The organism is Bradyrhizobium sp. LTSPM299, from assembly GCF_000938235.1.
In the GTDB taxonomy this organism is placed as follows: domain Bacteria; phylum Pseudomonadota; class Alphaproteobacteria; order Rhizobiales; family Xanthobacteraceae; genus Bradyrhizobium.
Genome location: NZ_JYMU01000010.1, coordinates 55,487 through 111,459 on the forward strand (window position 1 = coordinate 55,487; position 55,973 = coordinate 111,459).

The window sequence follows — 55,973 nt, forward strand, 5'->3', positions numbered from 1 at the left end:
TTGCTGGCCTTCGCGCGCCGGCAAACGCTGAAGCCCGAAGTGTTTAATGCCGGCCGGAGCATTCATACCCTGAGCGAGATGATCGCAACCCTGATCGGATCGCGCATCGAGATCGTCACCGAGGTGCCGGACGAACCCTGCCTCGTCAACGCCGATGCGGGCCAATTCGAGACCGCTGTGATCAACATGGCGGTGAACGCGCGCGACGCCATGGATGGTGTCGGCCGGCTCACGATCGCGGTGCGCCGGACCGACGCGCTGCCGTCCGCGAGCGCTGCTCCGCCGAGCCCGCATGGCCATATCGCGATCTCCGTGGCCGACACCGGCGTTGGCATTCCGCAGGACATGTTCGGCCGCATCTTCGAGCCGTTCTTTACCACCAAGGAGGTCGGCCAGGGCACCGGCCTGGGCCTGTCGCAGGTGTTCGGTTTCGCCAAGCAGTCCGGCGGCGAGGTTGATGTCGCCAGCGAGCTCGGCAAGGGCGCGACATTCACGCTCTATCTGCCGCGCGCGAGCGGCAATCGTCCGCCGCAAGTGCCGCTCACGGAGGATGCACCGGTCGATGGCCATGGCGCCTCGGTGCTGGTGGTCGACGACGATCCCGAGGTCGGGAAATTCGCCGCCGACGCGCTGGACCAGCTCGGCTACACCGCCGTGCTGGTCGGCAACGCCACCCACGCGCTGGAGGAACTCGCGATCGACCCCGGCCGCTACGATCTGGTGTTCACCGATGTCGTGATGCCCGGCATGAGCGGCATCGAACTCGCGCAGGAAATCCGCCGGCAGGGACTCGATCTGCCGGTCGTGCTCGCCTCGGGCTACAGCCAGACGCTGGCGCAGCAAGGCAGCCACGGCTTCGAGCTGCTGCAAAAGCCCTATTCGGCCGAGCAGCTCGCGCGCATGCTGCAGAAGGCCGCGCGGTCGCGCAACGTCAGGCAGGATCGAGCGCCGGCGGCGCCGTGATGGGGGTTGCAGAACCCTCACTTGACGCGCCACGACAAGGTCCGTTGGCGCCCCCCGCAAAACCGGCTATGCATGCGCCGCTTTTGATGAGGACAACGCTTGATCCCCAGCAACGATACTTCGCCGGCGCCATTCGGCGCGTTTGCGCCGAATGCGGCGCAGGCCGCCATCATCCGCCTGGCGCACAACAGCGGACTGAAACGCGGCGCGTTCCGGCCGTGGCTGTCGCGGCTGGTCAATCTGCTCGGTTCGGGGCCGCTCGACGTGCCGTATCAGGGCGCCTCGTTCCGCTTCTATCACCAGGCGAGCGCGACCGAGCGCGGCGCCCTGTTCAATCCCAACTACAATCTCGAGGAGCTCGACTTCCTGCGCCGGCATGTCGGCGCAGGCAGCACCTTCGTCGATCTCGGCGCCAATGTCGGCACCTACGCGCTGGCGCTGGCGCGCGATGTCGGGCCCAATGGCAAGGTGATCGCGATCGAGCCGCATCCGATGACGCATGCGCGGCTCGCTTTCAACACACAGGCCTCCGGCTATCCGCAGGTGCGCCTCGTTGCGGCCGCCGCCGGTCCGACCGACGGCGAGTTGATGATCGAGACCGACGGCGACAATCTCGGCGCCAGCCACATCGTCTCTGGTGTGCCCTCGGGCAAGGCGTTCAAGGTGCCGTCGCTGCGGCTGCAGCGCATTCTCGACGAGGCCGGCGCGACCAGGGTCGATGCGCTGAAGATCGACGTCGAGGGTTTTGAGGACCGCGTGCTGATCGGCTTCTTCCGGGATGCACCGGAAGCGCTCTGGCCCGGCGCGGTCGTGATCGAGCACCTGTCGAAGGATGAGTGGACCGACGACTGCATTGCCGACATGCACTCGCGCGGCTATGTCGAGCAGGGCCGGACGCGGAGCAACACGCTGCTCGTGCGGGGGTGAGCCAGCTGAGTTTCGCCTATCCCGTCATTGCGAGCGAAGCGAAGCAATCCATTGTCACAGAGCTAGCGGACGGATGGATTGCTTCGCTTCGCTCGCAATGACGGGACTACAAAAATTCACGAAGGGAGGCCCGCGATGATCGACCATATCGGCTTTTCGGTATCCGACTATTCGCGCGCCAAGGTGTTCTACCAGATCGCGTTGGCGCCGCTCGGCTACAGCTTGATCATGGAAGTGACGGCGGAACAGACCGGGCATGATCCCGCGGCCGGCTTCGGCGCCAATGGCAAACCGGATTTCTGGATCGGCGGCGAAGGCGCAATGAACAAGCCGGTACATATCGCCATCGTTGCCAAGGATCGCGCCACCGTGGATGCGTTCTACAAGGCCGCGGTATCAGCCGGTGGCCGCGACAATGGCCCGCCCGGCATCCGCGCGCACTACCATCCCAATTACTACGGCGCGTTCGTGCTTGATCCGGATGGCCACAACATCGAGGCGGTCTGTCACACGCCGTGATGAGTTTCCGCGCGCGGAACAGGAACATCGCAGCGCGCGGCCAGTTGATGTGAATGCCGATTGAACCTCCCGAGATTCCACCTGCGACGCCGGGAACGCCGAGCGAACCGCCGCCCGGAATTCCTCCGGGCAATCCCAATCCAGAGATCCCGCCGCCGGTGCGCGAACCCGGCGAGCCGCCGCGGCCGGACGAATTGCCCGGCTACACGCCGGAGGAGTTGCCAGTGCCTGGACCGCCTGGTCCCACCGGCCCGCCGCCTGCGACAGATCGCCTCGCCGCCCGGTGAGCCGCGGGTGCGACCGAATTCCGCGATGGATGTTCTGTGTCTGAGCGTTTCTTCTGAATGCGCAGTGAACAAATGCGCGTGCAACCCGTTACGATGTCGAAATAAAGTGCGCCAGTGATTCGTGGGCTGCCACAATCCGGCCTAACGGCTGGCTGTTCATCTTACCGCCGAATTGTTCGGCTTTCACGTTTCTTCCTTCCTGCCCAGACCTTCCGCCGGGGATTCCAATAACATGACACAGCTTCGTCTCGTGCTGCTTGCCACGACTGCGCTGACGGTGATGCAGTTCGCCGCTTCAGCATCGCATGCGCAAATCTCACCGCTCGTCGTCGCACAGGCGCAGCCGAGGGAAGAACTCGGCCCGGATGGAAAGCCGAAGCCGCGGCCCGCTCCGGGCGCTCCTGCCCATCCGGCGCCGCCCGCGCCACCCGCAGCCGCGCCGCACCCACCGGCGCCCCCGGCCGCAGCACCGCACCCCGCACCGCCGCCGCCTGCGGCTCCGGCACGGCCGACACCACCACCTCCGCCGCCCGCGGCTGCTCCGGCGCATCCGACACCGCCCGCACCACCCGCAGCCGCGCCTGCGCGACCGACGCCGCCCCCGCCGCCCGCCGCAGCCCCCACACATCCGACGCCGCCCCCGGCGGCCGCACCGGCTCGACCGACGCCACTGCCGCCACCGGCAGCAACTCCCGCGCGCCCCACGCCGCCAGCGGCCGAGCCTGCACGCCCGGCTCCGCTGCCACCCGCGGCTGCGCCAGCGGCGCGCCCCGTGACCCCTCCCGCGGCAGCGACCCCTGCGCCAGCCGCGCCTGCTACTCCGCCCGCCCCAGCACCGGGAGTACGCCCGCAGGGCGGACCTCCGGCCGGCGCAAGGCCGGCCCCTGGCACGCCGCCCGGCGCCGCGCCCGCGACACCAGCCGCACCCGCGGCGACGACACCGCCTGCTGCCGGAAGCGCACAGCCGCCGGCACGTCCGGGCGCCTTGCCCGGACAGCCCCCGGCCGCCGGAACGCCTCCGGCGCCAGTTCCGGGCCCGCAGGGACGACCCAGCGTCGTGCCGGGAGCGCCTGCGCAGACTCCGGCTGCCGGCGCTCCGCCGGCAGGCGGGGCGGCATCGTTCATCCGTCCTGGCGGCCCTGCCGCGCCGGGTGTCGTGCCCGGCTCGGCGGCCGCGACGCCACCGCCCGGCAAAGCACAATATGCCCCGCCGACGGTCTCCTCGGCCTTCCGGACCGCGCCGACGGTCGCTGGACCCCTGCCGCCGCCGCCGCGGCATGACAATCTGAGGCCGCTCGCCATCGGCGCCGCGGTCGGTGCGGGCGTGGTGGCCGGCGTCGTCATCGGCGCGACCATTGCCGACCTGCACAACCAGCGGCAGGAGGTCGTCGAAGGCGGCCGCACCATCTACACCGAGCCGGACAGGATCATCATCCGCGATCCGGGCGGACAGGCCTATGTCCGCGGCGACGATAATTATCGCTTCCGCTATGGCGCCCGCGACATCCGCACCGAGACCGTCGGCGGCGAGACCCGCACGGTCATCATCCGTCCCGACGGCAGCGAGATCATCACCGTGGTCGGCCCCGACGGCCAGATGCTGCGCCGGATCCGAAGGGATGCCGGCGGCCGCGAGATCATCATCATCGACAACAGTTATCGCGATCCGGGCGCGGTCGGCGGCTTCTATGTCGACCTGCCGCCGCCGGTGGTTCGCATCCCCTACGATCGCTACATCGTCGAATCCGACAGTGCGGCGCCGGACGTGATCTACGACACCATGGAGGCGCCACCGGTGGACCGGATCGCGCGGCGTTATACGCTCGACGAAATCCGCTACAGCCCGAACGTGCGCATGCTGATGCCGTCGATCGACGTCAACAGCATCAACTTCGACTCGGGCTCGTGGGAGATTCCGCCGGACCAGGCGGCCAAGCTGCAGGCCATCGCCGACGGCCTCAACCGGGCGATCCAGCGCAATCCGCGCGAGGTGTTCCTGATCGAGGGCCATACCGACGCGACCGGCAACGACACCGACAATCTGTCGCTGTCCGACCGCCGTGCGCAATCCGCCGCCGAGCTGCTGACGCAGCAGTTCAATGTGCCGGCCGAGAACCTGACGTCGCAGGGCTATGGCTCGCAATATCTGAAGGAGCAGACCGACGGACCGAGCCGCATCAACCGGCGCGTCACCGTCCGCCGCATTACGCCGCTGCTCAATGGCGGCCAGGCTTCTGCGGCTCCTCCACCGCGCTGAGCGGGCTCAAAGCACGATACAAAATGGCCGGGAGCTATCCCGGCCATTTTTGTTTGTCCTTCCCTTCCCCCTGAAAGCGAGCCGCATAGCCCGGATGAAGCGAAGCGCAATCCGGGGCTTTCTCGGCAGTGGTTGGACCGTCCCGGATTTCGCTACGCTTCATCCGGGCTACGAATTTGTCACCGCGCCATCTGCTGCGGATCGTAGAAAAACCGCTCCTCGATCAATTCGTCGCCGCGCCAGGTCTGCCAGGCGACTTCCTCCATGCTGCGGACCTTGCCGTCCTTACCGGTGAACTCGAACCGCCAGCAGATCGCGGCGCGATCGCCGTCGATCAGCAGCGGCCCGAGCCGCGTGGTCTTGACGCCGGCCACCGACGCCAGCACCGCGGCTTCGCGCGCCGCCAGCGCCTCGCGGCCGACCCGCCATTCGCCGTCATTTTCCTGGGTGCGGGCCTCAGGCGCGTAGAAATTTTTGATGGCGCCGACATGGTCGTTGGCTTCGACCGTATCGGCGAAGGCCTGCAGGGTCTTGAGTGAGGGCATCCTCGATCTCCTTACTTACCGACTGATGGTCGGTATTTACCGACTACGGGTCTGTAAGTCAATTGGCTCGGCCACGGAACTGCGCTAGACACGCGTCATGGCAACCCAGGCCGAGCGGCGCGAGAAAACCAAAGCTGCAATCGTCAAGGCGGCGCGGCGCATCTTCGGCGAGCGCGGCTTTGCGGCGACGACGATCGACGACATCGCCGCCGGCGCGCGCGTGGCGAAGGGCGCGGTCTATCATCACTTCGCGACCAAGGAGGCGGTGTTCGAAGCTGTGTTCGAGCAGGTCTCGCTCGACCTCGTCGCCGATCTCGACCGCATCTCGCGCGCCGAGAACGATCCGCTGGCCGCGATGGCGGCGGGAACGCAGGGCTATTTCGCGGCCTGCTCCAAGGGCCCGACCGGCCAGATCATTTTACGCGATGGCCCAGCGGTGCTCGGCTGGGAACGCTGGCGCGAGATCGACGCCAAACATTTCGGCGGCAAGTTTCCCCGTGCGATTGCCGCGGCAATGGAGGCCGGCGTGATCGCGAAGCAGCCGATCGAGCCTTTGGCGCGGCTGCTGCTCGGCGCGGTGACCGAAGCGGCGGTCGCGGTGTCAGCCGGCCCCGACATCGGCAAGGCCGGCACCGATTACGCGCGCGCCTTCCGCTCGCTGCTGGATGCGCTCAGGGTGAAGTAAGCCGCGACTCTCACCCCCGCGTCGTCCCGGCGAAGGCCGGGACCCATTACCACCGAGTGGAGTTGGAGAAGAAAGGCAACGGCGCTTGTGCCCCTAGCGCGAGCCGCGGCGTATGGGTCCCAGGTCGCGCTTCGCTTGCCCGGGACGACGGAGAGGCTCAGCCCTTGTCGTTCTCGAGCTTGAAGATATCGGAGCCTTGGCCGCCCGAGAGCAAGCCCTTCTCCGTGTAGAGCTTGAGCTTGGCGCGGGTATCCGAGATGTCGAGGTTGCGCATCGTCAGCTGGCCGATACGGTGTTCGGGCGTGAACGCGGCGTCCTCCACCTTCTCCATGCTCAGCCGCTCCGGCGCATAGGTCAGGTTCGGGCTCTCGGTGTTCAGGATCGAATAGTCGTTGCCGCGGCGCAGCTCGAGCGTCACCTCGCCGGTGATGGCGCGCGCCACCCAGCGCTGCGCGGTCTCGCGCAGCATCAACGCCTGTGAATCGAACCAGCGGCCCTGATACAGCAGGCGACCAAGCCGCATGCCAGAGATCCGGTATTGCTCGATGGTGTCCTCGTTGTGGATGCCGGTGACCAGACGTTCATAGGCGATGTGCAGCAGCGCCATCGCGGGCGCTTCGTAGATGCCGCGGCTCTTGGCCTCGATGATGCGGTTCTCGATCTGATCGCTCATGCCGAGGCCATGGCGACCGCCGATGGCGTTGGCCTCGAGGAACAGCGCGACCGGATCGGCAAAGCTCTGGCCGTTCAGCGCGACCGGCTGGCCCTCGTCGAAACGCACGACGACCTTCTCGGCCTTGACGGCGCAGTCGTCGCGCCAGAACGGCACGCCCATGATCGGATTGACGATGGTGATGCCGCTGTCGAGACTTTCGAGATCCTTGGCCTCGTGGGTGGCGCCGAGCAGATTGCTGTCGGTCGAATACGCCTTCTCGGCGCTCATCTTGTAGGCGAAACCCTGCGCGGTCATGAATGCCGACATCTCAGCCCGGCCGCCGAGTTCGTCGATGAATTGCTGGTCGAGCCACGGCTTGTAGATTCGCAAGGACGGATTGGTCAGCAGGCCGTAACGGTAGAAGCGCTCGATGTCGTTGCCCTTGTAGGTCGAGCCGTCGCCCCAGATGTTGACGCCGTCCTCCTGCATGGCCGCAACCAGCATCGTGCCGGTGACGGCGCGGCCGAGCGGCGTGGTGTTGAAATAGGTGATGCCGCCGGTCGAGATGTGGAAGGCGCCGGACTGGATCGCGGCAATGCCTTCGTGCGCCAGTTGGGTGCGGCAATCCACCAGGCGGGCTTTTTCGGCGCCGAACTCAAGTGCTTTACGCGGGATCTCGTCGTAGTCGGCTTCGTCAGGCTGGCCGAGATTGGCGGTGTAGGCAAAGACCTTGGCGCCCTTCTGCTTCATCCACAGCAGCGCGGCCGACGTGTCGAGCCCGCCCGAGAAAGCGATGCCGACTTTTTCCCCTTTGGGCAGGCTTTTCAGGATCGTACTCATGGAGCGTCCAATCGGTCTGATATCGGTGGCTGTTTGGCTGCGCGAATAACAAATTTCCAAGGGATGGGCACGCGTTTAATCGCGCCTCGGTGCTCACACCGACGGCGCCGGCCCGACGTCGCGGCCGCGCCAGCGCTGGGTCAGCCGGTAGCCCGGCCAGGCCAGCCGTGTCAGCGCGGCGTCGACCTGGGCGTCGGTGACCCGGGTCGCGGCCCAGCGGTAGATCAGGGCATAGGCCAGCCAGATCACCAGGAACGAGACCAGGCCGGCGATGGCGACGTCGGTGAAAAAATGACCGCCAAAGGCCATCCGCAGGCCGCTGGTCGTGATGCCGAACACAGTCGCCCCGACATAGGCGAGCGGCCGCCAGGCCGGCGGCGCCAGGGCGGCCGGCGCATAGGTCCAGAACGCGGTCGCACCCTCGCCGGAGAAGAACGAGCAGTTGCGCGCGCAAGTACCCCGCGGATCCCACCACGGCACGAACGGCTTGTCGCCGCCGAACACATTGACCGCCACCGGCCGCGGCCGGCCCCAATAGCTCTTGAAGGTGAGATTGGTGAGGACGCCGGCCGACAGAAGCATCGTCACCAGCAGGAAGACCGCGGCGCGGCCGGACATCAGCATCGGCCGTTCCGGTCGGATGAATTTCACCACGATGGTCACCAACGCCGGCACCACGAACGCCCAGGCGATCCACATCGCCGCATCGCGCGCGAAGGCGGCGACCGCGTCGAGCTTCAATGGAAAGACGTTCTGCGCGTTGTCGTAGAACAGCGCCGCCAGCTTCAGGTCGAGCTCGGGATAGACCCCGAAAAGGAGGCCGATAACGAGCGCGAGGCCGAGCGCGATGACAAGTCCGGTCCGGTTCATGGCGCGCGGTTTAGCGGAGGCTGTGGGGCATGGGAAGCATCACGGTTGCGGCCGTGATTGCGACGGCAACGGAGGCGGCGGTAACCGGCGCGGCGGCTCGCGCCAGGCGCCGGCGGTGCGGCCGGCAACCAGCCAGTAGACCAGGCCGGCGACGATGCCGGCGCCGGTCATGATTTCCAGGTGCCGGCGCACGATGCCATCGAAGTGCATCGTATTGGGGTCGAACGGGATCAGGCCGAGATAGCAGGCCGCCCCGACGATCGCGCCGCCGACGGCATAGGCCAGCACGCTCCGGATATAGAACGCCTCGGTGATCAGCACCACGATCAGTGCCGGCAGTAGTGCGAAACCGGAGATGAAGATGAAACCGAAGCCGAGCACGATGTCGATCGCACTCTGGTCGATCGGCGCGTCGCCGAAATTGCTGATCTCAGGATAGAGCACCGCGCCGACCACGATGATCCCGGCGACGAAGCAGGCCAGGAGGAAAGCGAGCGCGATGACGAACAGGCGGCCAATCAGGGCCATGTCAGAAATTCTCCGTCATTGCGAGCGAAGCGAAGCAATCCATCTCACCGCTTGCTGAGACATGGATTGCTTCGTCGCTTCGCTCCTCGCAATGAAGAATTGGGTACAGCGAGACATTCTCAATCCGTCATCGCCATCGCGCGCAGCGCCTGGCGCTCGCGCACCGAGAGCTTTTCGGTCTCCGACTTGAGCTGGCCGCAGGCAGCGAGGATGTCGCGGCCGCGCGGGGTGCGCACCGGCGAGGAATAGCCGGCGTTGAAGATATATTCGGAGAATTTCTCGATCTGATCCCAGTCCGAGCATTCGTAAGCCGTGCCGGGCCACGGATTGAACGGGATCAGATTGATCTTGGCATGGATGCCCTTGAGCATTTTCACCAGCAGCTTCGCATCGTCGAGCGAATCGTTGACGCCCTTGAGCATCACATATTCGAAGGTGATGCGCCGCGCGTTCGACGCGCCGGGATAGTCGCGGCAGGCCTGCAACAGTTCGGCGATCGGATATTTGCGATTCAGCGGCACCAGCTCGTTGCGCAATTCGTCGCGCACCGCGTGCAGCGAGATCGCGAGCATCACGCCAATTTCTTCGCCGGTGCGCTTGATGTTCGGCACCACGCCCGAGGTCGACAAAGTGATGCGACGTCGGGAAATGCCGATGCCTTCATTGTCGCCGACGATCAACAGCGCATCGCGCACCGCGTCGAAATTATAGAGCGGCTCGCCCATCCCCATCATCACGACGTTGGTGACGCGGCGCGTGCCATCCTCGCGGTCGGCCCAATCATTGAGACGATCGCGCGCCACCATCACCTGGCCGACGATTTCGCCGGCGGTGAGGTTGCGCACCAGCCGCTGTGTGCCGGTGTGGCAGAACGAACAGTTCAGCGTGCAGCCGACCTGCGAGGAGACGCAGAGCGTGCCGCGGTCGGTCTCGGGGATGTAGACGCATTCGACCTCGTGCGGCCGCTCGAGCGTGTCGCCGCTCGGCAGCCGCAGCAGCCATTTGCGGGTGCCGTCGTTGGAGGTCTGCTCGGCCACCACCTCGGGGCGATCGACGGTGAAATGCTGCTCCAGCTCGGCGCGCATGTCCTTCGAGATGCTGGTCATCTCGGCAAAGTTCTCGGCACCGCGGAAATACATCCAGTGCCAGAGCTGCTGGCTGCGCATCTTGCGCTGCGAGGGGCCAACGCCGATCTCGCCAAGGCGATCGGCGATCTCGGCGCGCGACAGCCCGATCAGCGACGGCTTGGCCGGCGGCACATAGGTTTCGAGCGGAAGCTTTTCGAGCGGCGTATTGGCCGCGGAGTCAGTCATCGACATCAGATTTGGCTTTCAAGCCGTAGGATGGGCAAAGCGAAGCGTGCCCACCTTCAAAAGCAATGGACGAAAATGGTGGGCACGGCGCTTTGCGCCTTTGCCCACCCTACGCCGCGGTCCTCAAATAGGCCTTCTGCGGCCCATAAACAACGCTGATTCGGCCCAAATGCCCTAACGCCGGCAGTCCTGCCCCAGCCGGTCGAGCGCCTGCGCCAGGCCCTTCAGCGCGAACGTATCCGTGGTCTCGGTGCCCTTGGCCGAGATGCCCTTCACGGTGGCGTCGGCCGATTTGCGCATGGCGTCCACCAGCCGCTCTTCCTCAGCCGCGTTCTTGATCCAGAGGCCGTCGCCCTGGGTGTACATCGCGTAAGTACCGCCGCCGACCTGGAGTGTCGATTCGGAGCCCGGCTTCAGCGTGTAGCCGATCATGATCGAGATTTCGTTGACGACCTTTTCAGCCGGGCGGGTCGAGACGAAGGCATAGGCTGGATCGCGCGGGCGATTCGCCGGGTTGGACTTCGACGACGACGGCTTGGCCAGCGCGAAGCAGACCTTCTTGCCGTTGGGCATCGCGGTATAGGCGCCCCAGGTGCCGAATTGGCCAATCAGCGTCGGCTCGGCGCCGCCGGCGGCAGCCACCGCTGCCGGCGAAGCCGCAGGCTTGGCCACGGCCGCGGGTTTCGCCGCGTCCTTCTTCGTCCCTTGCGCCTGCGCAAGGGACGTGATCCCGCACGCCACGGCACAGGCAACCAGCGATGTCAGTATTTGCCGCACGGACAACTGGTTCCCCCATCATTGTGACTGGAAGATGGCCCGGCGATCCCCGTCCGCCGGTACGGATGGATAGCGGGGAAATGTCTGTTTGGGAAGGCAGTTAGCCCTGGATGCGGCGATCGCCGCAGCGCGTCATTCCGCGATCACCCTTTGGCGCGCGCCACCCGTTGTTGCTCCCACTGCGCGTCGGTCCATTGCAGCAGGTCTTCGGCCCCGGAACTGCGCAAATGCGAGCCGCCGTCCTGCACCACCATCTCGCCATTAATGTAGCCGGCCTGGTCGGAGATCAGGAAGCTCGCGAGGTTGGCAAGCTCCGAATGCTCGCCGGGGCGGCCGAGCGGATTGCGATGTGCCCAGCTCTCGCCGCGCCCCTCGGGACGCAATTGTCCGGTCGCGCCAGGCGTCGGGAACGCGCCCGGCGCAATCGCCACCGTGCGGATGCCCTTCGGTCCCCATTCGACCGCAAGGCTTTTGGTCATCGCCAGCACCGCGGTCTTGGCCATCGACGACGGCACGGTGAAGGCGCGCCCGGTGATGGTCGAGGTCGACAGGATCGAGAGCACCACGCCCCTGTGCTGGCCCTCGATCCAGCGCCGGCCGGCGGCGAGCGTGCAATACAGCGTGCCGTGCAGCGTCGGCGCCAGGATCGCGTCCGCCGCACGGAATGACAGATGTTCGCTCTGCGCGATGAAGGTTGCGGCAGCATTGTTGACGAGAATGTCGATCGGCGCGTCCTGCCAGACCTGGTCCATCATCGCCTCGACCGCGGCGCCGTCGCGGATGTCGCATTGCGCGGTTGAGACTTTGCCGCCAAACTCGCTGCGGAATTTGGCTGCGGTCTCCTCCAGTAATTCCAGCCGCCGGCCGCAGATGATCAGTTCGGCGCCGAGCTCCGCAAAACGGTGTCCCATCGCCGCGCCAAGGCCGGAGCCGCCGCCGGTAATCAGGATGCGTTTTGTCGCCAGCAGGCCTTTTTCAAACATAGTTTGATCCCTCCGCGTTGTATTGTCGCTCAGCCGTAAATCCGGCAAGAAGCTTTCAACCCTTCTGCGTCCGAAACTCAGGTGTGTCCATGAAAGCCATCCTCTGCTCGCAATACTGTCAACCCGACGATCTCGTGCTGGCTGATGTGCCGGATCCCGTGGCCGGTCCGGGCGAAGCCGTGATCGCGATCAAGGCGGCGGCGCTGAATTTCTTTGACATCCTGATGATCCAGGGCAAGTACCAGATCAAGCCGCCGTTCCCGTTCTCGCCGGCCGCCGAAGTCGCCGGCGTGATCGAGAGCGTCGGCGAAGGCGTCACCGATCTGAAGGTCGGCGACCGCGTCGCCGCATCCTGCGGCCACAACGGCGCGCGCGACAAGATCGCGCTCTCGGCAAACTCGATCGTGAGAATTCCCGACAATCTCGACTACGACCGCGCCGCCGGCATCTTCATCATCTACGGCACCGCGCTGCATGCGCTGGAAGATCGCGCCAGCCCGAAGCCGGGCGAGACGCTCGCGGTGCTGGGCGCCGCCGGCGGCACCGGGCTTGCGGCCTGCGAACTCGGCAGACTGATGGGCCTCAAGGTGATCGCCTGCGCCTCGTCGGACGAGAAACTCGCATTCGCCAAACAACACGGCGCCGAGCTGACGCTGAACTACGCCAAGGAAGATTTGAAGGAAGGCCTGCGCCGGCTGACCAATGGCAAGGGCGCCGACATCGTGTTCGATCCGGTCGGCGGCTCCTACGCCGAAGCCGCGCTGCGTTCCACCGCGTGGGAAGGCCGCTTCCTGGTGATCGGTTTTGCCGCCGGCGAAATCCCGAAGATCCCGCTCAACCTCGCGCTGCTGAAGGGCTGCGATATCAGAGGTGTGTTCTGGGGCGCCTGGGCGCGGCTCAATCCGGAGAAGAACCGCAGCAACCTCCAGAAGCTCGTGCAGTGGACCGCGGAGGGCAAGATCTCATCGCATGTCGACCGCACCTTCCCGCTGTCGCAGACCGCCGAAGCGCTAAAGGTGCTCGCCGGCCGCAAGGCAATGGGCAAGGTGATCCTGCATCCGGGGAGCTGAAGAGATTCTGCGTAGGGTGGGCAAAGCGTCAGCGTGCCCACCTTCACGCGCACAGCAAGGACGGTGGGCACGTCGCTATCGCTCCTTTGCCCACCCTACGAAACTTACGACGGATCGAGAGACGATCCATCCATCCCGCGCTTCAACCTCGCACGCGCTGCCTCGCGATGCTCCGGCGTGATGTGGTTTGCCACCAGGCGGATCGCGGTCGCGAGAACAGCGGCATCGTCGGTGAAGCCGAGGATCGGCAGCATGTCGGGAATGAAGTCGAACGGCAGGATGAAATAGGCGATCGCACCCAATAGCGCCGCCTGGACGTGGCGCGGCGTCTGGCGGTCGAAGGCGCAGTAATAGGCCGCGAGCAAATCCTCGGCGAAAGGCAGTCTCGCCACCACCTTCTTGAACTTGATCCAGAACCGGCGGCGTACGCTGTCGCGGTCCTGCGCCAGCCGGTCGGCAGGCTCGAATCCCACGCTGTGTTCGGTCGTTGCCATTGCCAGGCTCCTCCCCGCACGTCTGTCCGGCGGCGGATGCTGCGAATCTGGTGATGTCGGCCAACCAGCGCAAGGTTGCAATGGATCCGTCAGCCGACCCCGAGCTGCCTTGCAATCGCGTTCATGGACTTGGCAAGGTCGATGTCGCGCTTGGTCAGCCCGTCGACATCATGGGTTGCCAGCACCACCTCGACGGTCTTGTAGACGTTCTTCCATTCGGGGTGATGGTCGCGCTTCTCCGCGATCAAAGCGGCGCGGGACATGAAACCGAAGGCCTCGTTGAAGTCCTTGAATACGAAGGTCTTGGTAATGGCCTCGCGTCCTGGCGTCTCCGCCCAGCCCGCCAACTCCCCAAGCGCGGCTTCCCTTGCTTCCGCTGACAGCCGTTCGATCATGGCGCGCCTCCCGTTTGAACCTGACTTTAACCTAACCACCAACCCGCGGAATGGGATCCATGCCGAAATTAAGGCCGAAATCGCGTCCTATGGCCGCTGGTAACCATGACGCAGATGTAACCCCGGCTGTCTCAGGAATTTGCTACAATCGGTGCTGTAAGCGCGTTGGTAGTTTTGAAATTGAGCCCCAAACGATTGTTTGCGAGATCGATGACCGACGGCCCCGGCCCCGCCGACATAAAGCCTAGTCCGCGCCGTTCCGCGCGGCAGCGGCTGGCTTTCGTGATGATCGCGGGCCTGCTGGCCATCATCGGCGCGCTGGCCGCAGGCTACTATTTTGCTATGCGTCCGGTGACCCTGCGAATCGCGGTGGGACCTGCCAACAGCGACGACATCAAGGTGGTGCAGGCCCTCGCCCAGGCCTTCCACAATCAGCAGCATAGCCAGGTCCGGCTGCGGCTGGTGCCGACCGATGGCGCCCCCGCAAGCGCGCAGACGCTCGCCGACGGCAAGGCCGATCTTGCCATCATCCGCGGCGATCTCGACGTGCCGAAGAACGCGCAAGCGGTCGCGACCCTGCGCAAGAATATCGTGGTGATATGGGTTCCGCCCGCCGCGAAGGGCAAGGGCAAGAAGGCCGCGAAGATCACCAAGATCGCGCAGCTTGCCGGCCACAAGATCGGCGTCGTCGGCCGCACCCCGGCCAATGTCAATTTGCTGAAGATGATCCTGCAGCAATATGGCGTTGATCCCCTGAAGGTCGACATCGTCCAGTTCCCGGCCAATGAGGCCGTCGAAGCCATCCGCAACCAGAAGGCGGATGCCTATCTCGCCGCCGGCCCTGCCAACAGCAAGATCACGATCGACGCGATCGCGGCATCGACCCGCGACGGCGGCGCGCCCACCTTCCTCGCCATCGACGCCTCGGAAGCGATCGCACAGAACCACCCCGCCTATGAGGCCGCGGAAATCCCCGCCGGCTCGCTCGGCGCCGCCGACCGGCCCGATGACGAGGTCAAGACCATCAGCTTCTCGCATCACATCGTCGCCCGAAAGAGCATCTCGGATTCGACGATCGCGGCGTTCACGCGGCAATTGTTCTCGATCCGGCAGTCGCTCAAGACCGATTTCCCGCTCGCGGCCAAGATCGAGACCCCCGACACCGACAAGGACGCCACCATCCTGGTGCATCCGGGGGCTGCCGCCTTCGTCGACGGTGAGGAGAAAACCTTCCTCGACCGCTACAGCGATTACATCTGGTGGAGCTTGATGGCGCTGTCGGCGATGGGCTCGGCCGGTGCCTGGTTCGCCGGCGCTCTCAAGCAGGACGAGCGCAACACCAACTCCTCGCAGCGCGAGCGCCTGCTGGAGATGCTGAGGACTGCGCGGCACTCGGATTCGACCGACGAACTCGACCAGATGCAGGCCGAAGCCGACGACATCCTGCGCGACACGCTGGTGTGCTTCGAGCACGGCGCGATCGAACAGGGCACCCTGACCGCGTTCAACATCGCGCTCGAGCAGTTCCACAACGCCGTCGCCGACCGCAAGGCGCTGCTGATGAGCATGCCGCAGAATTTGCAGCGCACGGCGACGCAGTTCAGGGCGGCAGGGACGGCGTAGGGGCTTCAGGCACTCTCTATCCGCGAACTCTCTTCGCCTCTCCCGCTTGCGGGGGAGGCCGACGCGCTCGGCAGCGCTCTTGCGCGCCAGAGCGCGGCGGGGTGGGGGCTCTCTCCGCAACATGACTCGTGGAGAGAACCCCCACCCCGCCCTCCCCCGCACGCGGGAGAGGGAGCCCGACCCAGCGTGCTCGCCTCACGAAGGGCGGACTGTAATCTCTCCGTCATAGAATTTTTCTAGTCCTTGCCACGCTTGCGGCGCAGTGTCGCGCTGCGACCCTGAGGAGGCCCCCCATGACGACCCGGTTTTCGCGCAAGATTACCCGCCGACGCTTTCTGTCCACGACGGCTGCGACCGGCGTCGGCCTCGTTGCGATGCCGTATCTGTCGCGCGCCGCCGACCGGCCGGTGATCACCCATGGCGTGCAATCCGGCGATGTCGGCGTCGACGGTGGCGTGGTCTGGGCCCGTGCCGACCGGCCCGCACAGATGATGGTCGAGGTCGCGACCACCGAATCCTTCAAGGATGCCCGCGCGCTGCCGCCGATCACGGCGATGCCGGAAAGCGACTTTACCGCCAAGATGCTGGTGGAGAACCTGCCCTCGGGCCAGGACATCTTCTATCGCGTCCGCTTCCGCGACCTCTCCCATATCGATGTCGTCGGCGAGCCGGTGGTCGGCCGCTTCCGCACCGCGCCGAGCGATCGCCGCGACGTCTCCTTCGTCTGGGGTGGCGACGTCGCCGGCCAGGGCTGGGGCATCAACCCCGATGACGGCGGCATGGTCACCTTCTCGGCGATGAAGAAGCACAATCCGGATTTCCTGCTGCACTCCGGCGATACGATTTACGCCGACGGCGTGATTCCGTCCGAGGTCAGACTTCCCGACGGCAAGATCTGGAAGAACATCACGATCCCCGAAAAGGCCAAGGTCGCCGAGACGCTCGACGAATACCGCGCGGCCCACAAATACAATTTCCTCGACGACAATGTGCGCGCCTTCAACGCCGAGGTGCCGATCTTCGTGCAGTGGGACGATCACGAGGTGACCAACAACTGGTCGCTGTCGAAGCAGCTCCCGGCAGCCTACAAGGAGCGCGACATCACGCTGCTCGCCGCCCGCGCGGCCCGTGCTTTCCACGAAATGTATCCGATGCGCGAGAGCATCGTCGAGCCCGGCCGCGTCTATCGCACGCTGAGCTACGGCCCGCTGCTCGACGTCTTCATGCTCGACGAACGCAGCTATCGCGGCCCGAACGGCCCGAACCTGCAGGAAAAGTACGGTCCCGACGCCTATTTCATCGGGCCGGACCAGCTTGCCTGGCTAAAACGGGGCCTGCTCAACTCGCGCGCCACCTGGAAGGTGATCGCCTCCGACATGCCGCTGTCCCTTATCGTCTATGACGATGCGGCCAACAGCAAGGGCTCGGAAGCCTTCGCGCAGGGCGACGGTCCGCCGCGCGGCCGCGAACTCGAGATCGCCGACATCCTGCGCTTCATCAAGACATCGGGCGTCGTCAACACGGTGTGGCTGACCGCCGACGTGCACTACGCTGCCGCGCATTACTACAGCCCGAACAAGGCCCAGTTCCAGGAGTTCGACCCGTTCTGGGAATTCGTTTCCGGCCCGCTGCATGCCGGCACGTTCGGCCCGAACGAACTCGACAACACCTTCGGACCCGAGGTGAAGTTCATCAAGGCGCCCGGGCTGGAGAACCAGAACCTGCCGCCGTCGGCCGGCATGCAGTTCTTCGGCCACGTCAAGATCGACGGCAAGAGCGGCCAGATGATCGTGACCCTGCGCGACCGCGCCGACGTCGCGCTGTGGTCGACGACGCTTGATCCGAAGCCGGTGTAGTCGACGCGCCTTCCCCTAGAACTCGTCATGCCCGGGCTTGTCCCGGGCATCCACGTCTCGTGTCAGGGGTAGGAAGACGTGGATGGCCGGGACAGGCCCGGCCATGACGGATGTGGACGCGTTATCGCCAAATCCGTCATCGCTGCAGGTCGAAACGACGCCTCTAACCCGACTTCACTCAGTCTGTTTGCCACGCCATCCCCGCAGCGCGGCCTCCAGCGCTTCGGTCGAACATGGCTTGGTCAGCCGCGGCTTGTCGGCGAATTCAGGCCGAAGCCTGACGTCCGCGCCATAGCCGGTGATGAACACGTAGGCGACCTCAAGCGCGTTCAGACGCTCGGCGATTGCGAACGTCTTTTCGCCTCTGAGAAGGCCGACATCGAGCAATGCGAAATCCGGTGTCTTTTCGGCAATCAGCTCGAGCGCGCGCACCACGCCGCCTGCCGTGCGCACGGTCTTCACGCCGAAGCCCAAGATCGTATCTTCGAAGTCGATCGCGATGATCGGATCGTCCTCGACGATCAGGACATCGCCAGGCATGCCGTTGCTAAGGGCGGGTTGCATGTCTCGCCAGGGTCCAGTTTTCAGGGATGAACAAAGGCCCGGATCAGATCCGGACGGACGGCGCACAAACCGGCGCCTCGATGAGCGCGCCGACTGTTCCAATGATGAAACCACCACATTGGAACCGGCGCCGTCTGTTCACTAGTGCACATAAAAACGGGAACTTTTCGATTATCGTCGACGTTGGGGACGCAGGAAACTCCAATGCTTGTCAAACGCACCGAGTTGGCCGGAATCACAGACCGGCCCTTTAACAATTTGCTGCGCCGGCTGAATGCGGCCGATTACGCGCTGATCGCGCCACACCTCGTGCTGGTCGACGCCGAGGCCAACGACCTGCTCTACAACCCCGGCGACGATGTCCAGACCGTGCATTTTCCGTGCGGGCCGAGCCTTGCGTCCTATTTGGTCCCCAACGAGGATGGGCGCGATGTCGAAACGATCCTGGTCGGTCGCGAGGGCGCCGTCGGCGGCATCGTGAGCCAGGGCTTTCTGCCGGCCTATACCCGCATCACTGTCAAATTCAGCGGGCCGTTCGCGCGGCTGCCGATCAGCAAACTGGATGCCGCAAAGATCAGCTCGGTCTCGGTGCGCAACGTCTTCGCGCGCTACGCCGACTGCATGCTGGCGCAGATCTTCCAGTCGACCGCCTGCAACGCGATCCACTCGATCGAGCAGCGCGCCGCGAAATGGATCATCTCGGCGATCGAGCGCACCAATGGCGATGGCGTGGTGCCGCTCACCCACGAACAGCTCTCGACCTTACTCGGCGTCGGCCGCAGCTACACCAGCCGCGTGATCCAGAACTTCAAGGCCGAGGGCGTGCTGGAAACCCGCCGCGGCTCGATCCTGGTCCGCAACCCGGACAAGCTGCGGCTGCGCTCCTGCCTGTGCAACGAGGCGGTCAAGGACCACTTCGAAAACGTGCTGCGCGGGGTCTATCCGAGCGAGGATAATCCGGCGAATTAGGCGAGCTGCGTTGTCTCCACAAGCTCGTCATGCCCGGCCTTGCGCCGGGCATCCACGTCTTGGTTTCCGCGCAAAAAGACGTGGATGGCCGGGACAAGCCCGGCCATGACGAACTGGTGGCGAATGGGAAGCGGCAGAAAACTGCTGCACACAACCCCATCCACGCTACACTCGCGCCATGAGCGGGGCAGCGCTTCACACTGTTTTCGACATCGCGGCATGGTGTGCCGCTGCGATCGCCATGTGGTGGCTGTCGCAGGTGCGCGGCCTGCAATTCCCCAGCCAATCCTTCGAACTCCCCTATGTTGCCGCATTGGTGTTCGGCGCCGGGATCGGCGCCTATATCTTCGGGACGCTCAACCTGTGGTTCTCGGGCATGCCGGGCATCGCCCGCTCGGTCGAAGGTGCGCTGGCCGGCGGCATCGTCGCGATCGAGCTCTACAAATGGCTGCACGGCATTTCACTGCGCACCGGCGCGCGGTTCGCGCTGCCGCTTGCGGTCGGCGTCGCGGTCGGGCGGCTCGGCTGCTACTTCGCCGGCCTCGATGATTTCACCTATGGCACGCCGACCACGCTGCCCTGGGGGCATGATTTCGGCGATGGCATGCTGCGCCATCCCGTGCAGCTCTATGAAAGCCTGGCGATGGCCGCGTTCGCGGTCTTTTACGTGCTGGCGGTGTTGAACCGGAACGCGGCAATCATCACCAATGGATTCTACCTCGTCCTGCTCTATTACGGGCTGCAGCGCTTCATCTGGGAATTCATGAAACCCTATGGCGCGCTGATCGGCCCGTTCTCGCTATTCCACCTGCTGTCGCTGTTTGTCATGGTCTATGCCGCCGTCATGCTGGCGACGGCACCAAATGCGAGTGTGAAGCATGAACGCGCCACTGCGTAAGGCCCGCCCTTACATCTTCTGGGGCCAGACCCAATCGCTTTGCGAAACCTGCCTGGCCCTGGTGCCGACCAAGATCCAGATCCTCGGCAACGAGGTGTGGTACGAGAAGCGCTGCAAGCAGCATGGCGTGCAGTCGACGCTGGTTTCGACCGATCAGGCCTATTGGCGGCTGTGCAAGGATTTCATCAAGCCCGGCGACCGCCCGCTGTCGTTCCAGCGCCACACCGAGTTCGGCTGCCCCTATGATTGCGGGCTATGCCCGGATCACGAGCAGCATTCCTGCCTGGCGCTGATCGAGATCACGGAGCATTGCAACCTCACCTGCCCGGTGTGTTTCGCCGACTCATCGCCGGCACGGACCAGCTTCACGCCGCTCGCCAAGATCGAAAAAATGCTGGACGCGCTGGTCGCGAGCGAGGGCGAGCCCGATCTGGTGCAGATCTCCGGCGGCGAGCCGACGCTGCATCCGGATTTCTTCGCCATTTTGGACGCGGTGCGCGCCCGGCCGATCCGCCACGTCATGATCAACACCAACGGCCTGCGAATCGCGCGCGAACCGGAATTCGTCGCCAAACTGGCCGAGAACAAGCGCGGGCTCGAAGTCTACCTGCAGTTCGACTCGCTGCAGCGCGAGGCACTGGTCAATCTGCGCGGCGCGGATTTGCGCAAGATCCGCCAGCAGGCGCTGGAGACTCTCGAGCACCATGGCATCTCGACCACGCTGGTAGCCACCATCAAGCGTGGCGTCAACGACAGCGAGATCGGCGACATCGTCCGCCACGCCCTGACATGGAAATGCGTGCGCGGCGTCACGCTGCAGCCGGTGCAGGACGCCGGCCGCAACGAGAATTTCGACAAGGACACCGACCGCATCATGCTGTCGGAGATCCGCAACCGCGTGGTCGAGACCGGCGTGTTCGGCGACAAGGACATGATCCCGCTGCCGTGCAATCCGGAGAGCATCTCGATCGGCTACGGCCTGCGCAACGGCGAAAAGGTGCTGCCGCTGACCTCGCTGATCTCGCAGGAGCAGCTGATCGCTGTGATGCCCAACACCATCAGCCCGGAGAAATATCCGATGCTGCGGGAAAAATTTGTCGACCTGTTCTCGCTGTCGTCGGGGCCGCTGAACACCTCCGAGCGGGTCTGCGAATTGCTGTGCTGTCTGCCGAGCTTCCAGGTGCCGGACAGCCTCGCTTATGAGAACATCTTCCGCGTCACCATCGTGCAGTTCCTCGATCGCTTCAATTTCTGCGTCGGCAACGTCAAGCGAAGCTGCATCCACTTCGTCACCGAGAGCGGCGCGATCATCCCGTTCGACACCTACAACCTGTTCTACCGCAACAGAAAGATCGACGGCATCCGCGCCGCGCTGGCCGGCCAGACCTACCGCGAGGCGCGGCAAAGCGAAGAGGTGCCGCGATGAGCGACGACAGCCGTCCCATAATGCCGGATGGGTCGCCTCCGCCCTCGCTTCCCCCAATGCTTCCTCCGCAACGCGGCGGCTGCGCGACGGCGTTCATGGTGCTGTTCGGGCTGATTCTGCTGTTGCCCGGCCTCTGCGCCATCCTGTTCGGCGTCGGCTCGCTGACCGACTCGAGCATGGATCCGACGCTCCTGTTCCTGGTGCTGCTCGGCCTTCTGGTCGGCTTTGCCGGCGTGATGCTGATCCGCGCGGCGATCAAGGGGCCGCGGCGCTAGAGGCAGAGCCCATACAAACATGACCAATTTCGACCTGCCCCATCCGACAAACCACCAGCGCCACCCCCGCGCACCGGCTGTGCGACCGCCTTCCTGCTGGTCATAGGCGTCATCCTGCTGCTGCCCGGCGTCCTGTGCGCGATCTTGCTCGCCAACATGGGTGGTTCGGGCCATGACCCGGTCACGCCGGTCGTCATGCTGGTGGCGCTCTGCGGGGTCGGGCTGATCATCTGGGCCTTGATCCGTAATAAATAGCTCCCGATCGGTGCCCAAATCCGTCAAAATCCGGGTTCTGAGCCCGAAAACGGCCCCCCAAACCGCCAATAAACCGTTGATTTTTGGCGTTTTCTGACTATATTGCGCCGCAACGCGCAAGGTGCCCGGTCATTTGACCGGGCTTCCTTTTTGGGGCGATGCGTCCCCGTCAAAATTCTTAGGTATGAGCGTGATCCGGGCCCGACTGGGCCGCGTGAGCGAGCAGCCGGCCCCTGGTGGTCCGGCGAGATCGCGCATCAGACCTTTTGCACCGACCAGAAGAAGAGCCATGAACCTTCGTAACGTCGCCATCATCGCCCACGTCGACCACGGCAAGACCACGCTCGTCGACCGCCTGCTGCAGCAATCCGGGACCTATCGCGAGAACCAGAAGGTCACCGAACGCGCCATGGACTCCAACGATCTGGAGCGTGAGCGCGGCATAACCATCCTCGCCAAGGCGGCCTCGGTGCAGTGGAAAGACACCCGCATCAACATCGTCGATACCCCCGGCCACGCCGATTTCGGCGGCGAGGTCGAGCGCATCCTCAACATGGTGGATGGCGCACTGGTGCTGGTCGACGCCGCCGAGGGTCCGCTGCCGCAGACCAAATTCGTGGTCTCGAAGGCGCTCAAGGTCGGGTTGAAGCCGATCGTCGTCATCAACAAGGTCGACCGCCCCGACGCGCGCCCGACCGAAGTCATCAACGAAGTATTCGACCTGTTCGCGGCCCTCGATGCCACCGAGGAGCAGCTCGACTTCCCGATCCTGTACGGGTCGGCCAAGCAGGGCTGGATGGGCGACAGCCCGGAAGCTTCGCATGACGCCGGCATGCAGCCGCTGTTCGACCTGATCGTGCGCCACGTCGCGCCGCCGACGGTCGAAGAGGGTCCGTTCCGCATGATCGGCACCATCCTCGAAGCCAACCCCTATCTCGGCCGCATCATCACCGGCCGCATCACCTCGGGCTCGATCAAGCCGAACCAGGCCGTGAAGGTGCTCGGCGCCGATGGCAAGACCATCGAGCAGGGGCGCATCACCAAGATCCTCGCCTTCCGCGGCATCGAGCGCACCCCGCTCGAGGAAGCCGACGCCGGCGACATCGTCGCGATCGCGGGCCTCACCAAGGGCACCGTCGCCGACACCTTCTGCGATCCTAGCGTCGAGGCGCCGCTGACCGCGCAGCCGATCGATCCGCCGACGGTGTCGATGTCGTTCATCGTCAACAACTCCCCGCTCGCTGGCACCGAAGGCGACAAGGTGACCTCGCGCATGATCCGCGACCGCCTGCTGCGCGAGGCCGAAGGCAATGTCGCGCTGCGCGTCGTCGAGGCCTCCGACAAGGATTCGATGGAAGTTTCGGGCCGCGGCGAATTGCAGCTCGCGATCCTGATCGAGACCATGCGTCGCGAGGGCTTTGAGCTCTCGGTGTCGCGCCCCCGCGTCGTGCTGCAAAAGGACGAGACCACCGGTGGCTGGCTGGAGCCGGTCGAAGAGGTCGTGATCGACGTCGACGAGGAGCATTCCGGCGTCGTCGTGCAGAAGATGAGCGAGCGCAAGGCCGAGATGATCGAGATGCGCCCGTCCGGTGGCAACCGGCTGCGGCTGGTGTTCTACGCGCCGACCCGCGGCCTGATCGGCTACCAGGGTGAACTGCTCACTGATACCCGCGGCACCGCGATCATGAACCGCATCTTCCACAACTACCTTCCCTACAAGGGCGAGATCCAGGGCCGCCGCAACGGCGTGCTGATCTCCAACGACCAGGGCGAGGCGGTGGCCTACGCGATGTTCAAGCTGGAAGACCGCGGCCCGATGATGATCGAGCCCGGCTGGAAGGTCTACAAGGGCATGATCGTCGGCGAGCACACCCGCGACAATGATCTCGAGATCAACGTCCTCAAGGGCAAGCAGCTCACCAACATCCGCACCACCTCGAAAGATGAAGCGGTGCGCCTGACCCCGCCGATCCGGATGACGCTGGAAAAGGCGCTCGCCTATATCGAGGACGACGAGCTCGTCGAGGTGACGCCGAAGTCGATCCGCCTGCGCAAGAAGCACCTCGACGCGAACGAGCGCAAGCGCGCCGAGAAGGCCAAGGAAGCCGTCGCGTAAGCCTTATCTGTCGTGCCCCGGCGTGACCGGGGCGCTCAGTAAGCCGCGGCCTGTCGGCTCTATCATTGCAGCCTCTGGAATACTGGATCACCCGCTGGAGCCTGTCATCGGGCCCGCGTGCGCGCGACCCGGTGGCGGGTGATGACGGCTATGCATGTGGCGTCTTCAGGCCCGGCAGCGAACGTGCTATGGCCGGGACATGAGTTCCCTTCCTTCCACAGTCGACGTCGCCATCATCGGCGCAGGTGCCGCGGGCCTGGGGGCTGCGCATGCGCTGAAAGACTCCGGCCTCTCCAGCATCGTGCTGGAAGCCCGCGATCGCGTCGGCGGCCGTGCGCATACGATTCCTGCGTCGCCTGACGTGGTGTTCGACCTCGGCTGCGGCTGGCTGCATTCGGCCGATCAGAACAGCTTTGTGGCTATCGCCGGCCAACTGAATTTCGAGATCAACAAGGACCTGCCGCCGTGGCGCGAGCGCGCCTATGGCAAGGCGTTCCCGCAAGCCGAGCGCGACGAGTTCGTGCTGGCGCTCGACGAATTCTACGATCGCATCGAACAAGCCGCACGCGGCGGCAAGGACAGCCCGGCGAGTTGCTATCTCGTTTCAGGCAATCGCTGGAACCCGATGATCGACGCGATTTCGACCTATGTGAACGGCTGCGAGCTCGATCAGCTCTCGATCCTCGACTTCGACGCCTACGAGGACACCAACTTCAATTGGCGGCTGCGGCGCGGCTATGGCGCGCTGGTCGCGGCCTATGGCGCGCAAGTCCCGGTGGCGCTGAACTGCGAGGTCCGGCTGATCGATCACTCAGGACAGCGCGTGCGCATCGAGACCTCGCGCGGCACGCTGGAGGCCGACAGCGTGATCGTCACCGTGCCTACCAATCTGATCGCCGACGAAGCGATCCGCTTCTCGCCCGCATTGCCGGACAAGGTCGACGCCGCGCGCGGCCTGCCTTTGGGTCTGGCCGACAAGGTGATGCTGGCGCTCGACGAACCCGACGCGCTGCCGAAAGAAGGCAATCTGCGCGGCGCCACCATGCGCACCGAGATGGGCACCTATCACATCCGCCCATTCGGCCAGCCCTGCATCGAAGGCTTCTTCGGTGGCCGCTTCGCGCAAGCGCTCGAGGACGACGGCGACGGCGCGATCGCCGCCCACAGCATCGATGAGATCGTCTCCTTCATCGGCAACGACATCCGCCGCAAGCTGAAGCCGTTGAAGGAATCGCGCTGGTCGCACGATCCTTACGCGCGCGGCTCCTATTCGCACGCACTCCCGGGCCACGCCGGCAAGCGCGCCGTGCTGGCCGCGCCGGTGGACGGCCGGCTGTTCTTTGCAGGAGAGGCAACCTCGCCGCACTTTTTCTCGACGGCGCATGGGGCGCGGGATTCGGGAGAGCGGGCGGCGAAGGAAGTGCTGGCGATATCGCCGCGCAAGTAACTACACCGACATTGCGAGCGAAGCGAAGCAATCCATCGCACCCCGCATTCGGATAGAATGGATTGCTTCGCTTCGCTCGCAATGACGAAGGTGGCTACTCCAGCACCCGCGCCCGCATGTCGGCGTCGGGCACGAAGCACGTCTCGTACTTGCCGAAAATCCTGTAGCGGTTGCGGGCGATCAGGCTGTAGACCGCGTTGCGCAGCGGCTTTGGCACTGCGAACAATACGCGCGTCCAGCCCCAGCCCGGCAGCAGGCTCAGCACGGTCAGCGCGGCATCCGACTTCAAGCGCGCGACGCCATCGTGGACCACGGCGTTGGTGTCGGGATCGTCAGGATCGATGCCGAACGCCTTGGCGAGCCGCGTGCCGTAGTCGGACTGGATCGGGGTGAAGCGAAATCTGCGAGCCGCATCGCGCGCGATGACGAAGCGGACCCAGCGCGAGCAGAAGATGCAGACGCCGTCGTAGAGGATCACATCGTCGTCGGGCCATTGGGTCATCGGTTATCCAACATCAGAAACGCGACCAGCATCAGCACGATCGCGGGTCCGGTCTTGACCAGTGCACCAAGCGGTTCGATCCAGAGATCCGGGGTCAGGATCGCCGCAACAGCCATGTAGCCGAGCGAGGCGATGATACCTGCGATCAGCCCGAACGCCGCGGTGCGGCGAAAGGCGATCAGGATGCCGATACTGATGTCCATCAGGCTGGTCAACACCGTGACGGGACCGACCAGCGCCGGCGGAAAATGATGCGCGCGCAGGATGCCGGCGGCGGCGTCATAGGAGATGAACAGCGCGATGAAACCGGACGCGACCCAGAACAACGCGAGGCTTGCGATGATCAGCGCCTTGATCAGGAACAGCCGGGCGAACCATTTGTCCTGGATGGTCGCGGGATGCCCGCCGATGGCCTGCGCGATCGTCTTCGGCACGATCCCGGTCGCCGCCATCCATGCGGCGGGGTCGCCGGTGATGCCGCGGCGCAGCTCGGCGATCGCGGTGGAGCGCAGCGGCGGCATCCAGCCGAGACGGCTCGAGAGATCGCCGAGGCGGGCGCCGAGATCGATCAGGAAGGAAGGCGGCGTGATCCGCAGCTGCTTTGCCGTGCCGAACGACCAGCGGAACTGATCGACGACGCCGCCGAGCGAGATCGGCTGCGTCTGCATCAGGTCCCATGTCACGGCGCGCACGCTCTCGTCCGCGATGTCGCGGCCGGCGAGCCAGGCGATGGTCTCGGCGATGTCCTCGACCGCAACCGGCTGGAACGGCGTCCCGGCTTCACCCGCCGGCAGATCGACCGGCAGCGCCGCCAGCGCGCGCAGCATCGCGCTGCCGCCATAGGCCGCCGGTGCAATGACAAACCCCGGGCGCAGCATCGCGTGAGGAATGCCGGAGGCGGCGATCAACCGTTCGGCCTCGCGCTTGGTGGTGCTGAAAGCCGTGCGATCCTCATTGGCGGCGCCGGGAACCGAGATCTGGACGAAGCGGATGGCGCGTCCGCTTTCCCGGATAGCTTCCAGCAGCCGCGCGACGAAATCGCGGTGCACCGCCTGCGTATCGCTGCCCGGGCCGTCCTGCAACACGCCGAGGCAGTTGACGACAAGGTCGACGTCATGCGTGCGGAGAAGTTGCGCCAGCGCCGCCGCATCCATCGACATGACAGGCAGTTCGAGATCGAGCGCGCTGACCTTCTGCGCGGGCGAGAAATGCCGCGCGACGCCGACCACACGGAAGCCGCGCGCCCGCAGATCGTCGGTGACATAGCGGCCGATCAGGCCGGATGCACCAAGCACGAGAATGTTTGTTGCGGGCATGAGTGTCCCTAGAATGGCTTTGCGATCATCAGCCACAGGATGATCATCACCGAGCCGAAGCCGGGAATACCGAACAGGAACCAGCGGCGGAAGAGCACAAAATAACGCGGCGGCAGCTTCTGGTTCTTCTCCGCCGCCATCAGCGCCAGGTCGCGCATCTCCATCTGCATGAAGATGACGGGGATCCAGAACATGCCGGCGACGACGTAGAGCGCGAGCGACGCCAGCAGCCAGCGCTCGGCAAAATCTGTCCCCGATAGCATCATCAACAGCCCGCCGCTGACCGGCTGCAGCAGCACCGCTGATAATGTGAAGATCATGTCCGCGATCACAACGGTCGCTGCCGTGCGGGCAATGAAGGAGGCATCACTGGTCCGATGCGCCATCAGCATGAAGAAGGCGATGCCGGTCCCGGTGCCGAGGATCACGATGGCGCCGAGCACATGGAGATATTTGACCAGGAAGTAGAGCGTCATCGCTTTCCGCTCGCCACAGGGCGCGGCGGCTTCAGCGCGCGCGCAAGTTCGGATGTCGCCGCCTTCACACCGATCTCCGTCTCCGCCAGCCAGTGGCCCTCGCTGCCATAGGCCGGAAGCGCACGAAAATCCACTTTGTCACCAGCCTTGGAAAAGGCATCGGCAAGTTGACGCGAAAACGCCGGCGCGAAATAGCTGTCATTGGCGGCAACCAGCCATGTCACGGGAATTCGGGCCTGCGCGCCGAACTCGGCGGCGGATGCGAGCAGCGTGTGCGGCGCGCAGATCTGGTTCGGGAAATCATTGGCGCGGCCGCCGCGGCCCGGCGCGAACAGGATGATGCGCGACACGCCGGCGGGGCTTTCGCCGGCCAGCGCCAACGCGCCCCATCCGCCCGCGGAGTGGCCGACGATGACCGTGCCCTCGGAGCGGATGAAGGCCTGCTTGCGCAGATAATCCATCGCGGTCGCGATCTCGCTCGCCGTGGCGTGCCCGGCGCGGGAATAATCCGCCTCGTCGCAGCCGCGCTGGTCCTCGACATATGGGCCTCCGGTGGCGCCGTGGCCGAGCCTTTCAGGGACCAGCACGGCGAAGCCGCGCGCAACCAGCAAGACGGCGAGCGCGCGATATTCCGGCTGCGGCATCTGCGCCCGGCGCAGCACGTTTTGCGTCGACGCATGCGCGATCACGGCGAGCGGAAACGGGCCGTCGCCGGCGGGCCGAAACAGCAGCGCATGCGCTGATGTCGCTGGCTCGGGTGATGGCACTAGCCATTGCTGGCGCCGGTCCGGCTCACCCTCCGCGCCTTGCGCACCAAGCGCCGGCTGCGCCGAAACGACCCGCGCGCCGAGCATCGCAAGGACAATGGCCGCAACCAGGACTTTCGCCGAATGCATAAGCGCCCCTGACGCCGCCGCGCCGCGATGGGATTCGTCCTTAGAATACCGACAGCGAATCAATCCAGGTGCATTTTTCCGTGACGCCCATGCTGTCACGACGTGTTGCCACCACATCTTGCGCGCGAGCGCATCATCGAAATTGCCCGTTGCGGCAGTGCCTTGTCCTCTTTCGGTACAAATATTCATGATACTGATGCAAAAAGTCCACAGGTTAACCGATAATTAACGAAGGACCTTGAAGGCGGCCCCCTGACTTGCTTTGATTACATCCATGAGCACAACGCTAATCGAGGTCCGGCCGGCCAAAGCTGCAGACGCAGCCGCAGTAGCGTCGACGCATGACGAGGCCTGGCGCTCGGCGTATCAGGGCATCATCCCGGGCGCCGAACTCGAAAAGCTGATCAATCGCCGTGGCCCGCAATGGTGGGACAGCGCGATCCGCAAAGGCAGCCGCGTCAGCGTGCTGGTGTTCGGCGACAAGATCGCGGGCTACGCCAATTACGGCCGCAACCGCGCCCGCAGCCTGCACTTCGAAGGCGAGATTTACGAGCTCTATCTGCGGCCGGAGTTCCAGGGCCTCGGCTTCGGTCGCCGCCTGTTTGCCTCTGCCCGCCGCGACCTGTTGCAGAGCGGCCTGAAGAGCATGGTGATCTGGGCGCTCTCCGACAACGATGCGGCGACGGAATTCTACCGCGCGCTCGGCGGCCGGATGGTGGCGCGCTCCTCGGAGCGGTTTGGGCCGAAGTCGCTCGACAAGGTCGCTTTCGCCTGGGCGAACTGAAAATCCTGCTTCTCTCGTAGCTGCAGCAAGGCTAAACCAGCCTGAGCGTTACGCGCGAACGGCTGCTCGGCGGCAAGTTTGGGCTTCGTGCTGCTTTGCGCCTCGACGGCGCCAAACAAGAAAATCACATCGTCTTCAACTTCCAGAGTTCACGCGGAGCAATCCATGCGTATCGACGCCATATCGATCGGAAAAAATGCGCCCCACGACGTCAACGTCATCATCGAGGTCGCCGTCGGCGGCGAGCCGATCAAGTACGAGATGGACAAGGAAGCCGGCACGCTCGTGGTCGATCGCTTCCTCTACACGCCGATGCGCTATCCCGGCAATTACGGCTTCATCCCGCACACTCTGTCCGGCGACGGCGATCCATGCGACGTGCTGATCGTCAACACCCGCGCGATCATTCCCGGCGCCGTCATGAGCGTCCGCCCGGTCGGCGTGCTCGTGATGGAAGACGAGGCCGGCGGCGACGAGAAGATCATCGCAGTGCCGTCATCGAAGCTGACCCAGCGCTACGACAAGGTGAAGAACTACAACGACCTTCCCGACATCACGCTGCAGCAGATCCAGCACTTCTTCGAGCACTACAAAGACCTCGAGAAGGGTAAATGGGTGAAGGTGCTGCACTGGGGTGACGCCGAGGAGGCGTACAAGCTGATCCTGGAAGGGATCGAGCGGGCGAAGGGAAAGAAGTAGCAAACCTCGCCGCCAAAGCTCCCTCGCCCCGCTCTTGCGGGGAGAGGGTGGGGTGAGGGGCTGCTTCCACGAGTTGTGAAGGTCGAGAGACCTGTACCCCCTCACCCGGATTGCATCTGACGATGCAATCCGACCTCTCCCCGCAAGCGGGGCGAGGTAAGAGATCACACCGCCGGCGCCGGCAGGCCGTGGATCGCACAGGCGGCGCGCAGCGTGTTCACCAGCAGGCACGCCACCGTCATCTGCCCGACGCCGCCGGGCACCGGCGTGATCGCGCCGGCGACGTCGAGCGCCTCCTGGAAGGCGACGTCGCCGACCAGCTTCGGCTTGCTACCTGCCACCGGGATGCGGTTGATGCCGACATCAATCACGGTGGCTCCGGGCTTCAGCCAGTCGCCGCGCACCATTTCGGGCTTGCCGACTGCGGCATAGACCAGATCGGCCTGGGCACAGAGTTTTGGCAGATCGCGCGAGCGTGAATGCGCGATCGTCACCGTCGCATTCTCGTTCAAAAGCAATTGCACCAGCGGGCGGCCGACCAGATTCGAGCGACCGATCACGATCGCGTTCATGCCCTCGAGCGAGGCATGCACGCTCTTGGTCAGGATGATGCAGCCGAGCGGCGTGCAGGGCGACAGTGCGGCGAAGCCGCCGGCCAGCCGTCCGGCGTTGTTCGGGTGCAGGCCATCGACATCCTTGGCAGGGTCGATCGCGTTGATGATTGTTTCGGTGTGCAGCGATTTCGGCAGCGGCAGCTGGACCAGGATGCCATGCACCAGCGGATCGCGATTCAGCCGCGCGATCAGCGTCAGCAGATCATCCTGGGAGACGTCGGCCGGCAGCTTGTGCTCGAACGAGGCCATGCCGGAGCTTTGCGTCTGGGTGTGCTTGCTGCGGACATAGACCTCGCTGGCCGGGTCGTTGCCAACAAGCACGACGGCGAGCCCCGGCGTGAGCTGGTGGTCGCGCTTGACGCGAGCGACCTCGCCGGCGACGCGGCCGCGCAGCTCGGCGGCAATGACTTTTCCATCGATGATGCGGGCGGTCATGTCATTCCCCGGTACTTGCCCCTGAATCGTGCTCCGGCGTCGTGGCGGTCAGCTTCCTCAAGATATCGCCAAGCTGCCTTGGATCGCCATCCACCGCCACCTGCTTGAGCCGCGAGGTGATGCCGGACAGGATCTTCACCCTGGCCTTGGGCACGCCGAGCGCCTTGGAGAGCAGCTCGGTCACCGCGCGGTTGGCCTCGCCGCCTTCGGCAATGGCGCGAACCCGCACCTTCACCACCGACCGGCCGTTGGCCAGCGTTTCGATCCCGTCGATGTCGTCACGGCCGCCCCGGGGCGTCACGCGCAAGGCGATGCTGATGCCCCCGGTGGAGTAGCGCCAAGGGTCCACGCTTCGTCTCTATGGGACGTAGGGGTAGACGTACTCGCTGAGATAAAGCTGGATCAGCCAAAGCGCAAAGAACGCGATGATTGGCGAGATATCCAGGCCGCCGAAATTGGGCAGGCGCCGGCGAATCGGACCGAGCACGGGCTCGGTGATTCTGAAGAGGAACTCCGCGATCGCAGCGACGAATTGGTTGCGCGTGTTCACGACATTGAAGGCGACCAGCCAGGAAAGGATCGCCGAAGCGATCAGCAGATACATATAAAGATTTATGATCTGGATCAGGATGAATACGATTGGCTTCATAGGCTGGACTTGTCCGGGAGAGAGCTCGGTGCGGCTGCCCGCTAGATATCGGTTCATCCCCCCGCAAACAAGGGAAGTTCCGGGCCAATCGGGCCGAAAACCGCAGTTTCAGCGTTCTTGACTTGCCCTTGGGCGGGACTGTAAATGGCGCCGGATTGTCGACCGGATACTCAGCAAACCGGTCGCGTTGGGGCCATAGCTCAGCTGGGAGAGCGCGTCGTTCGCAATGACGAGGTCGGCGGTTCGATCCCGCCTGGCTCCACCAGCCTTCGCTCGCTTCGCGAGCTACGGCTCGGCAAGCCCGGACAGTCTATCGTAGCGAAGTGAGCGAACGCTGCCGCGGCGTAGCCCACAGGGCGAGGCCGGGCTCTCGACACGCACCAGATGTGCTACCATGCCTTCCGCAACCATGCGGGGTGGGCAGCATGAAATATGTCTACATTCTCGAGAGTCTCGATTCCCTGCACTTCTACGTGGGCATCACCGACGATCTGCGAGCCCGGCTAGCCAAGCACAACGCCGGCGAGGTGCCCCATACATCGAAATATGGGCCGGGCTCAAGACCTACGTGGCCTTCAGCGACGAGAAGCAGGCAGTGGCATTTGAAAAATATCTGAAATCTGCGTCCGGCCGCGCCTTCGCCAAGAAGCGCCTCCAGCCCCCTCACGTCCCCGTAAACCTCGGCGGCCGCTTCTCGACGAAGCTCGCGACGCCCTCCCTGAAATCATTCCCCTTCAGCGCGATTTGCATCTCGCGGTTGGCATCGATGGTGGCCTCAGCCAGCGTCTGGAACGGCACGTCGTAGAGCTGGCGCTTGATCACGGCGATCGCGCTTGGCGAAACGAAATCGGCAAGGTCGCGGGCATAGGCATAGGTTTCCTCGCGGAGCTTCTCGGGCGCGTAAAGCCGGTTGACGAGGCCGATACGCAGCGCCTCCTCGGCGGACACCCGCCGCGCCGACATCAGGAGATCGAGCGCGTTGGCATGACCGACGAGGCGCGGCAGCATCCAGCTGATGCCATGTTCGGCGATCAGGCCGCGCCGTGCGAAAGCCGTCGTGAACACCGCAGTGTCAGCCGCGAAGCGAACGTCGCAATACAGCGCATGCACCAAGCCGATACCGGCGGTGGCGCCGTTCAGCATGCCGATCACGGGCTTCGGAATCGCAGGATAATAGGCGTAGCGGGTCTGCCAGTCGGCGCGGCGGTTCATGTCGAACGGAATCGTCTCGCCGCGCCTCATCTCGTTGGGATCGATTCCCTTCAGCGCCTCCATGTCGGCGCCGGCACAGAACCCGCGGCCCGCGCCGGTCAGCACGATGACGCGGACATCGTCGTCACTGGCCGCGGCCTCCATCGCGTGGCGCACATCGCGCTCCATGATCGCCGTCCACGCATTCATGCGGTCGGGGCGATTGAGCGTGATGGTCGCGATCCCATTGCTGACGTCGTAGAGGATGTGTTCGTAGGTCACGGCGATCTCCCTTTGCCTTGTTGTTATGACTTCGCGCGACCATGCGGCTGCGCGCGGCAGTTGCCGCGACACTAACACAACAATGAAAATGAGAAGCCTCGCGAAAATTCCGCGTGGCGGCTATTCAGCCGCCTGCAGCATCACCGCGCGCGGCGTTTGCGCGATCCAGCCGTCGAGGAAATGCTTCAGCCATGCACGCTCGGCGGCATCGTGCACTGCGCGTTCGGCGAAGTGCAGATGGCGCGGCTGCGCGCCCGGCTGATCCATCCGCACGCAACCGCGCGTGGTCCAGCGATGCATCATCGCGTAGGTCACGTCGGGATGAAACTGCAGGCCGAAGGCGTTGCCGGACCGGAACGCCTGCATCGGGAAGTCGGCGCCCTCGGCGAGCAGCTCGGCGCCGTCAGGCAACTGAAACCCCTCGCCATGCCAGTGATAGACGCGCGCCGGCCAATCCGGGCAGAGCGCGCGGCCGGCTTCGGTCGGCCTGATCGGGTAATAGCCGACTTCGACACGGCCTTCTGCGTGCGGGGCCACCGTCGCACCGAGTTGCCGCGCCAGCATCTGGGCGCCCAGGCAGATGCCCAGGAACGGCCGCTGTTCGCGCAACGGAATCGCGATCCAGTCGATCTCGCGCCGCAAATAGTCATCGGGGTCGTTGGCACTCATCGGGCCGCCGAAGATCACCGCGCCGGCATGATTGTCGAGCGTGTCAGGCAATGCGTCGCCGAAGCGCGGGCGGCGGATGTCGAGGGGATAGCCGAGAGCGCGCAGGGCATTTCCGATCCGCCCGGGAGTCGACGTCTCCTGGTGCATCACGATCAGCACCGGGCGCTTCAGGACCGGATCCGAAGGCGTGGCCGCAGCCGGCCTTCCCGTTGGGAAGGGCACCACGGCACTGGCTTGGTCCGACCGGAACAACATCGTCCTTGCTTCGATATTCGGCACGTCGGGCGAGATGATAGCTAAGTAATTCTTAATATCGCGTGAGCTGGCGCACACCCGCCTAGCCTTCGAAGCAAGTCGCGGGCCAGAATAGGCCTTATTGACGATGGATTAGCGCTTGCGGAGCTGAAATCCGCCGACCGCGGTCAGGATGAAGGAGCGCGGGAACAGGCGGAGCAGGAACGGCACCATCTTGATGAAGGCGCCGGGCAATACGGCGCGCTTGTTGGCCATCAGCCCGCGATAAGCCTGCCTGGCGACCTCGGCCGGCGGAACGTCGAGAATGGCGGAATCGAAGCCGGGCGAGAAGCCTGCGCGCGCCTGGAATTCCGACGGCACGGGACCGGGGCACACCACGGTGACGCGAACGCCCTGCGGGGCCAGCTCGCAGCGCAGCGCCTCGGAGAACGACAGCACATAGGCCTTGCTGGCGTAGTAGACGGCCATGCCGGGCCCCGGCAGGAAGCCGGCGATGGAGCCGAGATTGAGGATGCCGCCCTGATTGCGGATCAGCTGATCGGCAAAGCGCAGCGACAGATCGGTCAACGCCCGGATGTTGACCGCGATAATGTTAAGCTGTTCGGCTCGGTCGCGCTTGACGGCGAGGCCGAACACGCCAAAACCGGCATTGTTGACGAGATATTCGACCTCGACGCCGGCCTCAGCCAGAGCCGCTGCGATCTTGTCACCGGCATCGATCTCCTGGAGATCGCAGGGAATCACGATCGGCGCCGCGCTGCCCTTGCCGGCGAGCTCGTCGGCCAGCTCCTTCAGACGATCGGCACGCCGCGCCACCAGCGCCACACGGTGACCATTCGCTGCAAAAACGCGCGCCAGTTCGGAGCCTATGCCCGCCGATGCCCCGGTTATCAGCGTCACACGCTCGGTCACGATTCAAACTCTTATTGCAAATTCCAGAGGTCTCGAACGGCGGCGACGAGAGCATACGCAAGCGGTGGGATGCAAGCCACCTGTAAGCTTGTCGACAGGCGGCGCCGCGCAGGTCTCGAAGTGAAACGCCAGATTTTCAGGCGCATCGCCCACGATGGCGGCAGACCGCACCGCACATTAAAATTTCGTCATCTCCAACGTGGGCGCGACGAGAGCGTTTTCGAGCGAAGTGGGTGCCGATTCGCGTGAAGAAAACGCGTCAAAACAAGAATCTAGAGCTTCGTTCCGATTCCATCGGAACGAAGCTCTAGGCCGCGCCTGCTCGGGCAGGCGTGTCAGATTGCCGCGTCTGCCGTGCCCCAGGGGCCCTTGGGCAGCTCCGCCTGCTTCTCGGCGACACGATGCTTGAGATCGATGCGGTCGCGCGAGGAGATGCCGAGCAGGTCGGCGGCACGCCAGACCACATTGTCCTCGAACTCGCTGACCTGGCCGTCGGCATAGACCAGCTCCCACATCATCTCGACGATGCGCAGCCGCCCTTGCTCGTCCACCGAGCGCATGATCACGCTGGTAAAGTGATAGAGATCGACGGCTTCGCCCTCGACCCGCATCGCCGACGCGATCAGCCTGTCGGCCGTGCCGGGATCGAGCTGGAAACGGCTCTCGATCAGGCTGTGCAATTTACGCGTCTCGACCGCCGTCGGCTCGCCGTCCAGCGACACGACGTGGACCAGCAGCGCGGTCGCGGCGAGACGATAGTCGCTGTCGCCGAAGGTCCGGTCAGCTTGCGCGTCTGATGAGACCATATCGGCAATGAATTGGCGGAGTCCGTCGAGCATTGCTCTCTCTGTCGAATGAAGCGTGATAAAATCTATATGGCGTGGAAACAGAACCGGCGCAATCGGCGCAGGTTCCGGCTGGCCATTACGTTTGGGTAATCTGCTTTGAGTCATTCCGGGGCTCGCGTAGCGAGAACCCGGAATCTCGAGATTCCGGGTCTGGTCCTAACGGACCATCCCGGAATGACGGAGTACTGGCTCACGGTATCTCGTACACCACGAGCTTGTCGGCAATGCCGCGCAACGCCGCTTCCTTCTGGATCGGCCTGATCGACGCGCGATCGAGAATGCCGGCAACCTCCGCCGATTCCATCACCGGCTGGGTGAGGTGAATCTCCTGCGACGTCGACAGGCTCTGCACCCTTGCTGCGATGTTGACGGTTTGGCCGAAATAGTCCTGGCGCTCGTTCAGCATCACCGCAAGGCAGGGTCCCTCATGGATACCGATCTTTACGACCAGATCCTCCTTGCCGCGCTCGTCGTTGATTGTCTTCATCGCCGTGCGCATGCGCAGGCCCGCGGCCAGCGCGTGTTCGGGACGGACGAACGTCGCCATCACCGCGTCCCCGATCGTTTTCACCACCGCGCCACGCTCTGAGGCGATAATATCGAGCAATGCGTGGAAGTGTGCGCGCACAAGATCGAAGGCGGCGAGGTCGCCGACGCGCTCGTACAGCGCGGTCGAGCCCTTCAAATCCGTGAACAGGAAGGTCAGCGAGGTGATCTTGAGCCGCTGATCGAGCGTGAGATTGTCGGCCTTGTAGACGTCGCGGAAGGTCTGGTTGCTCAGGATGCGTTTCGCCGTCAGGAACGGCTTTCGCTTGCCGATCAGATGATGCAATGCCTCAGCGGCGATGAACACCGACGGCAACACCCGAACGCCGGCCTGGTTGTCGAGCGACAGCCGCAGCGGGCCGGGCCGCAGGGTCATGTTGCCGGTCGGCGCATGAACCTTGTTGTACATCAGCGACAAATGCTGGCGGTCCTTGGTCGGTTCGCCCTGAACGTCGATGAATTGCGCCGAATGCGTCACCGGCTCGAACACGATGATGAATTCTTTCGGCAGTTGCAGCGACAGCACCGCCTTCTCGCCGGCCGGGAGCTCGAGCGCATCCAGCACGACCTGATCGGAAAGCTCCCCGAACGACTCCTTGTTGAAGTCGACGCCGGAGCTCCAGAAGATCTGCTTGAAATAATCCCAGATCGGCAGCGTGTTCGGATCGTGCGCCGCGATGCGGCGAACGCGCGGGCTTACGGTGAAGGCGACCTCGACCTGCTCGTCGACGGAGGCCTCGTAGCCGCAGGCGCAAAGGCCGCACTGATAGTCGTCATTACGCAGCGATTTCAGCGTCGAATGGGCATCGAGCACGCCGCTGCAGCCGGGGCAGAGCACGTTCCAGGTCAATTCGAACAGGCCTAGCCGCGAGGCATGCAGGAAGCCGGAAATCACCTGTTCCTCACCGAGCCCGGTGCGCTTGGAGAAATCCAGCGCATTGACCCGGTTGAGTTCGTGGTCCTCGCCCTTCTCGATCAACTGCACGATGGCGTCGGCGACCGCGGGATCCGTGGTCTGCCGCAACACTGAAAACTGTGCCTGCACGTCGCTCATGAGGGACCTAAGATGAGGTGGGCCGCGCCAAGGCGCAAGCCCTGGTACCGAGGCTCAATTACCCAAGTCTCGATTACCTGGGCGTGATCGCAAACATCGGCGAACGGTTGGGCTGCGTCGTCACCACACCGATCGGGATCACCGGATCCTTGTCCACCAGTGCGACGCGGAACGCGCCGATCAGTTTCGCCAGCGCCAGCGTCGCCTCGACGAGCGCGAAATGCGCGCCAATGCAGACGCGCGCGCCGACGCCGAACGGCAGATAGGCGAAGCGATCGGGCGGCGTCCCCGTCATGAACCGTGCCGGCACGAACGCGTTCGGATCGCGCCACAGCTTTTCATGCCGGTGCAACAGCCATGGCGCGATCAGAATTACGTCATGCTTCCTGACCGGACGGCCGGCGATCGTGTCGGAACCAGCAGCCGCGCGCGCAATCAAAAACGCCGGCGGATAGAGCCGCATCGTCTCGTCCATCACGGCGCGGGTGAATTTCAGCCTCTCGATGTCGAGCGCGCCAGCTGCTGCCACGCTTTTCACTTCGGCCGCCAGCTGTTCCTGGGTCGCCGGATCCAGCGCCAGCAGATAGAGCGCCCAGAACAGCGCAGTTGCCGTGGTCTCGTGTCCGGCCAGGATCATGGTCGCGATCTGATCGCCGAGCTGAGCGTCGGTGAAGGCCTCGCCGGTCTCGGGGTCGCGCGCGTCGCCCATCAGATCGAACAGATCGCGGGCCGGTGCGCCATCGTTCTTGCCGGCGGCGCGACGCTCGGCCATCAGTTGGCCCACGAACGCGGTCCAGCGCTTGCGGAAGCGGGCGCGGCGGAAATCATGCGGGGTCGGCCAGCCGAGCGGCAGTACGAGGTCCAGGATGCTCGGCCGCGCCAGCGTCCCGCCATACTCCATCACGAAGTCGCGCAAGGCTGCTCCGTGGCGCTCCATGCCGAACGAAAACATGGTGCGGCCGGCGATCTCCAAGGCCATCCGCTGCATCGCCTCGCGCAGATCGACGGGACCGCTGCTCGCGGCTTTCAGCTTGGTGATCGTCTCGTCGGTCGCCGCGATCATATAGGGCACCAGCGTCATCACCGCGCGCGGCGTGAAGGCCGGCGCCAGGGTGCGGCGCTGATGCTTCCAGGCACGGCCCTCGGCGATCAGCAACCCTTCGCCGAGCATCGGGCGCAGCACGCGAATGCCGGCGGCGGTGCGGGTGTAATTCTCGTAATTGTCGACGAGCACATGCCGGATCGCTTCCGGCGTGTTGAGGATGAAGCTCGAGTGGCCGAGGAAGCGGCCCTGGATGATGCCTTCCTCGTAGGCGCGCCGGCCCCAGGTCTCGATCGGGCTGTTGCGCATCGCACGCATCCGCCCGAACGCGGTCATGTCGTCGGGCGCGCGCGGCGGGGTCGGCGGCACCAGAGGCCGCCGCGTGACTGTCATGTCGTAGACTTCGGCGATGCTCATGGCTATTGCTCCAGCCTCTCGCGACAACGAATTCAGGCACGCGAGCCTGTATAAGACCTAATAAGTCAGCTCGGCGACCGCAATCCGGTTTTCCGATGCCGGCCAGGCCCGCGCCACGATCCGCTCTTGGTTGAAGATGCCGACCACCGGACGGCCGATCTCGGCCGCTGGGAGCCGCAACGTCGTCACCGCGTCCGTCGGCACGCCCGGCTTCACGTCATCAGGCTCCTTGCCGTCGAACAGCACGACATCGCGCGGCAGGCCGAAATAGCCGCGCGGCCGCGACATCAGGACGACGGCGCCCGCGCCGGCATCGGCGGCGAGTGGCTGCCGCGCCGCGCGCAAATGCACGATGTCCGACGAGCGCGGAAACGGCGAGCGATAAAAATGCGTCGTCACGGAGCCTGGCGAAGTCAGCACAATCTCGAGAGACCAGGACGGATCGACCTGCGCCGGACCCCAACGGCCGTCGGCGTTGGTTTGCGAGCTGTGCACCGTTCCGCCGATCCGTTCACCGGTGTCATCAGACACATGATAGATATCGACCGATGCGCTGGACACCGGACGATTGGTCTGCACGCCGCCGGGCGTGCCCGTGACGAGACCGCTCAACTTCACTATCGCTTCTGATACTATCTCGATCCGCGACGGCTCGCGTCCGGCGATGAACTTGTAGATCTCGCGGAAGGCGCGCGGATGATACGCGGTCTCGCGATGATCGACCGCGCCGATCACCAGATTGGTCGCGCCCTTCAGCGCCGGGCCTTCGGTGGTGATGTTGGTCGGCGTGCCCGGCTTGCCGGCGAAGCGGCCGTCGGCTTGGGCATATTTGTCGAGCCCATCGCTACGCAGCGTCAGGAATGCGGTCCCTGCCGTGACCTCGCTGTCGCCCTCGTTGAGCCCGCGCAGGAACGGGCCGCGGCCATTGAACTCGTTGCCCAACCCCTCGTCCCATGCATAGACGCCATGATTGGGCGTGCCGCACAGCACGGCATGGCTGACATCGCCGCTACCGCCGTTCTTGATAGTGTTGCGGATCGCATTGCCGCCGCGTGAATTGCCGACCAGCGCGACGCGCGCGGCACCGGTTGACTGCTTCAGCGCCTTGATCGCCTCGCCGAGCTCGCGGCGCGCGTCCTCGGTCGAGGAGCGATTGGCCTGCTCGACCTTGTCGTCGGTGCGCGCCAGCGGATCGGTGAAGTTGATCGCGAACACCCGCTCGCGCGGCACGCCGTTGGATTCCATCCGCCAGATCGTCGTCATCCAGAGCGCCGCGTGGTCGCCATTGCCGTGCACGAACAGGATCGGCGAGATATCACCAGCAGGCCCCGTCTGCGCCAGGGCCGACGTGCCCAAACGGCCCGCCAGCAAGGTCAGAGCTCCGGCACCTCGCAAAATCGTCCGCCGTGACAGCTTCATTGGTCCCCTTCCCCAAGTCTTTCAGTGCTTTAGCTGGTTAATCATACCGTAATGGCTGGACAGCACCCGCTTTTCGCGGGCATCAGTTGGTCTAGCCGGAATCATCACCCAGCCATAGCAGGCCAAACGGAACCGGATATGACCGATTCGCCGAAGCGCGCCGACAGTATCACTGCACCGTTGCGGCACGCGGTCTTCCGACGCATCTGGCTCGCCAGCCTGCTCTCCAATCTCGGCATCCTGATCCAGGGCGTCGGCGCCGCCTGGGCGATGACGCAAATGACGGCGCAGGCGGACAAGGTCGCGCTGGTGCAGACCGCGCTGATGCTGCCGGTGATGCTGATCTCGATGCCGGCCGGCGCCATCGCCGACATGCATGACCGCCGCATCGTCGCGCTGGTGTCGCTAGCGATCGCGCTCTCCGGCGCCACCACGCTGACGGTGCTGGCGTGGCTCAATCTGGTGACGCCGAACATCCTGCTCGCGCTGTGCTTCGTGGTCGGCAGCGGCATGGCGCTGTTCGGCCCGGCCTGGCAATCCTCGGTCAGCGAGCAGGTGCCGACCGAGACGCTGCCGGCCGCGGTCGCGCTCAACGGCATCAGCTACAACATCGCGCGCAGTTTTGGGCCCGCGATCGGCGGCATTGTGGTCGCCTCCGCCGGCGCGGTCGCGGCGTTCGGCGCCAACACCGTGCTGTATCTGCCGCTGCTGGTGGTGCTGTTCCTGTGGAATCGGGTCAGCGAGCCGTCGCGGCTGCCGCGCGAGCGGCTGAACCGCGCGATCGTGTCGGGCGTGCGCTACATCACCAATTCGCCGTCGATCAAGATCGTGCTGACCCGCACCATGGTCACCGGCATCATCGGCGGCTCGGTATCGGCGCTGATGCCGCTGGTGGCACGCGATCTCCTGCATGGCGGCGCGCAGACCTACGGCATCATGCTCGGCGCCTTCGGCATGGGCGCCGTGATCGGCGCCCTCAACATCAGCGAGGTGCGCGCCCGCATGAGCGGCGAGGCGGCAGTGCGCGCCTGCGCGCTGTCGATGGGCTGCGCGATCGCAGCCGTTGCGGTCAGCAGGGAGCCGGTGATCACGGCGGCTGCACTGGTGGTCGCCGGCGCGGTGTGGATGCTGGCCGTGGCGCTGTTCAATATCGGCGTGCAGCTCTCGGCGCCGCGCTGGGTGGCCGGCCGTTCGCTCGCAGCCTTCCAGGCCGCGATCGCCGGTGGCATCGCGATCGGAAGCTGGATCTGGGGCCATATCACCGAAATCGCCGGTGTCGAGACCGCGCTTCTGATCTCCGCCGGCCTGATGCTGCTGTCACCCATACTCGGCATCTGGCTGCGGATGCCGCCGATCGGCGCGCGCAACGAAGCGGCAGCCGAGACGCTCGCCGATCCCGAGGTGCGGTTGCAACTGACCGGGCGCAGCGGGCCGCTGGTGGTCGAGATCGAATACCGCGTGGCGCAGGACAATGCCCGCGCCTTCCACAATGTAATGCAGGAGGTGCAGCTCAGCCGCCAGCGCAACGGTGCCTATGGCTGGTCGATCGCGCGCGACATTGCCGACCCTGAATTGTGGATCGAACGCTATCACTGCCCGACCTGGCTCGATTATCTGCGCCAGCGCAACCGGCCGACCCAGTCCGAGCGCGAACTGCACCAGAAGGCGATCGACTTCCATATCGGTCCCGATCCGGTGCGAGTACACCGCATGCTGGAGCGTCCGTTCGGATCGGTGCGCTGGAAGGACGAGACCCCGGACCGCGCCGCCCACGAGGTCTTGCCTGTGGTCGCGACCGCGGCGGGAAGCAGTACGTAGCCCCGCCGTCATTCCGGGGCGCGCCTCTTGGCGCGAGCCCCGGAATGACGGAGCCTACTGCCCGTTATCGCTCAACGTCTGCTGGCAAGCCTTGCCGAGGCGGGCACGATGTTCCTTCAGGCAGGCCAGCACGGCCTGGTCGCCTTCACCGAGATGGGGACGGCAGAAACGCGAGGCATCGCGGGAGCAGGCATCGCGGCCCTGCTGCGCCGACGCGGACGACGCCAGCAAAACCAACGGAACGACGGCGAGCAGAAATCGGGTCATTTCAAAGCCTCTAATGAATGTGACGGCGTGCTTTACAGCCTTTCAGCACACCGAAGAAGCTTGAAACGGCCGGAACGGCGGCAGGTTCCTGCCCGGTCCGATCGTCCCGGACGGCCTGCGTCTTGTCGCCGCAGGCATGGCCCGGGATGCAGCGCCGAAATTACTCGGCAGCGACCTTGCGCGATTGGCCGGCCAGATCGCGGTCGAGCACGACGCGGCAGCCGCTGCTGAGATCGGAGCGATGCTTGACCATGCAGGCGGTGATCTTCGGGATGTTCGGGATCTCCGAACTGCACAGCCGGAACGCGTCGCCGGTGCACATCTGCTGCGCTTCGGCGCTGAAAGCAAAGCTCGCAGTCGGGGACAGCGCGGAGAAGGCGACTGCAAAGGCCACTGCGGCACCGGCCTTGCGCGCGCAATTCTGGAGAACTTGGCTGGTCATGATCGGCTCCCATTGGCACCGCAGAAGCGGGCCCGTTGTTCGATGGGCCGATCATTGCGCCTTCGCGCGCCGCCTGACTGTGACGGTCATCACGCAAGCGTAAGCCGCTCTTTTTCTTGCGCTCCCGCCGCCGTGTTGGGACCGCGTTAAGACCTTGTTGGCACTAATCAGACGTTGCGGCTGTGGCGTACCCGAGTTCCCAGGAAGTGTGTAGCGATGCGTAATCCGTTGGGCCTGATGCTGGCCAGTGTTGTCATGGCGGTGGTGATCGCCGGAGTGTGGTTCTGGACCTCCTCCCCGCGCGCCGATGCCGCTCCTCCCCAAACCATGGCCGCCCGCGCGGCCGATCCGCTTCCGGCGCCATCGGCGGCTGCCAAGGACGATGTCAACGTGACCGCCGCGCTGGGCAAGCGCGCCGACGCCACGACAGCGGCTGCGCCGGCCCCGGCTCCCGCGCCAATGCCCGCACCGGTCGCGGCCGCAGCCAAATGCGCCAATCCCGACGCGCTCGGCATCAGCCGCACCGTAGTGGTCGACGCGACAGGCGGCCCGGGCTTCGGCTTCCTGCAATACAAGCAGTTCGACTTCCTGACCGACCACGAGATCGTGCTGACCTTCGACGACGGTCCGTGGCCGACCACACCCGCCGTGCTGAAGGCGCTGGCGGACGAGTGCACCAAGGCGGTGTTCTTCCCGATCGGCCTGCACACCACCTACCATCCGGACATTCTTCGCCAGGTCGCAGCTGCCGGCCACACCATCGGCTCCCACACCTGGTCGCACGCCCATCTCGCCAGCAAGAAGATGACCGAGCAGCAGGCCAAGGACGAGATCGAGAAAGGCTTTAGCGCCGTCAAGCTCGCGCTCGGCGCCAATCCCGCCCCGTTCTTCCGCTTCCCGGCGCTGGCGCACACCCCTGCGACTCTCGCCTATCTCGAGAGCCGCAACATCGCGCGATTCTCGGTCGACGTCGACTCTAACGACTTCAAGTCGAAGAGTTCGGACGAGGTGATCAAGAACGTGATGACCGGGCTCGACAAGGAGCACAAAGGCATTATCCTGATGCACGATCTGCAGAGGCACACCGCCCAGGCGCTGCCGACGCTGCTGCGCCAGCTGAAGGCGGGCGGCTACAAAGTGGTCTGGATGAAGGCCAAGACCCAGGTCGAGACACTGCCCGACTACGACGCGATGATGCAGAATACCGTGAAGGTCCCGACCGCATCGGCCCGCCCGGTGAGCAGCGTCATCCAGACGGTCGCGGAGTAGGCTTCTACGCGAGGTCACGTTTCGAAACGTCGTCATGGCCGGGCTCGTCCCGGCCATCCACGTTTTGGCACACTGCCAAAATATCGAAAACAACCCCATGCAAAGTAGCCGGCGGCTGCCGGCGCTCGACACGACACCTTGACATGTCGGGCAACTCAGCGGCATCATTCCATTATTCCGAAATCGCGCAAGCGCCCCTCACCCTCCCGCACGCGGGAGAGAGAGAGCACAGTCCCTTTCGGCGTTACCAATAAATCCCGTAGCGATGCAGTTCGCCGATGATGCGGCCCGCAGTCCAGTGCCGCGCGTAACGACGATTGCTCGACTTGTGCGCGGTGGCCTGCTTCTGCTCCACGGGCTTCCAAGCCGGCGTTGATGCCGGTTGAATAGTGGCCTGCTGCACCGCCGGCTGCGCTTGTGGCTGCGGCGCTGGCGCCGGCGCGGCAGCAGCCGGCCGCTCGACATATTTCGGAACCTCGGGCGGCTTCGGCGCCTCGACCGCCGGCGTCACCGGCACGTCGGCAACCTTGCCCGATGCGTTGACCGTATTGGACGCGGCAGCCGGTAAGCTCTCTCCCCGGCCCAACGTCAAGCTTCGATCGCCGGCCTGCGCGGAAGCAGAAGCCAAAACCATCGCCGTGATCAGGATGAGTTTGCGCATCGTCGCGTCTCCCGTTGGTGACGGGGAGATTAGGCCAGCGGCGGCGATCGAGGTGTGAGGTGCCTCACGTCGCCCGACGCAGTGTGATCCGCGTCAGCTCCGACGGGCGGCCGAGCCGCAGCGCGAAGCCGGGCCACAGACCGGTGCCGTTGTTGACGTAGAGCGTCATCCCGTCGACCTGGTACCTCCCCGAAACGAAGCCGTTGTTGGCGCGCGCGGCCAAGCGGTCGAGTCCAACGATCATTCCGCCGTGCGTATGTCCCGACAGTTGCAGCGCGACGCCATGCGCGGCTGCGTTCCGCGCGTTCAACGGCTGGTGGTCGAGCAGGATGACGGGCACGCCATTCGGCGCATTGCCGATAGCGGCGGCAAGGTCCGGACCGGGGTTGCCGGTTCTGGGTGCCGACTTGTCGGTGACGCCAGCGATGACCAATTTGCCGCCGTCGCGATTGAGAACGACGTGTTCATTCGAGAGCACGTGCATGCCCATATCGGCGTAATGCGCCATCCAGGCGCGGTAATCGAAGAAATATTCGTGATTTCCGGGGATCACGTAGACGCCATCAACTGCACGCAGATCCCGCAGCGGCTCGACGTCTTTGCTACGCGACGCAAGGTCGCCGTCAATCAGATCGCCCGTGATCAGGATCAGGTTCGCGCCGAGGCCGTTTGCCCGATCGACGACGGCGCGGGCCCAGGCCGTCGGAAAAAGGCGGCTGATGTGGAGATCGGTTAGCTGCAACATCGTGTAGCCATCGAACTGGGACGGCAGCCCGACGATGCCGAACTCGATGTCGCGGAGCGGCGGCACTCTCGTCGCCTGGCGCACGCCGATCGCAGCCGTCAAAGCCGCGATGGCGGCCATCGTGTACCTGATGGTATCTGATACGGTCACCCCGTACACCAGCATTGCGGGCAGCGTGATGACGTCGAGCAACACCTGCAACAGCGCCAGAAACAGGATCGTCCCGAACGCCCAATTGAAGAGAATGACGATCGCGCGCGGAAACTCGGGCGCGAACACCGATCCCGAAGAGAGCCGGCTCCAATAATGATACTGCGAAACTCCGAGCATGGCGGCAGCCAGGATGATCTTGATCGGCGTCGGGAGTGCCAGCGGCCAGACGAAGCGGGTGATGACCAGCAGACTGGGCAGGGTCAGTATGAGGGTGGGAATTGGATGCTCCTTGCAGGACACTTTGCGGCGCGAGGCGAGTCTACAGCCTTCGTCCGCGAAATCATCGTCCAGTATCGCTCTTCGCCTTGGCTATTCTCGTCGAGACCCGCGACGGAGGCCGGGGTGCCTCCTGGCTTTGCTGACCTTAGAGTGAAGAAAGGTGGCGCTGCCATGGAAGGACTGCCGATTAACGGCGGGCAGTGTCACCGCGAGGTCTGACGGTCGATGCGCCGCGGCCTGCTCTTTCTTTGGACCAAGATGTGAGCTGCATCACGACGCCTACCTTTGAACTTGTAGCAAACGCGAGTTCAATCCTGGCCACTTATACGTTTGAGTATTTTGACCGTAGGTTCTTTCAAATCGACCCTCTCGAAGACGGATATTTCGTTTCCGTCTTCACTAAGGATCATAAATGCCCTTTGCTCTCCAGCAGAGCCGACCAGCGAAGCTCCTTCGTGGTCGTATTTTGCCTCGCCAATTACCGCGAGTCCTCTAATGTGGCCCGAATAGATAACAGAATGTTTCCGTTTGGCTGTGGGTCTGGCGGGGGACGCTGAACTCAGAGCACCGATCGAACACCCAAAAGCAGATCATCTTCGCGCTCGTAGCTGCCTCTGAAACTAACTCGGTCATTTCCACGCACACACTTGAGCGCGCAATCCGGCCCTTGCCAATTCTCTGCAATCGCTTCGGGTGTCGCAAGCGCAGCAGCTCGTCCTAGTTGCTGAAGGAGCGACGACTGCCCTTCCACGCCGTCCAGAATGTCTTTCCGACGCAAGCGCTCGTCTTCCTCAACTGAAGCAAGCGAGGTAACGAGCGTGCCAACATTGGGATGCGGCTTCGGATTCTTAAGTGCTTTGCCGCATTGTTCTTGCGCTAGCTCGAAGAAACCAGAGTTCAGCAGCTTGGTTCCTAGGTTGCTCATGGCGAGAGATTCATCTATTGCGGCAGCGCGATTGTATGCTGCAACGGCCTTGGTGGGCAATCCAAGCTCGTCCGAACACCTGAGCGGGGTGTTGCATGTGTTTCCCACGCAACAGGCAGCAGCACGACCGATTCTGCCTCCGCATGCTGAGCATTCCATTCATAGACAGTTGTAATAGCAACCTTGCGCTCTTCAACGAGATCAGAGGGCGAAGCGATCAGGACGCGGATTACGTTCGCGGTGAATGACATGGGTCGACTGGTTCCTTGCGCCGCGACCAGCGCCGGTGTGCTGCGAGGGAGATGTTAGGCGTGTCATGCAAGCACACGCCTGCCACTCGCATACGATAGGGAAACCCGGAGTCGATGCTTCGAAGAATGGTGCCGCAAACAGGACTCGAACCTGTGACCCCGTCATTACGAATGACGTGCTCTACCAACTGAGCTATTGCGGCGGACCAAACGCAGCGGCGTTTGATAGTCTCAAACGCGTGCCACCTGATATCGGGCATGGCCCCGATTGGCAAGAAAAAGCCAGGCCGGTGTGGGCCCTGATTAACTCCCGAAACGTGACAAAAATCCCTTCCAGCCGCCCATCTGGGCCTTGGGCGGGCCGATTTGTTCCGCGAATTCGTCGACCGGCCCGTCCTCGTCGATCCCGGGGTCGTCGGGGGCGCGGATGATGGGGATGACGGCGGGAATCGGGGTCGGGGCGGCCTTGGGCAGGTCGGTGCGGGAGCGGAACAAGGGGGCAGGTGCCGGGGGCGCCGATTCGGGGGGTGGGGCTGATACGGCCGGGGCTGGTTCGGTTTCTGCTGCTGGCACCGGGGCGTTGTCCTGGGCGGCTGGGGGCTCCGGCTCGATCGGCTTGACCTCGATGGGCTCAACCGGGGCTGCCACTGGCGGCTCGCTGACCAGTTCCCTGAGCGGTTCCGTGGACGCCTCCCTGGGCGGCTCAACCCGGCGCGGGGCCAGCATCGCCTCCTCGAAGGGCGAGGGCTCGATCGTGCTGCCCTTGTCGGACGGTAGCGCCGCGACCGGGGTCTGCCACTGGAAGGCATCGAGCCGGCCGCTGACCGGGGAGACCGGGCGCCAGCGGTCCGAGACATAGCCGTCCGCGGTCCAGACCGGATCGTGCAGCGCGCGCACGGCGCGCATCGTCCAGGCCCGCGCCCGGCCGCTGTCGCCATGCTCGGTGCGCTCGAGATCCGCCATCAGCAGCGCGACGCGCTGCGTCGGCGCGCCGATGAACGGCTCCAGCGCCGTGCGCGCCTTGGCAAATTCCGACGCGTCGATCGCGGCGCGGGCGATCGCCAGCGCGCCTTCGATATGGCCGGATGTCTTGGCCGCGAGTGTCTCGACCCGCACCAGGCGCTGGCGCGCGGAATCGCCGAGCCGCACATGGGCGTAGGCGTCGGCCAAATCAGGATGCGGCTGCGCCAGCCACGCCGTCTCGACGAGGCGCATCGCGCGGCGCACCTGATGCGCCTCGCTCTCGAACTTGGCTGCCAGCACCGCCGCCGGAATCAGCGTCGGCGCCAGCTTGACCGCCTCCTTCGCACTTTCGCGCGAGAAATCGCGATCGAGAGCCTCCAGTTCCAGCGCCCGCGCCGTCAGCAGCACGCCGCGTTGCCGCCGGTAGGTCGCCTTGTCGATCAAGCCTGAGCTCTGGTTGTTGTCGAGGATCGACAGCGCGCCGGCCCAATCGCCCTTGGCGCAGCAGAAGCCGAGCACGGCGTGCGAAGCCCATGACGACGACGGCGAGACCTTCAACGCTTCTTCCGCGATCATCACGGCCGAGACCGGATCGTCGGCGCGCTGCGCCTCGATGAAGAGGCCGCGCAGGCCCAACAGCCGCGTGTCCGGGCGCTCGGCCATCGCGCGGAAGGCGCGCTGCGCGGCGGCACGGTCGCCATCGAGCTGCGCCGATTGCGCGTGCAGCAACAAGGCGAGCGGATCGTTGCCGGCGTGGCGCCGCGCCATTTCGGCGTGGGCGCGGGCGGTCGTGGAATCGCCATGACCGATCGCGAGCAGGCCTTGCGTGATGGCATGGCGGCCGCGAGCGTGACGGCGCTCGCGCCTGCCGCGACGGACGTGCCCCGGCACATTCCAAATCATGCGCAGGATCGCGCCGGCAATCATCGCGACGACGATGATGATGCCGAGCAGGATCACCGGCTGCTTGGACGACAGGTGCAAGCCGCCCCATGACATCACGAGGTCGCCGGGCTGATCGACCACCCAGGTCCCGCCGGCCGCAGCAAGCGCAATCAACAACAGGAACAGAACGATCCGGATCATCAAAGACCTATTGCAATGACCTACTGATTAACCGAGGCGAGCGCCGCCATGGCATTGTCGGCGAATTTTCGCGAGGCGGCGAGCGCCGCACTGCGCGCGTCCACCCTGTCGATCCACGGCTGCGCCGCGGTGCGATCGGCCGGTGGCAGCGACTTCAATTCGCGCTCGGTCAGCGCGAGGTCATTATGCACGGCGGCCGATGTCACGCGCGCGACGATGCTGCCGCGATCGGTGCCGGTGGCATCGGTCCGCTCGATGCGGATCAGCTTGGAGGCGCTGGCCTGCAGACGATCGACCAATCCTGCACCGCTGGCCGTTGCCGTTTCCGGCGGCACGAGCTGCGGCACGATCTCGATCAGCTCGCGGCAGAGCCTGTTCGTATCAGGCAAGCCAGTGGTCGCAAAAGCCTCGAGCGGCTTCAGCGCCGCGGGATCGTCGGAGAGCGCTTTCGCCGCGGCAAGCGCGGAGGCGAAGGGATCGCCATGGCGGACCGCGGCGTCGAGCAGCGTGGCCGCGACGACGCGGCGCAACGGCGTATCATCGGCCGGCTTGGTGTCGGCGAGCTTGGTGTCTTGTTTGGCGATCTCGGTGCTCTGCGTCTTCATCGCGCCTTCGATCGCGTCAATGCGCGCCGTGATTCCGGACAGGTCGGGCGCAGCCCCGCCAGTGCGGGGCGCGGCCTTCACATCATTGACGGCGGCTGCGAGCTTGTCGGATTGCGCGCGCGTGGCGGAGAGATCGCTGCGCAACGCCGCGATCGATTTATCCAGCCCCTCCAGCCGCGCCGACGCGGCAGGATCGGCCGCCGCAGCGGGTGGCTTGCTGACTTTCGATTCGAGGCCGGCGACCCGCGAGGTGAGACCGTCGATCGCGGCGGCGTTGGGCTGTGGCGCGGGGGCAGGCGCGACCTGAGGCCAACCGAGCAGCCAGCCGACCCCGATCACCAGCGCCGCGGCGACCGCGCCTGAGATCGGCGCGACCACCCAGGGCGAGACCGGCCGCGGCGGTTCGGGCACATGTTCCGACGCTCGTCCGGATCCCTGCGCAGCCTCGGGCCCAGCCGCGGATTCTGGCTCAGATTTGGGTTCGGGCTCCGGCTCGGCCGCGGCTTCAGGCGAAGCCGCCTCGGTGGTGGCCGGCGGCGGCTCGCTCGACACAGCGGTCGCCTCGAGATCGATGGTCGGCGGCGCACGCCTGGGCCGGGCGGAATCCGGCGAAGGGTCGCTATCCTCGGGCCTGTCTTCAGCCATCGCGGGGGGTCCTCAACTCGATCAGCGGCCTACTCTAACAGAATCGGCGACGGTTCTTAGAGCACGATCCAAAAAATCGGGCCATGGTCCCCATTTACAACTGTCATCGCCCGGCCTGTGCGCAATTGCGCACATGGACCGGGCGACCCAGTACGCCGCGGCCTCTCGGCACAAGCACTGGCGCCTCTGGAATACTGGATCACCCGCATGCGCGGGTGACGACACCAAAGGAAACCGAATTCCACCCGTCATTGCGAGCGAAGTGCATGTTCAAACGAAAGAATCATTGGAGGTCAGGAGGGCAAGGCACGGCCGAGTGTGTCCAGCAGGGCATTCTCGTCCGCTGAGGCCGCCACCGTCACCTTGATCGCGCCGGCATCGTGCAGAACAGAGGCCACTGAGGCTGATATGCAGCATTGCGGCAGCGCCAAGGCGGAAATCTCGAGGCCATCGGCCCTGACAGCGTCGAGGAAGGCCTGCGCGCTGCGGCGGGAATAATGCAGCACCGCCGTGATCCCGTTCGCCATGAACGCATCCGAGACCTCCCGCGGGAAGCTTGCGACCGGCGCCATCCGGTAGGTGGTGTGGCTGACGACGGTCAATCCGGCGTCGCCGAGTTCGCCCGCGAGATCGCGCGACAGGTCGGCGCCGGCGAGATAGAGCAGCGTGGCTGATTTCTTCAGCTTGCCGGCCTTGGCGCGCGCCAGCACGAGATCGCGCAGCGCATTGGCATCGCCCTTGGCCGTGATCACCTTGCCGAAGCCGGCGGCCTGCGCGGCATCGGCGGTGTGGGCCCCGACCGCGAACAGTGGCAGGCGCAGCAGCCGGCTGCCGGCGAGATCGACCGCGCGCAGGGCGTTGGCGCTGGTCAAAATGATAGCGTCATATTTGGCGTCGTGATCGTCATGGAACGGCAACGGCTCGAAGCGCAGCATCGGCGCCAGCAGGGCGTCAAAACCCCGTGCACGCAGATTTTCCAGCGTCGCCGCATTGTCGGGAGACGGGCGTGTGACAAGGACCGCCACGGCTCAGGACTTCCACCGCTGGAAATGGGTCATAGCTTCCGATTGGCTTCCGATTGCACTTTGAGACCTCGCAATGCTACCCCGGAAGAGCCATTTTAGTGATGATCGCGCAAGGGCCGAAATTGGATAACGAACCACCGATGCTGGTATTGGGAATCGAAACCACCTGCGACGAAACCGCGGCTGCCGTGGTCGAGCGGCAGAGCGATGGCTCGGGCAAAATTCTCTCCAATATCGTGCGCTCGCAGACCGAGGAACACGCCCGCTTCGGCGGCGTGGTTCCGGAGATCGCGGCGCGGGCCCATGTCGACCTGCTCGACGGCATCGTCGCCACAGCGATGAAGGAAGCCGGTGTCGGCTACGCGCAGTTGTCCGCAGTCGCGGCCGCCGCGGGTCCCGGCCTGATCGGTGGCGTGATTGTCGGCCTGACCACCGCGAAGGCGATCGCGATGGTGCATGACACGCCGCTGATCGCGGTGAACCATCTCGAGGCGCACGCGCTGACACCGCGGCTCACATGCGCGCTGGCGTTCCCCTATTGCCTGTTCCTGGCCTCGGGCGGCCACACCCAGATTGTAGCGGTGGTCGGCGTCGGACAATATGTGCGCCTTGGCACCACGGTCGATGACGCGATGGGCGAAGCCTTCGACAAGGTCGCAAAAATGCTGTCGCTGCCCTATCCCGGCGGGCCGCAGGTCGAGCGTGCGGCCGAGGGCGGCGATCCCAAGCGCTTTGCCTTTCCGCGCCCGATGCTCGGCCGTCCCGACGCCAATTTCTCGCTGTCGGGATTGAAGACCGCGGTGCGCAACGAAGCGAGCCGGCTGACGCCATTGGAGCCGCAGGACATCAGTGATCTCTGCGCCAGCTTCCAGGCCGCGGTGCTGGAATCGACCGCTGACAGGTTGAACGTCGGCCTCAAACTGTTCCACGAGCAGTTCGGCACGCCGCGCGCGCTGGTCGCGGCCGGCGGCGTCGCCGCCAACCATGCGATCCGCAGCGCGCTGCAGGATGTCGCGGCCAGGGCGCAGACCACGCTGATCATCCCGCCGCCGGCGCTCTGCACCGACAACGGCGCGATGATCGCATGGGCCGGCGCCGAACGGATGGCGCTCGGACTGACCGACACGATGGACGCGCCGCCGCGCGCCCGCTGGCTGCTCGACGCCAACGCGATGCCGCCGGCAGGGTATGGCAACAGTCGCGCGGCTTACTGATTCGAGGGGTTGCGATGCCCGCGTATACGTCTGTCAGCGTCATCGGAGCCGGTGCATGGGGCACGGCACTGGCCGATGTCGCGGCGCGCGCCGGACGGAAGGTTACGCTGTACGCCCGTGATCCAGCGCACGCTGCGCAGATCCAGGCGACGCGCATCAATCCAAAGCTCGCCGGCGTCCGGCTCGATCCCGCCATCGACGTGACATCTGATATTGCCGCCGCGGCACGCGCGGACCTCATCCTCGCCGTTACCCCGGCGCAGCATCTGCGCGCGGCCGTCAGCCGTCTTGCTCCGCATGTCAAACGCGGCACGCCCGTGATCGCCTGCGCCAAGGGCATCGAGCACGGCACGCACAAGTTCATGACCGAGGTGATCGCGGAAGCCGCACCGCAGGCGGTGCCCGCCATCCTGTCGGGACCGAGCTTTGCCGATGACGTCGCGCGCGGACTTCCGACCGCGGTGACATTGGCCGCAAGGGACGAGGCGGCCGCGAGCCGCCTGGTGCAGGCGCTGGGATCAGCGACCTTCCGTCCCTATCACACGTCAGACGTACGCGGCGTCGAGATCGGCGGCGCGGCGAAGAATGTGCTGGCGATCGCGGCCGGTATCGTGGTCGGCCGCGACCTCGGCGCCTCCGCGCTCGCAGCACTAACCACGCGCGGCTTCAGCGAGCTCGCGCGCTTCGGCCGCGCCTGCGGCGCGCGACCGGAGACCCTCGCCGGCCTGTCGGGATTGGGCGACCTCCTGCTGAGCTGCTCCACCGCGCAATCACGCAATTTCGCACTCGGCATCGCACTCGGCCGCGGCGAAGCGGCGCCGCTCGGCAAGCTCGCCGAAGGCGCGTCCACCGCGCCGGTTCTGGTCGAGCTCGCCACGTCGCTCAAGGTCGAGATGCCGGTGTCACACGCGGTCGCGGCGATCCTTGCGCACAAACTCACGATCGATGCCGCGATCGAGGGGCTGCTGACGCGCCCGTTCAAAGCAGAGTGAGCGTCATGGCCGCTGCGTGTGGCCCTTCACGGCCTGTGCGCGCTGTAATAGCGTAGCGGCGAACCGCCGGGTCCCGGTCGAACAATCAAGAAACGGATCCTTTCAAGAAACGGATCCTTGGGGATAACGCATGCGTCAACCGCATCACGCCATCGTTTCGATCGGCATTCTATTGGCCGTCGCCGCCTCAACTGCCACCGCCCGCGCGCAAACAGCCGTCCCATACGACGAACTCGCCAAGAGCGAGGCGGCGGCCAACGCCGACAATGGCAAGCGGGTCGCCCCGCTCAAATCGATCGGCAATCCCGCCAATGATGTCTCCCCCGAGATGCAGGCCGTGATCGGCGCGCCGTATCCGCCGCATTTCAATGCGGACCCGAAGACCCCGGCGGAATGGAAGGAACTGATCGATCGCCGCGCCAAGCTTGCAATCGCGGGTATCCCGGCGATGAAGGCGAAGCTCGGCGTCAAGGTCGAGGAGACGAAGATCGCCGGCGTGCACTGCTTCATCGTCACGCCGAACAAGATCGAGCTCGAGAACCGGCGGCGCCTGCTGATTCACGTTCATGGCGGCGGTTACGTGTTCGGACCCGGCGAGGCGGCGTTGCCAGAAGCCATCATGATGGCGGGCTTCGGCGGCTTCAAGGTCATCTCGGTCGACTACCGGATGCCGCCGGACTTCCCCTACCCGGCGGCGATGGACGACGCGATGGCGGTTTACAAGGCCGTCCTGAAATCGCACGAACACCATCGTGTCGCTATTTTCGGCACGTCGACCGGCGGCGCGATGACGCTCGCGATGGTGTTGCGGGCGAGGGATGAAAAGCTGCCGCTGCCGGCCGCCATCGCGCCGGGCACGCCGTGGTCGGATATCGACAAGATCGGCGACAGCTATGCCAGCAATGAGTGGGTCGACAATGTGCTGGTGACCTGGGACGGCTGGCTCGGCCGCGCGGCGAAGCTTTACGCCAACGGGACGAGCCTGAAGGATCCCTACATCTCGCCGATCTACGGCGACTTCAAGGGCTTCCCGCCGACGATCCTGACCTCGGGTACGCGCGACCTGTTCCTCAGCAACACGGTTCGCACCCATCGCAAATTGCGCCGCGCCGGTGTCATCGCCGACCTCAACGTCTATGAGGGGATGTCGCACGCCCAGTACCAGTTCAACGTCGATGCGCCCGAGACCAGGGAAGCCTTCACCGACATCGCCAAATTCTTCGACAGGTATCTGAAGCAATAAGGCCGTCGCAAACGATGTGCGGCGATGCCCGCGCTTGTCTCTGATATCTGCGTGCCTATAACATCGCGGCGCGATCGGCGTTCAAGAATGGCAAGAACAGGGTAAGTTGCGATGAACTACTGGCTGGTGAAATCCGAACCGTCGGTCTGGTCCTGGGACCAGCAGGTCGCCAAGGGCGCGAAGGGCGAAGCCTGGACCGGCGTGCGCAACTTCACGGCGCGGCAGAACCTCGTCAACATGAAGAAGGGCGACAAGGCGTTCTTCTATCATTCCAACGAGGGCAAGGAGATCGTCGGCATCGCCGAGATCGTCAAGGAGGCCTATCCCGACCCGTCCGACAAGACCGGCAAATTCGTCTGCGTCGACATCAAGGCCGACAAGCCCTTGAAAACGCCGGTCACAATGGCCGCGATCAAGGCCGACAAGAAGTTCGCCGAGATGGCGCTGGTGAAATATTCGCGGCTCTCGGTGCAGCCGGTGACGGCGGAGGAATGGAAGATGGTCTGCAAGATGGGCGGATTATGATGTCGTCCCGGCCGAGTGCGCAATTGCGCACGGGGGCCGGGACCCATATGTGGACGGCCCCCGTGGCACAAGAGCTTTGTGAGTAGATCGGAACGCTTGCATCCATATGTCCGGCCTGTTGATGCGACGCACATTGATCGCTGGTCAAGATGGGTTGCGCGACGCGAGCTCCAAACAACCCCGCGACCTGTTGACGGCCAATGGGTCCCACGGACTGTCTCGCATCGTTGATCGACCGATTGCTCCATCTACTCTTGCAGCTTCCGGGTCGGCCGGTGGGCGAACCCGCCGGCCGGCCAATCTGTTAGGCGACGGCTCCCAT

Annotated in this window: 55 protein-coding genes, 2 tRNA genes and 1 pseudogene (1 of these 58 cut by a window edge); 25 read left to right on the forward strand and 33 right to left on the reverse strand. The window is 64.9% G+C overall.

Features of this window, described 5'->3' with window-relative positions; genetic code table 11:
- The 5 genes from UP10_RS07605 to UP10_RS42830 all read left to right on the forward strand — a co-directional run.
- Positions 1 to 963, forward strand: the final stretch of a protein-coding gene (locus UP10_RS07605; protein WP_044586753.1) for a hybrid sensor histidine kinase/response regulator family protein. It extends 1,182 nt beyond the left edge of the window; the window shows 963 of its 2,145 coding nt (coding positions 1,183-2,145); its start codon lies beyond the left edge, outside the window; its stop codon occupies positions 961 to 963.
- 99 nt (positions 964 to 1,062) lie between these two features.
- A complete protein-coding gene (locus UP10_RS07610; protein WP_044586754.1) occupies positions 1,063 to 1,890 on the forward strand; it encodes an FkbM family methyltransferase in 828 nt (275 codons plus the stop codon).
- 135 nt (positions 1,891 to 2,025) lie between these two features.
- Complete coding sequence (locus UP10_RS07615) at positions 2,026 to 2,409, forward strand: VOC family protein (RefSeq protein ID WP_044586755.1); 384 nt, start codon at positions 2,026 to 2,028, stop codon at positions 2,407 to 2,409.
- 53 nt (positions 2,410 to 2,462) lie between these two features.
- On the forward strand, positions 2,463 to 2,696 hold the full coding sequence (locus UP10_RS42825) for a hypothetical protein (RefSeq protein WP_082077012.1): 234 nt from the start codon (positions 2,463 to 2,465) through the stop codon (positions 2,694 to 2,696).
- Between the two features lie 232 nt (positions 2,697 to 2,928).
- Positions 2,929 to 4,953 carry an OmpA family protein gene (locus UP10_RS42830; protein ID WP_082077013.1) on the forward strand — a complete coding sequence of 675 codons (2,025 nt, stop codon included), beginning with the start codon at positions 2,929 to 2,931 and terminating at the stop codon, positions 4,951 to 4,953.
- 179 nt (positions 4,954 to 5,132) lie between these two features.
- Here UP10_RS42830 and UP10_RS07625 read toward each other — a convergent pair whose 3' ends face one another.
- Entirely contained in the window at positions 5,133 to 5,498 is a 366-nt protein-coding gene (locus tag UP10_RS07625) for a nuclear transport factor 2 family protein (protein WP_044586756.1), read from the reverse strand.
- A 97-nt stretch (positions 5,499 to 5,595) separates the two neighbouring features.
- On the opposite strand from UP10_RS07625, the gene UP10_RS07630 reads away from it, so the two are divergent.
- Complete coding sequence (locus tag UP10_RS07630; RefSeq protein ID WP_044539343.1) at positions 5,596 to 6,183, forward strand: TetR/AcrR family transcriptional regulator; 588 nt, start codon at positions 5,596 to 5,598, stop codon at positions 6,181 to 6,183.
- Positions 6,184 to 6,340: 157 nt separating this feature from the next.
- Here the strand turns inward: UP10_RS07630 and argG are convergent, their stop codons facing one another.
- From argG to UP10_RS07660, 6 genes are all read right to left on the reverse strand, one after another.
- Entirely contained in the window at positions 6,341 to 7,678 is a 1,338-nt protein-coding gene (argG, locus tag UP10_RS07635) for an argininosuccinate synthase (RefSeq protein WP_044586757.1), read from the reverse strand.
- 93 nt (positions 7,679 to 7,771) lie between these two features.
- The gene (locus tag UP10_RS07640) at positions 7,772 to 8,548 is read right to left on the reverse strand and encodes a phosphatase PAP2 family protein (RefSeq protein ID WP_044586758.1); all 777 of its coding nucleotides are present in this window, start codon (positions 8,546 to 8,548) and stop codon (positions 7,772 to 7,774) included.
- A gap of 39 nt (positions 8,549 to 8,587) precedes the next feature.
- Positions 8,588 to 9,076 carry a hypothetical protein gene (locus tag UP10_RS07645; protein ID WP_044586759.1) on the reverse strand — a complete coding sequence of 163 codons (489 nt, stop codon included), beginning with the start codon at positions 9,074 to 9,076 and terminating at the stop codon, positions 8,588 to 8,590.
- Positions 9,077 to 9,195: 119 nt separating this feature from the next.
- On the reverse strand, positions 9,196 to 10,389 hold the full coding sequence (gene rlmN / locus UP10_RS07650) for a dual-specificity RNA methyltransferase RlmN (RefSeq protein ID WP_044586806.1): 1,194 nt from the start codon (positions 10,387 to 10,389) through the stop codon (positions 9,196 to 9,198).
- 174 nt (positions 10,390 to 10,563) lie between these two features.
- Complete coding sequence (locus UP10_RS07655) at positions 10,564 to 11,172, reverse strand: invasion associated locus B family protein (RefSeq protein ID WP_044586760.1); 609 nt, start codon at positions 11,170 to 11,172, stop codon at positions 10,564 to 10,566.
- Positions 11,173 to 11,309: 137 nt separating this feature from the next.
- The gene (locus tag UP10_RS07660; protein WP_044586761.1) at positions 11,310 to 12,149 is read right to left on the reverse strand and encodes an SDR family oxidoreductase; all 840 of its coding nucleotides are present in this window, start codon (positions 12,147 to 12,149) and stop codon (positions 11,310 to 11,312) included.
- Between the two features lie 89 nt (positions 12,150 to 12,238).
- Between UP10_RS07660 and UP10_RS07665 the strand changes: the two genes are divergently transcribed.
- The gene (locus UP10_RS07665) at positions 12,239 to 13,219 is read left to right on the forward strand and encodes an NADPH:quinone oxidoreductase family protein (RefSeq protein ID WP_044586762.1); all 981 of its coding nucleotides are present in this window, start codon (positions 12,239 to 12,241) and stop codon (positions 13,217 to 13,219) included.
- Between the two features lie 104 nt (positions 13,220 to 13,323).
- Here UP10_RS07665 and UP10_RS07670 read toward each other — a convergent pair whose 3' ends face one another.
- Both UP10_RS07670 and UP10_RS07675 read right to left on the reverse strand, forming a co-directional pair.
- A complete protein-coding gene (locus UP10_RS07670) occupies positions 13,324 to 13,713 on the reverse strand; it encodes a YkvA family protein (protein ID WP_044586763.1) in 390 nt (129 codons plus the stop codon).
- Positions 13,714 to 13,802: 89 nt separating this feature from the next.
- Complete coding sequence (locus UP10_RS07675; RefSeq protein WP_044539334.1) at positions 13,803 to 14,108, reverse strand: 4a-hydroxytetrahydrobiopterin dehydratase; 306 nt, start codon at positions 14,106 to 14,108, stop codon at positions 13,803 to 13,805.
- 210 nt (positions 14,109 to 14,318) lie between these two features.
- Between UP10_RS07675 and UP10_RS07680 the strand changes: the two genes are divergently transcribed.
- Positions 14,319 to 15,731, forward strand: coding sequence for a TAXI family TRAP transporter solute-binding subunit (locus tag UP10_RS07680; RefSeq protein WP_082077014.1), 1,413 nt, complete (start codon positions 14,319 to 14,321; stop codon positions 15,729 to 15,731).
- Between the two features lie 293 nt (positions 15,732 to 16,024).
- Positions 16,025 to 17,587, forward strand: a complete 1,563-nt coding sequence (locus UP10_RS07685) for an alkaline phosphatase D family protein (protein ID WP_044586765.1) — start codon at positions 16,025 to 16,027, stop codon at positions 17,585 to 17,587.
- Between the two features lie 174 nt (positions 17,588 to 17,761).
- On the opposite strand, the gene UP10_RS07690 is transcribed toward UP10_RS07685, so the two are convergent.
- Complete coding sequence (locus UP10_RS07690) at positions 17,762 to 18,151, reverse strand: response regulator (RefSeq protein WP_044586766.1); 390 nt, start codon at positions 18,149 to 18,151, stop codon at positions 17,762 to 17,764.
- A gap of 204 nt (positions 18,152 to 18,355) precedes the next feature.
- Between UP10_RS07690 and UP10_RS07695 the strand changes: the two genes are divergently transcribed.
- The 6 genes from UP10_RS07695 to UP10_RS07720 all read left to right on the forward strand — a co-directional run bounded on the left by UP10_RS07695 (position 18,356) and on the right by UP10_RS07720 (position 25,537).
- Positions 18,356 to 19,120 (forward strand): Crp/Fnr family transcriptional regulator, encoded by a 765-nt coding sequence (locus tag UP10_RS07695; protein WP_044586767.1) that lies wholly within the window; start codon positions 18,356 to 18,358, stop codon positions 19,118 to 19,120.
- A gap of 178 nt (positions 19,121 to 19,298) precedes the next feature.
- Entirely contained in the window at positions 19,299 to 20,018 is a 720-nt protein-coding gene (locus tag UP10_RS07700) for a prolipoprotein diacylglyceryl transferase (RefSeq protein WP_044586768.1), read from the forward strand.
- Entirely contained in the window at positions 19,999 to 21,444 is a 1,446-nt protein-coding gene (locus UP10_RS07705; RefSeq protein WP_044586769.1) for a radical SAM protein, read from the forward strand. The genes UP10_RS07700 and UP10_RS07705 overlap by 20 nt, the downstream gene beginning before the upstream one ends.
- A 56-nt stretch (positions 21,445 to 21,500) precedes the next feature.
- Positions 21,501 to 21,719, forward strand: a complete 219-nt coding sequence (locus UP10_RS07710; protein WP_245321684.1) for a hypothetical protein — start codon at positions 21,501 to 21,503, stop codon at positions 21,717 to 21,719.
- A 544-nt stretch (positions 21,720 to 22,263) separates the two neighbouring features.
- Positions 22,264 to 24,090, forward strand: a complete 1,827-nt coding sequence (typA, locus tag UP10_RS07715; RefSeq protein ID WP_044586771.1) for a translational GTPase TypA — start codon at positions 22,264 to 22,266, stop codon at positions 24,088 to 24,090.
- A gap of 199 nt (positions 24,091 to 24,289) precedes the next feature.
- On the forward strand, positions 24,290 to 25,537 hold the full coding sequence (locus UP10_RS07720) for a flavin monoamine oxidase family protein (protein WP_044586772.1): 1,248 nt from the start codon (positions 24,290 to 24,292) through the stop codon (positions 25,535 to 25,537).
- Between the two features lie 94 nt (positions 25,538 to 25,631).
- Here UP10_RS07720 and UP10_RS07725 read toward each other — a convergent pair whose 3' ends face one another.
- From UP10_RS07725 to UP10_RS07740, 4 genes are read right to left on the reverse strand one after another with little or no spacing between them, the layout of a single operon-like run.
- On the reverse strand, positions 25,632 to 26,039 hold the full coding sequence (locus tag UP10_RS07725; protein WP_044586773.1) for a thiol-disulfide oxidoreductase DCC family protein: 408 nt from the start codon (positions 26,037 to 26,039) through the stop codon (positions 25,632 to 25,634).
- Entirely contained in the window at positions 26,036 to 27,355 is a 1,320-nt protein-coding gene (locus UP10_RS07730) for an SDR family oxidoreductase (protein ID WP_044586774.1), read from the reverse strand. The genes UP10_RS07725 and UP10_RS07730 overlap by 4 nt, the downstream gene beginning before the upstream one ends.
- Positions 27,356 to 27,363: 8 nt before the next feature.
- Positions 27,364 to 27,831, reverse strand: a complete 468-nt coding sequence (locus UP10_RS07735; protein WP_044586775.1) for a DUF2269 family protein — start codon at positions 27,829 to 27,831, stop codon at positions 27,364 to 27,366.
- Positions 27,828 to 28,727, reverse strand: coding sequence for an alpha/beta hydrolase family protein (locus UP10_RS07740; protein ID WP_044586776.1), 900 nt, complete (start codon positions 28,725 to 28,727; stop codon positions 27,828 to 27,830). The genes UP10_RS07735 and UP10_RS07740 overlap by 4 nt, the downstream gene beginning before the upstream one ends.
- Positions 28,728 to 29,001: 274 nt before the next feature.
- Here UP10_RS07740 and UP10_RS07745 point away from each other — a divergent pair, with 274 nt between their 5' ends.
- Complete coding sequence (locus UP10_RS07745) at positions 29,002 to 29,511, forward strand: GNAT family N-acetyltransferase (RefSeq protein WP_044539321.1); 510 nt, start codon at positions 29,002 to 29,004, stop codon at positions 29,509 to 29,511.
- Between the two features lie 165 nt (positions 29,512 to 29,676).
- The gene (ppa, locus tag UP10_RS07750) at positions 29,677 to 30,210 is read left to right on the forward strand and encodes an inorganic diphosphatase (protein ID WP_044586777.1); all 534 of its coding nucleotides are present in this window, start codon (positions 29,677 to 29,679) and stop codon (positions 30,208 to 30,210) included.
- Between the two features lie 164 nt (positions 30,211 to 30,374).
- Here the strand turns inward: ppa and UP10_RS07755 are convergent, their stop codons facing one another.
- The 3 genes from UP10_RS07755 to UP10_RS07765 are packed head-to-tail and all read right to left on the reverse strand — an operon-like array spanning position 30,375 to position 31,908.
- Positions 30,375 to 31,259 carry a bifunctional methylenetetrahydrofolate dehydrogenase/methenyltetrahydrofolate cyclohydrolase gene (locus UP10_RS07755; protein ID WP_044586778.1) on the reverse strand — a complete coding sequence of 295 codons (885 nt, stop codon included), beginning with the start codon at positions 31,257 to 31,259 and terminating at the stop codon, positions 30,375 to 30,377.
- Between the two features lies 1 nt (position 31,260).
- Positions 31,261 to 31,608 carry a DUF167 domain-containing protein gene (locus tag UP10_RS07760; protein WP_044586779.1) on the reverse strand — a complete coding sequence of 116 codons (348 nt, stop codon included), beginning with the start codon at positions 31,606 to 31,608 and terminating at the stop codon, positions 31,261 to 31,263.
- Between the two features lie 9 nt (positions 31,609 to 31,617).
- Positions 31,618 to 31,908, reverse strand: a complete 291-nt coding sequence (locus UP10_RS07765; protein WP_044539317.1) for a YggT family protein — start codon at positions 31,906 to 31,908, stop codon at positions 31,618 to 31,620.
- A gap of 189 nt (positions 31,909 to 32,097) precedes the next feature.
- Here UP10_RS07765 and UP10_RS07770 point away from each other — a divergent pair.
- Together UP10_RS07770 and UP10_RS42835 are read left to right on the forward strand one after the other, a co-directional pair.
- Positions 32,098 to 32,173 (forward strand) — tRNA-Ala (locus tag UP10_RS07770).
- Positions 32,174 to 32,333: 160 nt separating this feature from the next.
- A pseudogene (locus UP10_RS42835) lies at positions 32,334 to 32,563 on the forward strand (GIY-YIG nuclease family protein); the annotation flags it as partial.
- Positions 32,564 to 32,571: 8 nt separating this feature from the next.
- Here the strand turns inward: UP10_RS42835 and UP10_RS07775 are convergent.
- The 7 genes from UP10_RS07775 to UP10_RS07805 form a co-directional block, all read right to left on the reverse strand.
- Positions 32,572 to 33,381, reverse strand: coding sequence for an enoyl-CoA hydratase (locus tag UP10_RS07775; protein WP_044586780.1), 810 nt, complete (start codon positions 33,379 to 33,381; stop codon positions 32,572 to 32,574).
- Positions 33,382 to 33,501: 120 nt separating this feature from the next.
- Positions 33,502 to 34,305: a glutamine amidotransferase gene (locus UP10_RS07780; RefSeq protein WP_044586781.1), complete on the reverse strand. Its 804-nt coding sequence runs from the start codon at positions 34,303 to 34,305 to the stop codon at positions 33,502 to 33,504.
- A 132-nt stretch (positions 34,306 to 34,437) separates the two neighbouring features.
- Positions 34,438 to 35,217, reverse strand: coding sequence for an SDR family NAD(P)-dependent oxidoreductase (locus UP10_RS07785; protein WP_044586782.1), 780 nt, complete (start codon positions 35,215 to 35,217; stop codon positions 34,438 to 34,440).
- Positions 35,218 to 35,552: 335 nt separating this feature from the next.
- Entirely contained in the window at positions 35,553 to 36,056 is a 504-nt protein-coding gene (locus UP10_RS07790) for a tellurite resistance TerB family protein (protein ID WP_044586783.1), read from the reverse strand.
- 199 nt (positions 36,057 to 36,255) lie between these two features.
- Positions 36,256 to 37,665, reverse strand: coding sequence for an adenylate/guanylate cyclase domain-containing protein (locus UP10_RS07795; protein ID WP_044586784.1), 1,410 nt, complete (start codon positions 37,663 to 37,665; stop codon positions 36,256 to 36,258).
- A 73-nt stretch (positions 37,666 to 37,738) separates the two neighbouring features.
- A complete protein-coding gene (locus tag UP10_RS07800; RefSeq protein ID WP_044586785.1) occupies positions 37,739 to 39,124 on the reverse strand; it encodes a cytochrome P450 in 1,386 nt (461 codons plus the stop codon).
- Positions 39,125 to 39,181: 57 nt separating this feature from the next.
- Complete coding sequence (locus UP10_RS07805) at positions 39,182 to 40,543, reverse strand: hydrolase (RefSeq protein WP_044586786.1); 1,362 nt, start codon at positions 40,541 to 40,543, stop codon at positions 39,182 to 39,184.
- A gap of 138 nt (positions 40,544 to 40,681) precedes the next feature.
- Here UP10_RS07805 and UP10_RS07810 point away from each other — a divergent pair, with 138 nt between their 5' ends.
- The gene (locus tag UP10_RS07810) at positions 40,682 to 42,361 is read left to right on the forward strand and encodes an MFS transporter (RefSeq protein WP_044586787.1); all 1,680 of its coding nucleotides are present in this window, start codon (positions 40,682 to 40,684) and stop codon (positions 42,359 to 42,361) included.
- A 54-nt stretch (positions 42,362 to 42,415) separates the two neighbouring features.
- Here the strand turns inward: UP10_RS07810 and UP10_RS07815 are convergent, their stop codons facing one another.
- Together UP10_RS07815 and UP10_RS07820 are read right to left on the reverse strand one after the other, a co-directional pair.
- Positions 42,416 to 42,628, reverse strand: coding sequence for a cysteine rich repeat-containing protein (locus UP10_RS07815; protein ID WP_044586788.1), 213 nt, complete (start codon positions 42,626 to 42,628; stop codon positions 42,416 to 42,418).
- Positions 42,629 to 42,788: 160 nt separating this feature from the next.
- Positions 42,789 to 43,070, reverse strand: coding sequence for a hypothetical protein (locus UP10_RS07820; RefSeq protein ID WP_044586789.1), 282 nt, complete (start codon positions 43,068 to 43,070; stop codon positions 42,789 to 42,791).
- A gap of 216 nt (positions 43,071 to 43,286) precedes the next feature.
- Between UP10_RS07820 and UP10_RS07825 the strand changes: the two genes are divergently transcribed.
- The gene (locus UP10_RS07825) at positions 43,287 to 44,339 is read left to right on the forward strand and encodes a polysaccharide deacetylase family protein (protein ID WP_044586790.1); all 1,053 of its coding nucleotides are present in this window, start codon (positions 43,287 to 43,289) and stop codon (positions 44,337 to 44,339) included.
- Positions 44,340 to 44,583: 244 nt separating this feature from the next.
- Here UP10_RS07825 and UP10_RS07830 read toward each other — a convergent pair whose 3' ends face one another.
- From UP10_RS07830 to UP10_RS07855, 7 genes are all read right to left on the reverse strand, one after another.
- Positions 44,584 to 45,000: a hypothetical protein gene (locus UP10_RS07830; protein ID WP_044586791.1), complete on the reverse strand. Its 417-nt coding sequence runs from the start codon at positions 44,998 to 45,000 to the stop codon at positions 44,584 to 44,586.
- A 64-nt stretch (positions 45,001 to 45,064) separates the two neighbouring features.
- Positions 45,065 to 46,198 (reverse strand): metallophosphoesterase, encoded by a 1,134-nt coding sequence (locus tag UP10_RS07835; RefSeq protein WP_044586792.1) that lies wholly within the window; start codon positions 46,196 to 46,198, stop codon positions 45,065 to 45,067.
- A gap of 538 nt (positions 46,199 to 46,736) precedes the next feature.
- The gene (locus tag UP10_RS43995) at positions 46,737 to 47,162 is read right to left on the reverse strand and encodes a hypothetical protein (protein ID WP_156179696.1); all 426 of its coding nucleotides are present in this window, start codon (positions 47,160 to 47,162) and stop codon (positions 46,737 to 46,739) included.
- A gap of 318 nt (positions 47,163 to 47,480) precedes the next feature.
- Positions 47,481 to 47,556 (reverse strand) — tRNA-Thr (locus UP10_RS07840).
- A gap of 100 nt (positions 47,557 to 47,656) precedes the next feature.
- Positions 47,657 to 49,402, reverse strand: a complete 1,746-nt coding sequence (locus UP10_RS07845; RefSeq protein ID WP_044586793.1) for a heme biosynthesis protein HemY — start codon at positions 49,400 to 49,402, stop codon at positions 47,657 to 47,659.
- A gap of 20 nt (positions 49,403 to 49,422) precedes the next feature.
- Complete coding sequence (locus tag UP10_RS07850) at positions 49,423 to 50,652, reverse strand: COG4223 family protein (protein WP_044586794.1); 1,230 nt, start codon at positions 50,650 to 50,652, stop codon at positions 49,423 to 49,425.
- Between the two features lie 293 nt (positions 50,653 to 50,945).
- Entirely contained in the window at positions 50,946 to 51,677 is a 732-nt protein-coding gene (locus tag UP10_RS07855; protein ID WP_044586795.1) for a uroporphyrinogen-III synthase, read from the reverse strand.
- Between the two features lie 140 nt (positions 51,678 to 51,817).
- Here UP10_RS07855 and tsaD point away from each other — a divergent pair, with 140 nt between their 5' ends.
- The 4 genes from tsaD to UP10_RS07875 all read left to right on the forward strand — a co-directional run bounded on the left by tsaD (position 51,818) and on the right by UP10_RS07875 (position 55,651).
- On the forward strand, positions 51,818 to 52,891 hold the full coding sequence (gene tsaD, locus UP10_RS07860) for a tRNA (adenosine(37)-N6)-threonylcarbamoyltransferase complex transferase subunit TsaD (protein ID WP_044586807.1): 1,074 nt from the start codon (positions 51,818 to 51,820) through the stop codon (positions 52,889 to 52,891).
- A gap of 14 nt (positions 52,892 to 52,905) precedes the next feature.
- Positions 52,906 to 53,883 carry an NAD(P)H-dependent glycerol-3-phosphate dehydrogenase gene (locus UP10_RS07865; protein WP_044586796.1) on the forward strand — a complete coding sequence of 326 codons (978 nt, stop codon included), beginning with the start codon at positions 52,906 to 52,908 and terminating at the stop codon, positions 53,881 to 53,883.
- Between the two features lie 130 nt (positions 53,884 to 54,013).
- A complete protein-coding gene (locus tag UP10_RS07870; protein ID WP_044586797.1) occupies positions 54,014 to 55,126 on the forward strand; it encodes an alpha/beta hydrolase in 1,113 nt (370 codons plus the stop codon).
- 111 nt (positions 55,127 to 55,237) lie between these two features.
- Complete coding sequence (locus UP10_RS07875; protein WP_044586798.1) at positions 55,238 to 55,651, forward strand: EVE domain-containing protein; 414 nt, start codon at positions 55,238 to 55,240, stop codon at positions 55,649 to 55,651.
- Positions 55,652 to 55,973 lie beyond the last annotated feature (322 nt).

Coding starts and splice junctions, on each gene's coding strand:
- UP10_RS07615 (WP_044586755.1), top strand. CDS start 2,026: ATGATCGACCATATCGGCTTTTCGGTATCCGACTATTCGCGCGCCAAG.
- UP10_RS42825 (WP_082077012.1), top strand. CDS start 2,463: ATGCCGATTGAACCTCCCGAGATTCCACCTGCGACGCCGGGAACGCCG.
- UP10_RS42830 (WP_082077013.1), top strand. CDS start 2,929: ATGACACAGCTTCGTCTCGTGCTGCTTGCCACGACTGCGCTGACGGTG.
- UP10_RS07625 (WP_044586756.1), bottom strand. CDS start 5,498: ATGCCCTCACTCAAGACCCTGCAGGCCTTCGCCGATACGGTCGAAGCC.
- UP10_RS07630 (WP_044539343.1), top strand. CDS start 5,596: ATGGCAACCCAGGCCGAGCGGCGCGAGAAAACCAAAGCTGCAATCGTC.
- argG (WP_044586757.1), bottom strand. CDS start 7,678: ATGAGTACGATCCTGAAAAGCCTGCCCAAAGGGGAAAAAGTCGGCATC.
- UP10_RS07640 (WP_044586758.1), bottom strand. CDS start 8,548: ATGAACCGGACCGGACTTGTCATCGCGCTCGGCCTCGCGCTCGTTATC.
- UP10_RS07645 (WP_044586759.1), bottom strand. CDS start 9,076: ATGGCCCTGATTGGCCGCCTGTTCGTCATCGCGCTCGCTTTCCTCCTG.
- rlmN (WP_044586806.1), bottom strand. CDS start 10,389: ATGACTGACTCCGCGGCCAATACGCCGCTCGAAAAGCTTCCGCTCGAA.
- UP10_RS07660 (WP_044586761.1), bottom strand. CDS start 12,149: ATGTTTGAAAAAGGCCTGCTGGCGACAAAACGCATCCTGATTACCGGC.
- UP10_RS07665 (WP_044586762.1), top strand. CDS start 12,239: ATGAAAGCCATCCTCTGCTCGCAATACTGTCAACCCGACGATCTCGTG.
- UP10_RS07670 (WP_044586763.1), bottom strand. CDS start 13,713: ATGGCAACGACCGAACACAGCGTGGGATTCGAGCCTGCCGACCGGCTG.
- UP10_RS07675 (WP_044539334.1), bottom strand. CDS start 14,108: ATGATCGAACGGCTGTCAGCGGAAGCAAGGGAAGCCGCGCTTGGGGAG.
- UP10_RS07680 (WP_082077014.1), top strand. CDS start 14,319: ATGACCGACGGCCCCGGCCCCGCCGACATAAAGCCTAGTCCGCGCCGT.
- UP10_RS07685 (WP_044586765.1), top strand. CDS start 16,025: ATGACGACCCGGTTTTCGCGCAAGATTACCCGCCGACGCTTTCTGTCC.
- UP10_RS07690 (WP_044586766.1), bottom strand. CDS start 18,151: ATGCAACCCGCCCTTAGCAACGGCATGCCTGGCGATGTCCTGATCGTC.
- UP10_RS07695 (WP_044586767.1), top strand. CDS start 18,356: ATGCTTGTCAAACGCACCGAGTTGGCCGGAATCACAGACCGGCCCTTT.
- UP10_RS07700 (WP_044586768.1), top strand. CDS start 19,299: ATGAGCGGGGCAGCGCTTCACACTGTTTTCGACATCGCGGCATGGTGT.
- UP10_RS07705 (WP_044586769.1), top strand. CDS start 19,999: ATGAACGCGCCACTGCGTAAGGCCCGCCCTTACATCTTCTGGGGCCAG.
- UP10_RS07710 (WP_245321684.1), top strand. CDS start 21,501: ATGCTTCCTCCGCAACGCGGCGGCTGCGCGACGGCGTTCATGGTGCTG.
- typA (WP_044586771.1), top strand. CDS start 22,264: ATGAACCTTCGTAACGTCGCCATCATCGCCCACGTCGACCACGGCAAG.
- UP10_RS07720 (WP_044586772.1), top strand. CDS start 24,290: ATGAGTTCCCTTCCTTCCACAGTCGACGTCGCCATCATCGGCGCAGGT.
- UP10_RS07725 (WP_044586773.1), bottom strand. CDS start 26,039: ATGACCCAATGGCCCGACGACGATGTGATCCTCTACGACGGCGTCTGC.
- UP10_RS07730 (WP_044586774.1), bottom strand. CDS start 27,355: ATGCCCGCAACAAACATTCTCGTGCTTGGTGCATCCGGCCTGATCGGC.
- UP10_RS07735 (WP_044586775.1), bottom strand. CDS start 27,831: ATGACGCTCTACTTCCTGGTCAAATATCTCCATGTGCTCGGCGCCATC.
- UP10_RS07740 (WP_044586776.1), bottom strand. CDS start 28,727: ATGCATTCGGCGAAAGTCCTGGTTGCGGCCATTGTCCTTGCGATGCTC.
- UP10_RS07745 (WP_044539321.1), top strand. CDS start 29,002: ATGAGCACAACGCTAATCGAGGTCCGGCCGGCCAAAGCTGCAGACGCA.
- ppa (WP_044586777.1), top strand. CDS start 29,677: ATGCGTATCGACGCCATATCGATCGGAAAAAATGCGCCCCACGACGTC.
- UP10_RS07755 (WP_044586778.1), bottom strand. CDS start 31,259: ATGACCGCCCGCATCATCGATGGAAAAGTCATTGCCGCCGAGCTGCGC.
- UP10_RS07765 (WP_044539317.1), bottom strand. CDS start 31,908: ATGAAGCCAATCGTATTCATCCTGATCCAGATCATAAATCTTTATATG.
- UP10_RS07780 (WP_044586781.1), bottom strand. CDS start 34,305: ATGTTGTTCCGGTCGGACCAAGCCAGTGCCGTGGTGCCCTTCCCAACG.
- UP10_RS07790 (WP_044586783.1), bottom strand. CDS start 36,056: ATGCTCGACGGACTCCGCCAATTCATTGCCGATATGGTCTCATCAGAC.
- UP10_RS07795 (WP_044586784.1), bottom strand. CDS start 37,665: ATGAGCGACGTGCAGGCACAGTTTTCAGTGTTGCGGCAGACCACGGAT.
- UP10_RS07800 (WP_044586785.1), bottom strand. CDS start 39,124: ATGAGCATCGCCGAAGTCTACGACATGACAGTCACGCGGCGGCCTCTG.
- UP10_RS07805 (WP_044586786.1), bottom strand. CDS start 40,543: ATGAAGCTGTCACGGCGGACGATTTTGCGAGGTGCCGGAGCTCTGACC.
- UP10_RS07810 (WP_044586787.1), top strand. CDS start 40,682: ATGACCGATTCGCCGAAGCGCGCCGACAGTATCACTGCACCGTTGCGG.
- UP10_RS07815 (WP_044586788.1), bottom strand. CDS start 42,628: ATGACCCGATTTCTGCTCGCCGTCGTTCCGTTGGTTTTGCTGGCGTCG.
- UP10_RS07820 (WP_044586789.1), bottom strand. CDS start 43,070: ATGACCAGCCAAGTTCTCCAGAATTGCGCGCGCAAGGCCGGTGCCGCA.
- UP10_RS07825 (WP_044586790.1), top strand. CDS start 43,287: ATGCGTAATCCGTTGGGCCTGATGCTGGCCAGTGTTGTCATGGCGGTG.
- UP10_RS07830 (WP_044586791.1), bottom strand. CDS start 45,000: ATGCGCAAACTCATCCTGATCACGGCGATGGTTTTGGCTTCTGCTTCC.
- UP10_RS07845 (WP_044586793.1), bottom strand. CDS start 49,402: ATGATCCGGATCGTTCTGTTCCTGTTGTTGATTGCGCTTGCTGCGGCC.
- UP10_RS07850 (WP_044586794.1), bottom strand. CDS start 50,652: ATGGCTGAAGACAGGCCCGAGGATAGCGACCCTTCGCCGGATTCCGCC.
- tsaD (WP_044586807.1), top strand. CDS start 51,818: ATGCTGGTATTGGGAATCGAAACCACCTGCGACGAAACCGCGGCTGCC.
- UP10_RS07865 (WP_044586796.1), top strand. CDS start 52,906: ATGCCCGCGTATACGTCTGTCAGCGTCATCGGAGCCGGTGCATGGGGC.
- UP10_RS07870 (WP_044586797.1), top strand. CDS start 54,014: ATGCGTCAACCGCATCACGCCATCGTTTCGATCGGCATTCTATTGGCC.
- UP10_RS07875 (WP_044586798.1), top strand. CDS start 55,238: ATGAACTACTGGCTGGTGAAATCCGAACCGTCGGTCTGGTCCTGGGAC.